This window comes from Paraburkholderia sp. RL18-101-BIB-B, from assembly GCF_046026985.1.
In the GTDB taxonomy this organism is placed as follows: domain Bacteria; phylum Pseudomonadota; class Gammaproteobacteria; order Burkholderiales; family Burkholderiaceae; genus Paraburkholderia.
This window is the reverse complement of sequence record NZ_JARESV010000014.1, coordinates 1-56,573: the sequence shown is the minus strand read 5'-3', so window position 1 is coordinate 56,573 and position 56,573 is coordinate 1. Positions and strand designations below refer to the sequence as shown.

Below are 56,573 nucleotides of genomic sequence, written 5' to 3'. Positions count from 1 at the left end.
GCGATCAGCGGCTCGACCGTGCTCGCCGAAGCCGTCACGGGCAACGCCACGTCATTGCCGGAGGCGGGCGTCACCAAAGGCCAGCGCTGCAACTTGCCGCTGGTCGGATAGCGGTGATGCAGGCAGGCATGGTTCAACAGATCCTCGGGCTTCGCAGGCGTGCCAGCGCGAGCGAAGTAAGACGGCGCGCCGACAAGTTGTAGCCGGTAAGCGCCGAGCGTACGCGCGATCAGCCGCGAGTCGCTCGCGTCGCCGGTGCGCACGACGACATCGAACCCATCGTTGACGACATCGACCAGGTGATCGCTGAAGTCCAGATCCAGTTCGATCTCGGGATAGGCGCGCATGAAACCGCTCAGGGTAGGCATCATCAGCATGCCGACCATCGGCAAGCTCACGCGAAGCCGGCCCTTGGGCGCGCCTTTGGATTGCGCGAAGCCGGATTCGATCGCGTCGATTTCGGAAAAGATGCGGCGACAGCTCTCGAGGAATTGCTGGCCTTCCTGCGTCAGCGTGATGCTGCGCGTGCTGCGGTGGAAAAGGCGCACGCCGAGCCGCTTCTCGAGCCGGGCCACCGCTTTGCCGACCGCGGACGAGGACAGGCCGAGCTGCTGGCCGGCATCCGTGAAACTGCGGAGCTCAGCCGCGCGGGAAAAGACTTTCAGTGCGTTGAGACTGTCCACGCGCGTCCCCACGATTGCGGACATTGGTGTCCGATAAGTCGGGAACTCTAGCATATTGATGGCCGCGAACGCCGCCTCCAGAATCATGCAACGCATCACTTTCGCCTCGAGGCATTGCATGAAATCCGCACACGTTACTTCCGCTCTCCCCGCTCCGGTCTATTGGCTCGCGCTCGGCGCTTTCGCGATCGGCACCGAAGGCTTCATGATTTCGCCTCTCTTGCCCGGACTCGCCGCCGACCTCTCGGTGAAGATCGAAACCGCGGGCCAGCTGGTGACCGTTTTCGCTCTGGCCTACGGCCTCAGTTCGCCGGTATTGACGGCGCTAAGCGGCAGCCTGAATCGCCGCACCTTGTTGCTCGCCAGCATGATCGCCTTCGCGCTCTCCAACGTGCTCGCCATGGTCGCGCCGAACTTCTGGGCGCTGATGGGCGCGCGCGTGCTGTTGGCGCTGTCCGCCGGTCTGTATGTGCCGGGCGCGAATGCGCTGGCGAGCGTGATCGTGCCGCCCGAACGCCGTGGCCGAGCAATCGCGGTGGTGAACGGCGGCATCACGATCGCCATCGCGCTGGGCGTGCCCCTCGGCGCGGTCGTCGGCCATGCGCTCGGCTGGCGCATGACGTTTGCCGGCGTCGCCGGCCTGGCGACGCTCGCCGCGGCCGGGCTGGTTATCGGCCTGCCGCGCGACATTGGAGCGGGCATCCCGATCGCGACGCTGCGCGAGCGCATCGCGGTGGCGCGCAATCCGCTCGTGCTGGCAACGCTGCTGACCACCACGCTCTGGGCCACCGGCGCCTACACGGTCTACACGTATCTTTCGCCGTTTCTCGCCAGCGTCACTGGTTTGGCGGGTGCGCAGATCGGCATGGTGATGTTCATGTGGGGTCTCGCGGCCGCGGCCGGCGTCGTGACCGGCGGCAACGCCAGCGACCGGTTCGGGCCATTGGCCGTGATCGTGCCGACAATCGCTTTGTCGGGCCTCGCCTTCGCCACGCTGTCGATCAGCGCACGCTTGCTGCCGCCCGCCGCTGCACTCATACCCGTGCTCGTGGCCATCGCGTTGTGGGGCGTCGCGCACTGGGCGTTCTATCCGGCGCAGCAGGCGCGGCTCATCGACATCGCCGGCCTGAAGGTCGCGTCGATCGTGCTGTCGCTCAATGCTTCCTTCATGTACATCGGCTTCTCGATGGGCGCCGCGCTCGGCGCGCTGACCCTGGCTCACCGCGGCGTGGCCGGCCTCGGATGGGTCGCGGCGGCTTGCGAACTGGCTGCTGTGCTGCTGACGCTGGCGATCGTCGGACGGCCCGCCGTGCTGAACGCGCCTTGCCAGGCGGAGCGCGGATAGGCGCCGATCATCGCCCGTGCCATCAGTCAGCACGCGCTCTCCGATGCGGCGGCGCATCGCACTGGACCGTAGTCGCATCCTTCTTTTCAACGGTGAGATTGACGGAGCGCGCGCCGACCGGCCGCGTTCGATGGCGCGTGCCCGCAGGCACGGTCAGCAATTGGCCGGCTTGCAGGTCAATCGACCCGTCTTTGAAGTCGATGGTAAGAACGCCTTCGACGACGAAAAATGTTTCGTCCGAATCCGGATGAAAGTGCCAGAAAAATGGCGCGTCCATCACGCTCAAATGGACGTCGTGGTCATTCACGCTCGTCAGTACCTTGTTTGAATATCCTTCGGGCGTGTCGCCGGCGACCGCGCCAATGTCGATCATCTGGATCATGTCGTCTCCGTTTAACGTTGCAGGCAGGATTGAGCTGTTAGTACGCTGAGCAGGTTCAGCGTAGTCCGGTATCACGTGGTCGCTAAGGCAGAAATTTTCGTCAGTATGTGAGCGAGATTCGCCGGTGGCCGCACGCTTGCCGATGTACTTGCCCGTCAAGCAAAGACCATTCCGAAGATGACACGGTCGTCGGCATCGTCCACCGCCAAAGCTCGAAGTTCGGTACGATAAGCCCGCCTGTCGCACGAGCACATCCTGCTATGAACGAAATGACTATGGACTGGGGCGATGTCCGCGTGTTTCTCGCGATTGCCCGTTGCGGCACACTCGGCGCAGCCGCGCGCCAACTGGGACAGACCCAGCCCACTATGGGCCGCCGGTTGCGTGCGCTCGAAAACGCGGTCGGCCAGGCGCTGTTCCAGCGCACCGCCGAAGGCTTCGTACTGACCGACGAAGGCAACGCGGTGCTGAGTTTCGCGGAGCGAATGGAGGAAGAAGCGCTCGCGTTCACACGTTCGCTCGCAGGGACCACGCAGCAGTTGACGGGGTCGCTGCGCGTGTCGTCATCCGACTGGTTCGGCATTCATGTGCTGACGCCGGTGTTCGCCGGGTTTCTCTCACGGCATCCGCAACTGTCGATCGAACTGATCACCGATTCGCGACGCTACAGCCTCTCGCGCCGTGAAGCAGACCTCGTGTTTCGCATCACGCCGTTCGACGAACCCGACGTGATCCAGCGAAAGATCATGGATTTGAACTACGCGCTGTACGGACACGTCGATCTGGTTGCGCCGCAGGCCGGCGATGGCGCGGGGCAAGCGCTCATCACAATGGACAGCGCCTTCGAGGCCTTGCCCGATGTGACGTGGATCCGCCGCATGCTGCCGAATGCGCGGGTCGCTTACGCCAGCAACAATCGTGGCGTCCAGGCGCGCATGTGCGCCGAGGGCGGCGGCTTCGCGGTCCTGCCGTGCGCGCTCGGCGACAACACGCCGGGCCTGCGGCGCATCGACCTCGGCGAAACGCCGCCGGGGCGCGAGGTTTGGCTCGGCTACCATCGCGACCTTCGGCGGCTTGGGCGGTTGCGGGCGCTGATCGACGTTGTCGTCGACAGACTCGCCAGCGCTTGACAGGCATCAGGTCACCGCTGAATCGTTCGCCGTCGCCGACCGGCGCGGCCAGCGTCATACGATATCGACGACGATTTTGCCGCGCGCGCTGCGATCGGTGATTGCGTCGTACCCTTGCTCAGCCGAGCGCAGATCGAAGCGGCGCGGATCGAGCCGTGGCGTCAAATGACCCGCTTCTGCGAAACGGGTCGCCTCGCCAAGCATCTCACCGTGGTGCGCCCGATTCTCGCCGGTCAGCAACGCATGCAGGGTGAAAACGCCGGAGTAAGTCGCCTCGCGAAACGACAGCGGCGCCAGTGCATGTGTACCCCAGCCGAGCGCGCTGACGACATGGCCGAAATGCTTGACCGCCGCGAACGAGGCATCGAGCGTCGCGCCGCCCACCGTGTCGGCGACCAGATCGAAACCCGCTCCGCCCGTATGCTGCGCGACGTATTGCTCGACGTTCTGCGCGACGTAATCGATCGGCGTGGCGCCGAGGCGCGTGAGCGCGTCGTGATCGCGCGAACTCGCCGTGGCGAACACGCGCGCTCCGAGCGCTCGCGCGAGTTGCACCGACACATGACCCACGCCACCCGCACCGCCCTGCACGAGCACGGTCTGCCCGGCCTGAAGCTTCGCGCGATCCACGATCCCCATGTAGGCGGTGATGAACACCAGCGGCAGCGCGGCGGCTTCGCGCATCGACAGATTCGAGGGCTTCAGTGCGAGCAGATTCGCGTCGACGGCGGCATATTGCGCGAGCGAACCCTGGATGCCACCCACGCCGCCCGTCATGCCGTAGACCTCGTCGCCTGCTTTGAAGCGGGTCACGCCCGCGCCTACCGCCTCGACCACGCCGGCCATGTCGATGCCGAGCACCAGCGGCAGCGGATGTTTTGCATGGGCCGCGCCGCCTGCGCGGATTTTCGTGTCGAGCGGATTCAGACCGGCCGCCGCGATGCGCACCAGCACCTGGCCGGGCAACGGCTCGGGGCGTGCCAAGGTGGTGAGTTCGAGCGGTCCGTTGTACTGGGAGAGAACGAGTGCTTGCATAGTCATGGTGAACGCTCCTTGCAAATACCGGTAAGGGGAAAAAGCAGATGAAGCGAATGATGGTCCATGCAAATCAGTCTGAAAACTTAAAAATATGCACACCTGTCATGCATTAACGCATGACATGATTTTTCGCCAGGCGCGCGACCGGCCGGGCCGCGGTTGAATGGGTCACACGGCATGGCGGGCAATGCTGGTGGCGGCCGGCAACCTTCCGCGTCACCGAAACATTGAGGCATCGTCGATCAGCGCGGGCGTTACTCGGGCCTTGAGCAGATCGAGCCACGCCTTGGTTTTGGCATCGAGAAAGTGTCTGGAGGGATACAACGCGGAGACCGTGACATCAGGCGACCGCCACGACGGAAGAACGCGAACCAGGCGCCCTTCGCGAATCGAATCCTTGGCGGTGAACCACGGCAACAATGCTATGCCGCTAGCTTGCTCCGCGGTCTTCAGAAGAACGTCGGGATTGTCCGCGATGATGGGGCCGACGGCTTGCGCCTGATAGGACCGCTTGCCCGAGATCAGTTCCCACTCCGAGGCGACGGAAGGATTGATCAGCCGAATGCAGGCATGGTTGGCCAGGTCGCGCGGATGCCGGGGCGCACCGTGCTGTTCTATGTAGGCAGGCGCCGCGCACATCACACCGAACACCGTACCCAGCGACAGCGCCACCAATCCCGAATCGGACAGCTGTCGCGACAGGTAGATGCCCACGTCGATTCCCTCCGCAAGCAGCGCCGGCGCGTACTGCGAAGTCGCGTACTCGATGCTCACTTTGGGAAACGCTGCGCAAAATTCGGCGATCAGCGGGACCACATAGTAATTCCCGAAGCTACCCATGCATTGAACCCTGAGCCGCCCCGCCGGCTCGATCGTCGCCCCTGATGCGTATGCCTCCGCCACATTCACGCGCTCGAGGATATCCCGGCACTGGATCACATACGTCTCGCCGGCGCTGGTGAGCGCAATCCGGCGGGTCGTTCTCTGCAGCAGCTTGGTGCGCAGGCGCTCCTCCAGTCCGGATACGAGCCGCGAGATCTGCGCGGTCGTGAGGTCCATCTGCTCGGCGGCGGATGTGAAGGTTCCGGCATCCACCACCCTCACAAACGCCGTCATCGCGTGAAGCAGTCCGTAATCCAGATTCTTACGCATGATGCAACTAAGTTTCCAATTGGACTCGATTGTTACTCACAGTAGGACTGTCGAGAATGATCGTCAAGCCGGCACTGCGTCCGAATCCATCAGACAGCGGCGCCCCTTTTCGACATCTTTGGAGCAACACCATGAACGGTGCAGAAAGTCTGCTGAAGTCGCTGGTTGCCAGCGACGTGGAAGTCTGTTTTGGAAACCCGGGCACATCGGAAATGCATTTCGTCGCAGCGCTCGATGCGGTGAAAGAAATGCGACCCGTGTTGGGGCTTCAGGAAAACGTCGTCACGGGCGCCGCCGACGGCTACGCACGCATGGCCGGCAAGCCGGCCGCCACGCTCCTGCATCTGGGACCGGGTCTGGCAAACGGTCTGAGCAATCTCCACAACGCGCGCCGCGCCTCCAGTCCGATCGTGAATATCGTCGGCGACCACGCGTCGTCGCACGCAAGGTACGACGCGCCGCTCGCGTCGGACATCGCCGGCTTTGCACGTCCGGTGTCGGACTGGGTGCATTCGTCCACGAGCGCCCGTTCCGTCGGCGCGGATGCGGCACGCGCCGTCCGTGCCGCGCGGGAGGCGCCGGGGAAGATCGCAACGCTGATTCTCCCGGCCGACACCGCCTGGGATCCCGCCGTTGAAGTTGCAGCTCCGCTGCCGCTTCAGCCGCGCACACACGCAGCCGGTTCGACTATCGATCGCGTAGCCAGCAAACTGCAGGCAGGGTTAAAAGCAGTGCTCCTGGTTAGAGGCGACGCGCTTCTCGGCGAAGGTCTGGTCGCAGCGGGCAAAATCGCGGCGAAGACCGGCGCGCGGCTGGTGTCCGATACGTTTGCCCCTCGTTTGGAACGCGGCGCGGGTCGCGTGCAGGTCGAGCGGCTTCCCTACTTCGGCGAGCACGCCGCCGAATTCCTGGCCGGGACAGAGCTGCTGATTCTAGTCGGCGCACGTCCACCGGTCAGTTTCTTCGCGTATCCCGACAAACCCAGCTGGTTGACGCCCGACGGTTGCGAGATCGCCGTGCTAAGCCATCCGCACGAAGACGGCGCAGCCGCACTGGCCGCGCTCATGGATGCCGTGGATGCACGAGGCGCCGAGGGCCGCGTCGCCACGCGGCAAGCGATCCCGTTGTCGCTCGACGGCGCACTCGACGCGAAAAGCATCGCGCAGATCGTGGCCATGCACCTGCCCACGAACGCGATCGTGGCCGATGAGGGCGTTTCGTCGACTCTGCCTTACTACGACCTCCTGAACAACGCAGCACCGCATGATTTTCTGAACCTGACCGGCGGTGCGATCGGCAGCATGATGCCGGTGTCGACCGGCGCGGCTATTGCGCGTCCGGACCGCAAGGTTGTGACGCTGGTCGGCGACGGCAGCGCGATGTACACCGTCCAGTCGCTCTGGACTCAGGCGCGCGAGAACCTCGACATCGTGACCGTCGTGTTCGCCAATCGCGGTTACAAGGTGCTGAACAACGAACTGGTCCGCGTGGGCGCGTCTTCGAATGGACCGAACTCGGGCGCCATGCTCGATCTGGGCACACCGACGTTGGACTGGGTTTCGATTGGGCAAGGCCTGGGTGTCGACGCCGTGCGCGCGAATTCCCGTCGGGCATTCGAGCAGGCGTTCGTCTCGGCGATAGCGCAGCGTGGCCCACGCCTGATCGAAGCGGTGCTCGAGTAAGCGCCCGGAACCCGGACCAGGGGCAGGCTCTACATGTCAATTTCGTAATGAACCGGTGGGGATCGCGTCATTTGCAAAAGCGCAATATGGCTTCCAGACGCTCAGAGAAGAAAGACCCGCGCAATACCAGTAGCGTCGAAGTAGCTGCTGCTATTCAGCGAATTTCCATCAGTCACCCATTGTATTTATTTCGGAGTCTAGATCATGAAGAAAGCTCTTGCTTGCCTCGCCCTCGCTGCCGCCGCCTTGTCCGCTCCAGTGCTCAGCTTCGCGCAATCCAACGGTCCGGTGACACGTGCCGAGGTCCGCAACGATCTCGTGCAGGTGGAACGGGCCGGCTATAACCCGGCGCGATCCGACGACGCGAACTATCCGGCCGACATCCAGGCCGCCGAAGCGAAAGTCGCAGCGCAGTCCGGTGACCAACAGGCGCCCCAGGGCTACGGCGGTGTGCCGGCGAACAGCACGTCGTCAGGTGGTCCGGCGCACACGGCGATGCAATCGACCTGTGTCGGTCCGGCCAGCTTCTGCACGCCGTACTTCGGCAAATGAATGACATGCTGTGCAGGTCCCGTGCTTGTCGCTAAAGGCACGGGACCGAACTTCATCCTGAAGGTCCCCCCAGGTAACAGAACGAGTCTTCACCGTTGACAACGTCTGGCTGAATGAACCCCGGCTTGCCTTGAGACGCACAGAAGACGCGCGTCAACCCTTACCGAAATCCGTGTCCCACACCTGCTCGATTGCCTGCAGCGCAGTCAACACGATCGACCGGTTGAGCGCCGCCGCGAGCGTGCCGTCGCGCTCGGCATACGCCTCGCACAGCCGTTGGTGGTCGGCGCACGAGCGCTGCATCCGTCCGGGCAACGACGTGCTGAGATGCCGCAGCCGGTTGGTGCGCATCCGCATCGAATCGAGCACTTCCTTGAAGATGCCGTTGCGGCTCACCCGCAGTTCCTCATCGCGAAACGCCACATTGGCCCAGAAATAGCCGTCGACGTCGGCGCGCGCGGCCGCGTCGGCGAGACGCGCGTGCGCGCGCCACAACGATTCGATGTCCTCGGCCGTGGCATGCTCGACGATCGCGAGCGACACCTGCCCATATAGCAACACGCGCAGTTGATAGATCTCACGCACTTCCGTGAGGCTCATCGACGACACGCGCGGGCGCCGCCGCGGCGACCAGTCGACCAGCCGTTCGCGGTTCAGCACGAACAGCGCTTCGCGCACCGGCGTGCGGCTGACGTTGAAGCGCTTGGCGAGATCGACCGAATTCAGGTCGTCGCCCGGTTGCAGCCGGCCTTCGATGATGCCGCGCGCCACCCAGTCGACGATCTCCCCGACCGGCGATGCGTCGCCCTGCTCGTCTTCGTCGCGTGTGTCGACAGTTTCGTCCATCCCTTTCTTCCTCGATATCTCTTGGCGTGCCGCCCGGCTGCGTGGACGGATTCTAGCAAACCGACGCCCGGCCAGCCCGGTACGACACCCTGCCCGATTTCCACAAGTGTGCACAGTTTATCGAATATCTCTTGAAATTCACCCGAGATTCACCATACACTTGGCGAAAGTGTCGACACTACCAATATGGAACATCAGTCCATCAGGAGACAGACGCGATGTACATGGAAAAGGAGATCGCCGGAAGGACCGGCGTCGAAGCCAGCGTTTCAGCGCGGCTCGACCGCCTGCCGCCGACGCGTTATTTCAGTGGCCTCGTCGCGCGCATCGCGATCGGCGGCTGGTTCGAGTTTTATGAAATGTTCATGGCGGCCTATATCTCACTGGGACTCATCAGCAGTGGTCTGTACCGCGCCACCACGGCGGGCCTGTTCGACGTCAACGGCTTCGCCAGCTTTCTCGGCTCGTTTTTCGCCGGGATGTTCGTCGGCACGGTGGCGCTCGGCGGCTTCACCGACCGCTTCGGACGACGCGCCGTGTTCACCTGCGCGATGCTGATCTATTCGGTCGCGACCTTCGCCGCCGCGTTCCAGCATTCTCCGGAATCCATGGATCTCTGGCGCTTCGTCGCGGGCCTCGGAATCGGCGTGCAGCTCATTACTGTCGACACTTATATTTCCGAGCTGACGCCGCATCACACGCGCGGCCGCTACAGCGCGTTCAGCATCCTCGTGATCCTGACGTCCGTGCCGACAGTCGCGGTGCTGTCGTTTCTGCTCGTGCCGCACACCATCCTCGGTCTCGAAGGCTGGCGCTGGGTGATGATCATCGGCTCAGCGGGCGCCGTGCTGATCTGGTTCATGCGGCGCGGGCTGCCCGAATCGCCCCGCTGGCTTGAAAGCAAAGGCCGTGTCGACGAGGCGCGCGCCATCGTCGATGCGATCGAGGCCCGCGTGGTCGCCGAAACCGGCCGCGCGTTGCAGGCACCCGCGCAACACACGCCGGAACCGCCGGCCGGCGAGCACAGCGGTTCATGGTCGGAGATGTGGAAGGGCCGCTACTTCAGCCGCACGGTGATGCTGTCGTTCTTCAACTTCTTCCAAACCTTCGGCGTGTACGGATTCGGTGCGTGGGTGCCGGTGCTGCTCTACACGAAGGGCATCACGATCACGCATTCGCTGCTCTACACGATGGTAATCGCGTTCGCGACGCCGCTTGGCGCACTCGGCGCGATGGCGTGCGCCGAGCGCGTCCAGCGCAAGTGGCAACTGGTCGGCTGCGCGATCGTCGTCGCGGTGGCCGGCGTGCTGTTCGGCATGGTGCGCGAACCGGTGCTGATCCTGCTGTTCGGCAGCGCCGTGACGATCGCGAACAACTGGCTGATCGGCATCTTTCACACCTATCAGGCCGAGCTGTATCCGACCCGGATTCGCGCCCGCGCCGTGGGTTTCGTTTTTAGCTGGAGCCGTCTGAGTTCGATCTTCGTCGGTTTCTGGGTGGCGGCATTGCTGAAGCATTCGGGCGTGCCCGCCGTGTTCGTGCTGATTTCGTCAGCCATGTTTGTGATCGTCGTGATGGTCGGGCTGCTAGGGCCGAAGACCAACGGCATTCGTCTGGAGGAGTTGTCTCAATGAGTTCCATCGCCGCCGCATTCGCGCACGGCCTTTTCGCACTGGCGCAGCGTCCGCTGCCGGTCCCGGTCGCAGAGGAAGCCAGGCGTTCTTTGATCAATGTGATCGGCACTTCGATCGGCGCATCGCGGCATCCTGGTGTCGACGCGATCCTCGCCGCCGCCCATGAGCTAGGCGTGGCGCAAATCGCGCCGGTGCCGGGTCGCAGCGAAAAAGTCGATCTGCATTTTTCCGCGCTCGCGACCGGCTTTGCCGGCCATCTCGACGATTTCGACGATACCCATCTCGCGACCGTCATTCACCCGGCCGCTTCGGTGCTCGCCGTGCTGACGGCGCTTGCGCCCGACACGCGGCCCACCGGCGCCGCCGCGCTGACGGCCTTCACGCTCGGCTGCGAAGCGCAGTTGCGGGTCGGCGTCTCGATCTCGCCGGAACACTACGACCGCGGCTGGCACATCACCGGCACGTGCGGCGTGATCGGCTGCGCGGTGACGGCCGCGCTGCTGCTCGGTCTCGACGAAGCCGGGTTGACGCAAGCGGTGTCGATCGCCGCCTCGATGTTCGTCGGCCAGCGCGAAGCGTTCGGCACGATGACCAAGCCCTATCACCCCGGCAAGGCGGCTGCGAACGGCATTGCGGCCGCGCGTCTCGCGCAGCACGGCCAGCGCGCCGCCGCCGATATTTTCGAAGCCGCCGGCGGCTACTCGCATTCGATGTCGACCAAGGTTGATTTCGAGCTGATGAACGGCGCGTTCGGCGAGCGCTGGGAACTGCTTTTCAACACGTACAAGCCGTACCCGTGCGGCATCGTCGCGCATCCGGCGATCGACGCCGGACTCGCGCTCGCGCCGCGCATCGACGATGTGCAGTCGATCGAATCGATCACGCTGCGCTGCCATCCGCTCGTGCCCGAACTGATGGGCAACCCGCAGCCGAAGGACGGCCTGCAGGCGCGCTTCAGCGCGATTCACGGCGTGGCCGCCGCACTGTGCGACGGCCAGGTCGGCCTCGCGCAATACGAAGACGCGCGCGTGGTGCAGGACGACGTTACAGCCGTGCGCGCGCTCACCAAGCTCGCGCCCGACGCCTCGGTCAATCGCGATGAAGTCTTTATCGCGGCGACGCTGAGGGACGGCACGGTCGTCGAACATCACGTCGAACATGCGCGCGGCAGCCTCGCGCGTCCGCTGACCGACGACGAGCTGATGAACAAGGTCCGTCTGCTCGTGGACCCGCTGCTTGGCGACGGCACCGCCGCGCAACTCGCTTCCGCCGTGGCGACACTCGACAGCGCCGCCAATCTCGACGCGCTCTTCGCACTGTGCGCTCCCGCCGGAGAATTGAATCATGCATAACGCCGCTCAACATTCCGTCGTGTCCGACGCGCTCGTCGGCTTCGCCATCGCCGCGCTGCCCGCTTCGGCCGACGCCGCACTCGACGCCGCGCGCGACGCGCTCACCCACGCGCGCCTGATCACCGATCCGGCGACGCGTTCCACCGAGCAGATCAGCGCCCTGCTGCAATCGCAAGGCAGCGCGGCGACCGACTCGCGCACCCGCGCATGGATTCTCGGCACGTCGCTGGCGACGCAAGCCGCCGCGTCGCCGGCGATGCCGGTGCTCGCCGCCGTGATCGTAGCCGGGGACACGCTCGGCTCATCAGAGAGCGACGCGATCGCCGCCGCCGCGATCGGTATCGAAGCCGCCGCGCGCATTCTCAGCGCGGTCGGTAGCGCTGAATTCCGTGTGCGCTGGAACGTGGCGTCTTCGGTGGGCTTGCTGGGCGCGGTGCTGGCGGTCTCGCGCCTGCTGCGTCTCGACGAAGTGCATACACGTCATGCGCTCGGCGTCGCCGCAACCCAGGCCGCGGGACTCGCGCACAACGCGGACCACGCGATGGAAGCGATCGAAATCGGCAAGGCCGCAGCGGACGCGCTCGAAGCCGCGATGATCGCGAAGCATGGCTTCACGAGTGCGGCTGCGTCGATCGACGGACGGCGCGGCTTCGCTGCGCTGATGGCGTATCGCTTCGACACCGCCGCCATCACGGAAGCGCTGGGTACGCGCTGGACTTCGGTCGACTGAACGTGATGCGCTTCGCCCGATGTGTTTGACGCATCGGGCGAAGCTGTCACCGACCGCCAATGCTCGACGCTTTTTATCGGCCACACAGGGGAATCCAATATGACCAGCAAGCGAATCATCCAAGCCTCGTTGCCCGCGCTGTTCTCGCTGTGCGCGGCACTGAGCGGCACGAATGCCATCGCGCAGACGCCCGCGTCGCAACCGTCGGCCGGCGGCCTGCCGGCGCACTCGCCGTTCGATATTCCATACGGCATGCCGATCAGCCTGCAAAACGCCAATCAGGCGCTCGAAGCCGCCGAAGCTGAAGCCGCGCGGCACGGCTGGCCCGAAGCCATTGCCGTGACCGATCCGAGCGGAGAACTCGTCGCATTCGCCAAGATGGACAACACGCAGAACGCGTCGCCGAAAATCGCGCTGCGCAAAGCCGCGACCGCCGCGCGCTTTCGTCGCGATACACGCACGTTCTATAACGCCTTCGAAACCGGCCACACCTATTCCGCGACGCTCGATCCTTCGTTGGCCGCTTCTCCCGGCGGCTATCCGCTCGTGATGGGCGGCAAGATCGTCGGCGCGATCGGATGCAGTGGCGGCAGCGGCGACCAGGATGCGGATATCTGCAAGGCGGGCGCGGACGCGTTGAAGTAAAGACGGGGGGCGCCGCGGCGCTTACGCTGGTCGACTATCTTGCTCGCAAGCCAGATCGATCAGGATGCCTTTTTAATGCACGGAGAAGTTCATCATGGACGATAAACCCGCCGCCGCGTCAGCAGTGCCTCCCAAAGCATCATCGCGGCGCCGGTTCCTGATCAAAAGCGTCGCGGTGTTGCCGGTGGCGGGCGGCCTTGCTGCGTGTGATCGGCCCGGCGGCGTGACGGCATCGGCGTCGGCGTCAACGTCAGCCACTGCTGGAACCGACGGTTCTAGCGCGACGCCGTACCAGCCGAAGTTCTTCAAGCCCGACGAGTGGAGCGTGCTGCAAGCGGCGATCGACCGCCTGATTCCCGCCGATGCCGAAGGTCCGGGCGCGCTCGAACTCGACGTCGCGGCGTTCATCGACCGGCAGATGGAAGGCGCGTTCGGTCATGCGGCAGCGTGGTATATGCATGGCCCGTTTCATCCCGATGCCACGCCGCTCGCCGGCTATCAAAGTCCCATGACCCCTCGCGACCTGTACCGCACCGGCATCGCGGCGCTCGACGCCTATTGCAAGGCGCACTTCGGCGGCAAGCCGTTCGTGCAATTGACGACCGCGCAACAGGACACGTTGCTGCATGGCATGGATAGCGGCAAGGTCAAATTCGAGCAAACCTCGGCCGGTCATTTCATCGCGTTGCTGTGGCAGAACACCAAAGAAGGCTATTTCTCCGATCCGATTCATGGCGGCAACAAGCACGCCGCGAGCTGGACCATGATCGGTTTTCCCGGCGCGCGCGCCGACTATCTCGACTGGGTCTCGCAACCCGGCAAAGTGTATCCGCTCGGAACCGTGACGATCGAAGGCAAGGCATAGCCGCCGCCTTCGTCCAGCAACGCGCACAGCAGCATTAGATAAAACACACGCCAGGAGGAGACGCATGGCGAACATCAGTAAACCTAAAGTGGACGCGGTGGTCGTCGGCATGGGCTGGTCGGGTTCGATCATGGCGATCGAACTGGCGGACGCCGGCCTCACCGTGGTCGGCCTGGAACGCGGCGAAAACCGCGATACGTATCCCGACTTCGCGTATCCGAAGGTCGCCGACGAACTGACCTACGTGCAGCGCTTCAAGCTAATGCAAAGCCTCGCGCACGAGACCGTCACGATCCGCCGCCAGGCGCAGGAAGTCGCGTTGCCGCTGCGTCAGTACGGCGCCTTTCTGTTTGGCGACGGCGTCGGCGGCTCGGGCGTGCACTGGAACGGCTTCACCTATCGTGCAACCGATGCCGAACTGAAACTGCGCAGCCACTACGAACAGCGCTACGGCAAGAGCTTCATACCCAACGACATGACGATTCAGGACTGGCCCGTCAGCGCCGCCGAGCTCGAGCCGTTCTACGACCGCTTCGAATATGTCGCCGGCACTTCGGGCAGGGCGGGTAACGTCAACGGTCAGCCGATCAGTGGCGGCAATCCATTCGAAGCTTCGCGTTCACGCGATTACGCATTGCCGCCCTTGCCCACTGCGTATCCGTCGATGCTGTTCGAGCAGGCCGCGCGCGAAGTGGGCTTCCACCCGTATCCGACGCCTGCGTCGATTGCTTCTAAGGCGTACACGAACCCGTATGGCATGCAGCTAGGCCCGTGCAACTTCTGCGGCTATTGCGAACTGTTCGGCTGCTACATGTTTTCGAAAGCATCGCCGCAGACCTGCATTCTCCCGGCGCTTGCGAGAAAGCCGAACTTCGAATTGCGCGACCGCTCGGCGGTCGTCAAGGTCAATCTCGATGCGACCGGCAAGCGCGCGACGGGCGTCACCTATATCGACGCTCAAGGCCGTACCGTCGAGCAGCCCGCGGATATCGTCGCGCTGTGCGCGTACCAGATGCACAACGTGCGTCTGCTGTTGCTGTCGGGGATCGGCAAGCCATACGATCCCGCCACCGGCGAAGGCACTGTCGGCAAGAACTACGCGTACCAGAAGAACAGCAAGATTCAGGTCTTCTTCGACAAGGACGTGGCGATCAATCCGTTCATCGGTTCGGGAGCGGGCGGCGTCGTCTACGACGATTTCAATGCCGACAACTTCGATCACGGTCCGCTGAACTTCGTCGGTGGCGCGATTACCTTTGCAACGGTGACGGGCGGCCGCCCGATCGCGCAGGCACTGGTACCGCCCGGCACGCCGAAGTGGGGCTCGGGGTGGAAGAAGGCCGTGAAAGACCACTATCTGCATTCGTTCGCCATCTCCACGCAAGGCTCGGTGATGTCGTACCGCGACAACTATCTCGATCTCGATCCGACTTACAAGGATGCGTACGGCCTGCCGCTATTGCGCATGACGTTCGACTGGAAAGACAACGAAGGCCGCATGACGCAGTTCGTCAGCCACAAAGCCGCCGATGTCGCGCGCGCGATGAATCCGAAACCGCAATCGGTTGCGATCAACGCGGGCAAGCCGGGCGATCACTTCGACGTCGGGCCGTATCAGAGCACGCATACGACCGGTGGGGCGATCGCGGGCGACCGGCCGGACAACAGCGTGGTGAATAAATACCTTCAGTCGTGGGACGTCCCGAATGTGTTCGTGACCGGCGCCTGTTCGTTCCCGCAAAATCTCGGCATCAATCCAACCGGCACCATCGGCGCCATGACGTACTACGCGGCGAAGGCGATACGCGAGACGTATCTGAAGAATCCCGGCCCTCTGGTTCAGGCGTGAGCGACCGTCATGAAAATCACTTTCGATCGCTTGAGACAGTATCTGATTCCCGTGTTTGCGCTAATGTGCAGTGGCGCGCCCGGCGGCGGTGCGAACGCGCAAACTTTGAATGCCACGCTCACGACAGTGACCGTCGACGCGCAGCTAGCCAAAGGCGCCTATCTCGCGAAAGTCGGCGATTGCGCGGCGTGTCACACGGCGAACAAGGCGCAACCGTTCGCGGGCGGGCTGCCGCTCGCGACGCCTTTCGGTACGCTCTATTCGACCAACATCACACCGGACACATCGACTGGCATCGGCGGCTATAGCTATGACGACTTCGCCAGGGCGTTGCGCCAAGGCATAGCCAAAGACGGTCATCGTCTGTATCCGGCAATGCCGTATCCGTCGTACGCGAAGATCGACGATAGCGATATGCATGCGCTCTATCGCTACTTCACGCAAGGCGTCAAACCCGTCGGGCAGCCGAATCGCGTATCCGAACTGCGCTTTCCATTCAACGTTCGCACGCTGATGACAGTGTGGGATCGTTTGTATGCGCATGACCCACTGCCTTATCAAACCGATCCGCACCAGAGCGTCGAATGGAATCGTGGCGCGTATCTGGTGCAAGGGCTCGCGCACTGCGGCGCATGTCACACGCCGCACGGCATGCTCGGGCAGGAGAGCGTACTCGACGACAAGGACAATACCGCGTTCCTGTCCGGCAATACGCTGGCTGGCTGGTATGCGCCGAACCTGCGTGGCCATATGGCGCAAACATCGGCCAGCGAAAAGGTATGGAGCAAGGCCGATCTTGTCGCCTATCTACGCAGTGGGCGTATGCACGACGGCGCGGCATTCGGCCCGATGACGGAGGTCATCAACGACAGCACACAATATCTGCACGACGAAGATTTGAACGCGATTGCAACTTATCTGACGTCGCCGTCATTGCAAACGGGCGCGACGCCGCCGGCCGCGCAGCAAAGCGGTCGTGCGGATCAGACGGCTGTCGCGCTCAGAGCCGGTCACATCGATTCGACCGGCGCGCATCTCTATCTGGACAATTGCGCGGCCTGTCACCGCACGGATGGCACCGGCGCGATGCCGGCCTTCCCCAGCCTCAGGGGCAATGCATCGGTGCTGAGCGGCGATCCGGCATCGCTGATTCATATCGTATTGAGCGGCTCGCATATGCCGTCCACCGCAGCCGCGCCGACGCCGCTTGCCATGCCCGATTTCGGCTGGCGTTTGACCGATCAGCAGATCGCGGATCTGTTGAGCTTTGTGCGAAGCAGTTGGGGAAATCGCGCAGTTGCTGTCACTGCTGGTGAAGTCGCCAAGGTTCGCGGCGTCGCGATCAGCGCGAAATGACCTGGCAGCGTTGACGTGAAGGGTTAGCGCGCGAGGCTTGAATGCATGAATGAAGCCCAGGGCATCGCTCGATGCCCTGGGCTTTGCGCATGTAAAACAGAGGTCTTAGAACTTATGATGAATCGCGACGCGCGCCACGGCCTGATGATTATTCGACGAATCGCCGAGACTGCCGATATCCGCAACCGCCGCAGCGCCAGTGGAGCTCGTGCCGCTCGCGGTCTGGAAGGTGCCGAGGAGATAGACATCGGTACGCTTGGAGAGCACGTAGTCGAGTAGCAACGAGAACTGGTTGTACTTCTGGTCGCCGATGTCGCCCTTCACCGCGTTGCCCTTCGTATAGTTGTACTCGCCCGACAAGAACAGCGCCGGCGTGACGCGATAGAGCGCGTTCAACTCGTAGCTGTTGAACGTCGCGGTCGCGCCACCGAATGCGCCAATGTTCATGTACTTGGTATTCGAATACACTGCGCCGATTTTGGCCGGGCCGAAATCATACGAGCCGCCCGTGGTGATGATTTGCAGCGAGTTGGCGGGCTTCGTGCCGAGATAGCCCGAGTTCAGCGAGTTGAACGTCGTGGCGCTAGCGTTGCTGTTTAGAATCGAGCCCAGCGCGGATGGATTCTTGAACAGTTCATACGCGACCGCAATCCCGAACGGGCCGTGTCCATAATTCGCACCGAGGCTGTACCCGCTCGACTGCGAAATCTCGCCCGCTACGCCGCCCAGACTCACCGTGCCGCCGAACGTCAGGCCATTGAAATTGGGGCTCGCGTATTTGATCGTGTTGTTCGCGCGGAACGTGTGGTTGACGTTGTCGAGGTCGCCCGGATGTTCTGTCGTCGATCCGCCATACGCCGCGGCAAAGCCGTAGTTGCCGACGTAGTCGTTGATGCTGTCGTACTGACGGCCCAACGTCACCGAGCCAAACGAACTGCTGGCGAGGCCCACGTAGGCTTGCCGGCCGAATGCGGTGCCGCCTTGTCCGAACGCGCCCGTGCTGACGTTGATGCCCGACTCCAGCACGAAGATCGCCCTCAGGCCGCCGCCCAGATCTTCGGCGCCGCGGATGCCCCAGCGGCTGCCCTGCGTGCCCGCGTTGGAATCGACCGAAAATTGCCGGCCGCCCACGTTCTTGCCGTTCACCACGTTCTTCGCGTTTGTGTTGATCATCACGCCTTCGTCGACAATGCCGTACAGCGTGACCGAGCTCTGCGCGTGAACGGTTCCAGCAAAGGTTCCCAATATCGATAATGCAAAAAGCGACTTTCTCATTCTGTCATCTCCGCCAAGTCATAATTTATTTGTGTCTTAAACATTTCACTCTGTAATACTAACTAATTCGATGTCTTCACCGCATAAGCAATCCTCCTGCGAAACCCGCAATAGCGAGTCCGACTTGAAACTGTTCGACAGCGGCGCGCAGATGTCGTCTGCCGCGCCGCCGCGGCTACGATCAGCCTAGAAAAGCGCCGCCGTTCGCATGAATCGCCTGGCCCGTGAGATAGCGTGCTGTCGGGCCGCACAGAAACTGCACGAGGCTTGCGACCTCGTCGGGCTGGCCGCGCCGGCCAAGCAAGGTAGTGCGCTCAGCGTGATGCGCGGGTTCGGTATTGCCCGCCGCGCCGCCGCGCACGGTCGCGATCAAGCCGGGCACCACGCAATTGACGGTGATGCCGTCCGGACCCAGATCGTGCGCCAGTGCGCGCGTCAAACCGACGAGGCCCGCTTTCGCGGCGATCACGTGCGCGCGCCCCGCCGAACCCCCATGCGCGGACATGCCGCCGATATTGACGATCGCGCCGGCCTTCGATTGCCGCAAATAGGGCAACGCCGCGTGCGCGCACAGATACGCGCCGTCGAGAATCACCGACATCACCTCGCGCCAGCGTGCGTAATCCAGCTCCGCGAACGGCACTTCGCGACGCACCGCGGCGTTGTTGACGAGAATGTCGATCTGCCCGAAATGGTGAATCGCCGCTTCCATCAGACTTTGCGCGCCCGCCGGTTCGCTGACGTCGGCCAGATGCGCGGCCGCGCGGCCGCCCGCGGCCTCGATCGCGCGCACGACTTCGGCGGCCTCGGCGGCGGAACTGCGCGCGTTGACGAGCACCGCATTGCCCGCTGCCGCAAGTTGCAGTGCGATCTCGCGGCCGATATTGCGCGCCGCCCCGGTGACGACCGCGACGCCGTTGACTTCTCCTTTCATGAATGCACTCCCAGTGATTTCGTTGATAGCGTGGGTTGCGCGGTGGCCTGCAGCGGCCGATCGGGACGAATCCAGAACGACAACGCAATGCCGACCAGCAACAGCGCAATGGACATCACGAACGGCAGACGATAGCTGCCCGTCATGTCGGTAATGAGGCCGAACGCGACCGGTGACACCACCGCCGCAAGACCGGCCGCCGTGCTGATGAAGCCGCTCGCGACGCCCGCAAAGGCCGGCGCGACATCCATCGGCACGGCCCAGATCGGGCCTTCGGTCGATTCGAGGCAGAACAGTGCCGCGGCCAGACACAGCGCGATCAAGGTCCGGTCCCGCACGAACAGCACGCACGAGAGAAACAGCAGCGAGCCCGCGAAACCGATGATGATCACGTTGCGCCGCGCCGTATTCAGATTGCCGGTGCGTCGATAAATCGCGTCGGTCAGCAGGCCGCCCGCCGTATCACCGACCACGCCGGCGAGAAACACGCCCGACGTAAACAGCGCCGTGCTCTTCAAGTCGATGCCGTACACGCCGACGAAGAAACTCGGCAGCCAGCTCAGATACAGCCACAGCGTCCATGCGTGGCAGAAGAACACCAGCGTGACCGGCATGATGCGCCGGATCAGCGGCCACCACGGCACCGCCGTGCGATGGCGCGGGCCGGCATACGGCGGCAGCGTATCGACTTCGGCGGCGGTGATCGACGGATGCGTGCGCGGATCGTCGCGGAAATACAGCGCCCATACGACCACCCAGATCGCGCTGACGCAGCCCAGCGCGACAAACGCGCCTCGCCAGCCGAGCAGCGGAATCATCAGCACGAGCAACGGCGGCGTGACGGTGGCCGCGAGGCGCGCGGCCGAGTGCGTGAAGCCCTGTGCGAAGCCACGTTTGACCAGCGGAACCCAGTTGGCCATCGCGCGCGTGGCGTTCGGAATCGTGCCGGCTTCGCCGAGACCGACCAGTGCGCGCGAGAGCACCAGCGTCGCGAGGCCGCCGGTCACACCGGTCGCGAGCGTGCCGAGGGTCCATAGGATGCCCGAGAACGCCAGCATCCGGCGAGGTCCGATCTTGTCGCCCAGATAACCGTTGATGACCTGGAAGATCGCATAGCAATAGCCGAACGCCGAGAGTGCAATGCCGAGCTGCGTGTTCGACAGATGCATCTCCGACTTCAGCAGCGGCGCCGCGATTGAAAGATTGACCCGGTCGACGTATTCGATGAAATACATCGCGCAGATGAGCATGAACACTCTGCCTGTGGTGCCGGTAAACATGCCTGCTTTCGCTTTCATCTTGAACCGCCCTGCCCGTGACCGCGACTGTGACCGTGATGCATGGTTTGCTCCTTCAGTTTCGATTGCCGCCGACGCCCTGCGGCGCGCGACGCACATCATTCGGAATACGTTTGATCATCTCTGCAGTGCCCGATGCGCGGTTTCCGGCGCCCACTTCACGCAGAACAGACCGACTAGATAGATCAGCGAGACTGCCGTGATCGCGAGCGGATAGGAACCGAACATCGCCGCGAGCGCGCCGACAATCGACGGCCCCGCCGCCCCGAGCACGCGGCCGAAGCTGAAGGCGAATCCGGAACCGAGCGCGCGCTGCATCGTCGGAAACATTTCGGGCAGCCAGATCGTGAACAGCGAAAACACGCCGCTCGTGAAGAAGCCGAGCAGCGGCAGCGTGATCAGGAAAAGCGGCAGACTTTTCAGCAACACCACAATGCCGAAGTACGACGTGACATTGCAGATCAGCGCACCGGAGAAGAACACGCTGGCGACCGATTTGCGGCGCGGAATCCAGCGCACGATCCACGGCATCGCGACGCATCCCGCGAGCGTGCCGACGCTCAGGATCAGGCCGCTCAGCGAGCCGAGATACTGCGCATCGGCAACGGATGCGCCGCCCGCGCGCTGCCAGGTAATCACGAGCGTCGGAATCCAGAACGTGGACGACCACAGCCCGAAGATCAGGCACGTCATCATCAATGCTGCGGACCAGGTGGTGCGCGCCATGCCTGACGCAAACAGATCACGCACGCGTGCACGCGGGCCCTGTGCGCGTCGCTGCTCTTGCCAGCGGCGCGACTCCGGCACGCCGAGGCGCAGCCAGATCGTCAGCAACGCGGGCGCGCTGCCGATCAGAAACAGGACGCGCCAGCCGCCCAGCGGCAGAATCACCAGCGCGGCGGCGGACGCCAGTAGAAAACCGATCGGCGTGCCGGTATGCAGCCATCCAGACAGACGCTCGCGCAAATGCTCCGGCACCGACTCCTGCAACAACGGCGCTCCCGCGGCCCACTCGCCGCCGATGCCGAAGCCCGTCAGAAAACGGAAGATCGCGAACGACACGATGCCCGGCGCAAGGCCGCAGGCGCCGGTAAAGATCGAATAGATGAGAATGGTCGCGCACATGGTCGGCACGCGGCCGAAGCGATCCGCGCACCAGCCCCAGAACATCGAGCAGGCCCAGCCGAGCATGAAGAGGCTGAACATCAACCCGCCGAGCCGCGCGATATGCGCGTGATCGGCCACGAAGCCGCTTTTCGGCAGCAACTCGGTTAAGGCGGGCACGATCACGTAGATGTAGATGGCGTTGTCGAAGCCGTCCAGCATCCAGCCCGCCCATGTGGCGATAAAGACGCGATACGGACGCGCTACTGCGACTGCCACACCGACGGAACTCGACATCTCGTCTCCTGAATCCACGGTCCGCCGCGTTCTTGGGTATCGCGGCTTGTGTTATGTCGACAATGTTATCGATGACGCGCGCCCCTGCTTGCACGAGGCGCACCTCATCGGTACTGCACGTGAGCGCCGTTTTACGACGTCTTCTCGACCGGACGCGCCAGCTCCGCCAGCGTTGCGATGTTGTCCAGCGATTCCATCTGCCATCCCGCTTCCAGCAGCTTCGCGGCGTGCGCGCCGCCCAGAATCGGTTCGACCAGATCGGTGAACTTGGCGGCCAGCTCGGCATTGCTCATCGGCCGATCGATGCTGCCGATGGCGTGCTCCACATGTTTCTCGAGCCGCTCGCCATTGGTCAGCGTGACCGTGATGTGAACGGCGTCGGCCGGCATCGCGGGATCGATCTCGGCGGTGACCTTGTCGCGCAGCCGCACCGTCGCGGCGTCATGAACGGCCGCGTCGCTGTACTGATGCTCGCCGGCGCGACCGTCGATGATCGCCACCGCCGCGGAGTGATAGACGCTGAACTTGCCGTCGAGCCCGGTCTGCGGCGTGCGTTTGCCGGTCAGTTCGAGCACCAGCGGATGCACCTTCAACTGCACCGACGCAATCGCGTCTGCCTTCAGCCCATGTTCGTTGCGCAACTGGATACAGCCGTCGATCGCCGGATGGATCACGATGCCGCACGCAAACGGCTTATACGAGTTCAGCAGACTTTCATGACGTTCGCCCAGCCCGTCCGTGATTTCCGCGTAGTTGCGATGCGTGCTCGTCACGTTCGCCCAGCCGCGTTTCGCTTCGATGCCCTGCTGCGAACTCGTGTAGCCGCGCGCCGCCAGCAACGCCGACACGAGGCCGTTCTGCGCCGCGCGTCCCGGATGGAAGCTCTTGGTCATCGTGCCGAACATCTCGCGCAGGCCGACCGGCTGCGTCGCCGCGAGACCGAGCGCCCAGATCATCTGCTGTTCGTCGAGCCCGAGCAGCTTGCCCGCCGCGGCGGCCGCGCCGAACACACCCGCCGTGCCGGTGATGTGCCAGCCGATGTCATAGTGGTTCGGGTAGACCGCATTGCCGATCCGGCATTCGGTTTCGATGCCGAGCGTCAGCGCGAGAATGAACTCTTTGCCGCTGACCGGCCGATGCTCGGCCAGCGCAAGAATCGCCGACGCCACCGGGCCCGCCGGATGGATCACGGTCTTCAGATGCGTGTCGTCGAAGTCGAACACGTGCGAGCTGATGCCGTTGAAGAGCGCGGCGCTCAGCACGTCGACCTTCTCCGTGCGGCCGAGCACCGTCGCCTGCGCCGGGCCGCCGAACGGTGCGAGCGCCGCCATCGCGATCTCGACCGCTTCATGCCGCGACGCGCCGACCGCACAGCCCATCCAGTTGACGAAAGTACGCACCGCATGGTCGCGCACGGCTTGCGGCAGGCTGTCGGCACGCGCGTTGACGAGGTAGCGCGCGAGAGTTTGGGTGACGCGATCGGCTTGGGTCATCGGATCGTAAAGGGTAGTCAGGCCATGAAAAGGGAATCGCCAGGGTACGAGATCGCATTGTACATATTGTCGACAATACGCAAATCATGGCAAATTCTAGTTGCGCGCCTGCGTTGTGGATAGTATGTTGTCGACAATCTTCAAGACGCAATGTGCGTTGTACACTGCCAGCTTTCCCCAACACAGGTCTGTCTATGCCCCGCCCCACCACTTCGCTCGAGTTGCTTCGCTCCGTCACGCTGTCCGGTCTCGTGCAAGAGGAAATTCTCCGTCGCATCAAGACGGGTGAGCTCGAGGCCGGCATGAAACTCAATGAGATGGACCTCGCCGACCATCTGAAGATCAGCCGCAGTCCGGTGCGCGAAGCGTTTCGCGCGCTCGAGGAAGCGGGTCTCGTGTGGCTCGAAAAGAATCGCGGCGTCTACATCCGCGAGATTTCCGACGACGAAGCCGCCGAACTCTATGAAGTGCGCGCCGGCCTCGACGAGATGGCCGGTCGCCGGCTCGCATCGAAGATCACCGATACGCAGTTGCAGGAACTGCACGCAATGCTCGATCAGCTCGAAGCCAGTTCGATCCACGGCGAGCTGAACAATTACTTCACGCTGAATATCGCCTTTCACGACCGGCTGGTCGAACTGTCGGGCAACGCGACGATGCTCGGTCTGTACCGGCAAACGATCAACCGTATGCACCTGCTGCGCCGGCGCGGTTTTTCGATTGCGGGCAGCTCGCAGGCGTCGCACACCGAACATCGCCTGATTCTCGACGCGCTCGCGAGCCGCGATCCCGAAGCCGTCGCGACGGCGATGCGCCAGCACGTGCAGGCGGGCTTCCAGCGCGCGATCGCCGCGCATAGCGCGGAAGACGCAGCGCCCGCAGCCGCGGCAGGCGACGCCGCCGGCAAGACGGCGCGAGCCACCGTCGCCGAAGGTCCGCACTAAGCCTCACCGCGCGCCCGAAACGCCCGGCACGCGCGCAACACGGCGGCGCACGCATTTCATTACCGACTCGGAGTGGTCACCCGTATGAGCGTTGAAAAACCAGAAGGACACGGAATCGTTGGCGAAAAACTCGGCGCCTGGATTGCGGATGTGCACGCGTCGGCACTGCCTGCACAGACTGTCGAAATCGCCCGTCTGTTGCTGCTCGATGTGACGGGTCTGTGCATCGCCGGGCGCGACGAATCGTATATCCGCGCGACGCTGCAAGCCACCGACGCAGGCGGCGCCTGCACAGCGCTCGGCCATGCAGGCAGCTTCAGTGCATTCGACGCGGCGCTGATCAACGGCACCGCCGCGCACGGCGAAGATTACGACGATACCTTCGAGGGCGGTCCGGTGCACTCGGGCGCGGTGGTCGTGCCCGCGGTGCTGGCAGCGTGCGAACGTGAAGGTCTTGGTGGCGAAGCGTTGCTGCGTGGCATCGCGGTCGGCACGGAATTGATGTGCCGGTTGAGTCTCGTCGCGCCGCGCGCTATTCATACGGCAGGCTTTCATCCGACGGCCGTGATCGGTGCACTCGCGGCAGCGGGCGGCGTCGCAAGTGCGTTACGCCTGAATCCGCAGCAGGCCACCTCGGCGCTCGGTATCGCGGGCAGCATGGCGGCGGGGATCATCGAGTATCTGGCCGAAGGCACCTCGACCAAGCGGATGCACGCCGGATGGGCCGCGCAGTCGGGCATTCGCGCGGCGCTGATGGCGCGCGGCGGCTTCGACGGCCCGCGTACGGTACTCGAAGGCAAGCACGGTTTCTTCAAGGCGTTCGCGCCGTCTCGCGCGCCGGATTTCTCGCCGGTGCTCGATACGCTCGGCAAGTCGTGGATCATGGAGACGATAGCCTTCAAGCCCTATGCGTGCGGCACGATGACCCAGCCGTATATCGATTGTGCGATCGCCCTCGCGGAGCGCGGCGTGCAGGCGGATCAGATTCGCGACATCGTGTGTGAAGTGGGCGAAGGCACGGTGCATCGGCTGTGGGAAGACCTCGCGGTCAAGCATCGGCCGCCGACTGCTTACGCCGCCAAGTTCAGCACACCGTTCTGCATGGCCGTGGGTTTCTTCGATCGCAAGGCGGGCTTCAGCCAGTTCACCGAAGCGCGCATTCACGATCCGGCGGTGCTCGCGCTGGCCGGCAAGATCCGCTATGTGATCGATCCGGACAACGAGTACCCGAGCAATTTCACCGGCCATCTGCGCGCGACGCTCAACGACGGCACCTTTCAGGAAGTGCGCCAGCCGCATATGCGCGGCGGCGCGCGTGAACCGCTGTCGCGCGCCGAACTCGCGGCCAAATTCACCGACAACGCGCAGCACGGCGGCTGGAGCATCGCACTCGCCGACGAGGCGCGCGTGTGGTGCGAGACGGTATTCAATGAGCCGGCGCTCGGCGCGATCGCGCAGTTCCGGCAATAGACTGATCGATGCGAACGACGTCCTGATTTATGGGCGTCGTTCGTTGATGACGTGCCGCGTTTTTCAGGCGCGCGGCGGACGCCGTTGCCGCTTCCGAGCAGTTGCTCAGGCGCACCGCCCTCTCCGCCGTCGATGCACACCGCTCAATCCTGCAAGCCGCGCACGTTCCGATACGAACAACGGCTCGAATCGACATAGCGCACGCGAAATTCGACCGGCTGGTCCTTGAACGTGTAAGCCGTGCGCTCGATACGCAACACCGGCGCACCGACTTCGATATTCAGCGCGCGCGCCACCTCTTCGTCGGCAATTGCGCCGCCCAGATCTTCCACCACGCGCACCACCGAAATCCCGAAGTGCTCCTGGTAAAAGCCATAGATGGAACCGCGCCGTGCTTCGAAAATGCCGGGTTCGAGATCCGGGAACACGGCGAGCGGAAACCACAAACGATCCAGCATGACAGGCACGTCGTCATGCAACCGAAGATTGTCGGCGGTGGCCAGCCGTGCGCCGCGCGCGAGCTTGAGCGTCGCCGCAAGCGCCGGGCTCGCGCGCTCCTTGCCGAAGCGCAGCAGGCGCGCGGTGACCTTCATTAATTCGCCGTCTGTATCGACGAAGCTGAAGTAGTGGTCGAACGCATGTTCGTCGGCGAACTTCGCGACGATCGTGCCACGCCCTGCCCGGCGAATCAGCAGACGCTCGGCCACCAGTTCTTCGACCGCGCGGCGGATCGTGCCGATGCCGACGCCGAATTCCTCGGCCAGTTGCGGCTCCGTCGGGATCTTGTCGCCGGCCGTCCATTGGCCGGTACGAAGGCGCTCGAGAATACGGGCGCGGACGATTTCATAGAGCGGTTGCTCTCCCGGAGTACGAAGTCCTGGCATTCAGGTCAGTGTCAGAGTGAAGAAAAGGAATCGGAAAAAGCCGCTCGATGCGCGATGAGATGGCCGCGAGACGCACACATTTCATGCGCTGCCTCCGGTCCGATTCGCGGCCTGCACGGCGAATTCCGGAAGGATACAGGATCGACACCCGCGTGCGTGACTGTGATCGGGGCCATGCCGCTATCGAGCGCGATAACCGGAGACAATCGGCATCGACCCGAACCTATCCATTAATTCGAATCATTCGAATGATTCGATTGACTGAGCCGGCATGTCGTCTTAGACTGATCTTCATCGCGCAACCACGCGCGCTTACATCAGAGGAGATGACCCATGCCGAATTTCATCAAGCACATTGCATTCAAGGTTGAAGACGTCGAGAAGGAACGCGCGTTCTATGAGAACGTGTTCGGCTACAAGCACGTGAACACGGTGCGTCGCAAGGGCAAGAACGGCGATCACATTTCGCATCACCTGACCGACGGTTACATGGACCTGACGCTGATTCACTATGAGAAGTCGGACTCCGATGAAGCAGATTTCGCCGGCCCGGCGCCGTGCATTCACCACATCGGCATGGAAGTGGAAGACCTCGACGCATTCATCGCGCAGATCAAGGAAAACGGCGGCGAAATCCTGACGGCGCCGGGTCATCTGCCGGTCAAGTTCCGTTCGCCGAACGGTCCGGTCGCCGAAGTCGTGCCGATGCAACGCTGGGAAAAGCAGACGCTCGCCGCCGGCGTACACGGCGAAGTACTCGAATAAGTAGGTTCAAGTTCGCGTTTCAGTTCGCATCACACCAATTCATAGCGAACTGTTCGACGTACGGCGACGTGGGGCGATGCCCGCGACGCCGCGACACGAGACGCAACGGCACGTGCCGTTGCGTGGTCGCAAGGAGGAGACACGATGGAATCGATCCGCCGCCGCAACCGCTTTTCCGCGACGACAGGCGTACTGATTGTCCTGTGCATCATGTCGTTCCTGATGTATGTGGACCGCACCAATATTTCGACTGCGGCTCTCGCGATCCGTCGCGATCTGCATCTGAGCAACTCGCAGCTTGGCATCGTGTTCTCCGCCTTTGCGCTGACCTACGCGCTCGCGATGATTCCAGGCGGCTTTATCGGCGACCGTCTCGGCGCCCGCAAGATGCTCGCGGTGTGCGGCGTGCTGTGGGGACTCGGCACGCTTCTGACCGGCTTCGCCAGCGGGCTGGGGACGTTGCTGCTCGCGCGCTTCGTCGTCGGGTTGGGTGAAAGCCCGATCGTGCCGGCATCGGCCCGAGCGCTGACTGCGTGGATGGAACCCGAGCGGCGCGGCTTTTCACAAGGCATCACGCATGCCTGTGCCCGGCTGGGCAACGCCTCGACGCCGATTCTCGTCGCCGGCCTGATCACCGCGTTTTCGTGGCACATCGCGTTTATCGTACTCGGTGCGGCGAGTCTGGCGTGGGTCGTACTGTGGGTCTGGTACTACCGCGACAATCCCGCCGATCATCCGGGTATCACGCCCCAGGACATTGCGCGACTCCCCGCGAAACTCGGCAAGACACGCGTGCCGATGCGCTGGCCGCCGCTGCTGCGCGCGCTGTGGCCGGCCACCGTCGTGAGCTTCTGTCACGGCTGGATTCTTTGGTTCTTTCTGAACTGGATGCCGTCGTTTTTTGCGCAGGCGTATCACCTGAATATCCGGCATTCGGCCATCTTCAGCTCGGGGATTTTCTTGAGCGGTGTGGTCGGCACCACGCTCGGTGGTTCGCTCAGCGATCTGATGCTCAAGAAGACCGGCAACATTCGCCGCTCACGTCAAACGCTGATTACCGTTGGTTTTCTCGCGCCGATCGTGTTCTTCGTGCCGATGTTCCTGCACACGTCGTCGACGCTCGCCGCCCTCTCGCTGGCTGCCGCGCTGTTTCTATCTGAACTGGTGACCGCGCCGCTGTGGGCCGTCGCAATGGATCTCGCGCCCAATCACGCGGCGACCTCGAGCAGCATCATGAACACGGGGCTCGGCATTGCGGCATCGGTATCGCCGCCGCTCGTCGGCTGGCTGGTCGATACGATGCATTCATGGCAGCCGGTGTTTGCACTGTCGATGTTCTTTCTCGTGCTCGGACCGATTGCCGCGCACTGGATTCGCCCCGACCGCCCTTATCTCGGTGAGCCGGAAGCAAAGACGAACGAAGCCGGCGGCTTTGCGGCGCCGATGGACGCTTATTGAACGCGCCGCCCAGCGATGCACGTCGGGTCGGCAACGAGTTGGGCGCGTCGAACCTCGCGGAGTTCGCGTACGCAATTGCGTGCTAAGACTTCGCAGTGTTCCCGTTGTCGTTCCCGATGACCCCGAACTCGACAGGCGTCTTGACGTAGAACAGATGCACACCATCGGCGCGCAGCCGGTCGAATAATCGATCGGCTTCGTCGCTCGTCATCGCCATCACGACGGACAAAGGCTGGTCCGCCAACTCGAAGAAGTGCGCCGAGTGAATGCGGTGATGCTGGCCGACGCCTTCGCAGCCCGGTATCACGGTCGCACCGCGCAGACCGAGCTCCCCCGCAAGATGGACGAGCCAATCGGCCAGCGGCTTGCCGTGATGGCGGCGATCCTGTTGGGTGAAGAAGGTGACCTGATAGCCGTTCATGTCGGTGTCTCCTGTCCGCGCCGGATCGCTGTTGATTATTCTTGTCAGTGGAGAGGCGCGGCAATACCTGCGTCGCCTGTTCGGCGCAGTCGTTGGCATCATCAGCCAAGGTATGGAACAAGTGTAGATGCCGGGCTGAAGTAGTGCCAGTCCGAGGCGGCTTTCCTCAAGCCGACATTCCCGTGGCCCAGCCGCCGGCTGGAACGCCCCGAGATGCAATGCCCGCGATTGCACCCGCCGCTAAGGTTGCCGCGCTGACTGGCATTGCTGCTGCCAGCAGCGCAAGCCGAACAGCGGCACGAGCCCATAAGCATGGTCCAGCATGTCCGACTGCAGGTTTTCGTACGGCTCCCAGTTGGTTTCGTCGAGGTAGAGAAAGATCTCCAGCGCGACGACGGGCTGACTTGATTGCACCTGGCGAATCACGACAGGCATGTCGCGGCGGACGGCCGGATGGTCGCGAAAATGCGCGGTCAGATAGAGACGGTACAGGCCGAGGTTCGTGCGCCGTGCGTCGTCGGGCGCAAATGCCGCGAGCGGCGGGTCGATATCGCTGTGCAGCCGGGCGAGCAGCGCCTCGTCGGGAAAGCGGACCGTGTCGGCGTCGAAATGAATCGAATGCTTGACGCGCCTGCCGCCCGACTCCGTCATGCCACGCCAGTTCTTCACGCCGTTTGTCAGGAGGACGTAGCTCGGCAGCATGACGATCGAGTTGTCGAAGTTCTGCACCTTGATCGTGTTCAGCGCGATGTCGATCACCGTGCCGTCGGCGACGTAGCCGGGCACCTCGATCCAGTCGCCCACTCGCAGCATGTCGTAGGCGGCGAGCTGGATGCTCGCCACGAAGCCGAGCAGCGAATCGCGGAAGATGATGATGAGCAGCGCCGTCATCGCGCTGAGGCCGGTGAGGAAGTAGGCGGGCGAACGCTCCAGCAACACGGAAATCACAGCGATCAGCGCGATCACGTAGAGCACGATGGTGGCGATCTGCAGGAAACTTTTGATCGGCCGCTCGCTCGAGGATGGGAAGTGGCTGTAGCGCTCGCTGACACTGTCGAGGAACGCGAGCGCGGCGCGCAGCAACGTGTACACCATGTAGCAGGCCGCCAGCACCGACAGCGGATGCCCGAGCGCCGCGATCATCGGGAACGTGATGCCGGAAAGCAGCGGGCCGGCCGCGTAGACGATCGCGGCGGGCACGAGCGGCGCGAGCCGGTGGAAGACCTTGTGACGCTCGGCGGCTCGCAGCCACTTGTGCCGCTCCTGGCGCGCGAGGCGGCCGACAATCATCAGCATGATCGAGCGCGTCAGGTAGTAGCAGAGCGCGCTCGCCAGCAGAATCGCGAGCAGCAGCGCTATGACGAGCAGTACTGCGACGAATTCGCTGTCGGTATAGACGTGGAAGTGGTGCCAGTCCGGTCCGCCTTCGATACGCAGCATCTTGTCGAACATAGACTCTCCCATTGCCGGCGAACCTGTTTCGCCGGGCAGATCTGGTCTGGCTGTTTGATCGGCGCGCTGTGACGGCGAGCGTGGCGCACGATGCTGCCGGCGTCGCTACTGTGCGAACTCGGCCGGACCGGACGGCGGGCGCATCGCACGACGGCTATTGTGACTCATCAAGATCCCCGCAACTCACGCACTCCCTTACCCAACCGCCGCCGCAGCAACGTTCGCAAAGTGTGACCGTCCGCATACCCGACTTGTTCAGCAATGCGATCGACCGTGAGCTTGGTCGTCTTGAGCAATTGAACGGCACGCTCGATCCGCAGATCCTGTATGTACTCGACGGGCGTTTTACCGAGCACCGCATTCAGACGTCGCGTCAACGTCCGCGTGCTGGTCGCCAATGCATCGGCGACGGCGTCGAGCGAGATTGCCGTGTCGAGACGCTCACGCACCCAACGGTCGAAACGCTCGACGAGCGGGTCCGAATGGGAAAGGTGATCGGAGATCGCATACGCCGACTGCGACAGCCGCGAATCGAAGACGAGGTAACGGGCTACGAGCGCCGCAAGCTCAGGACTGTTGTTGCGGATCAACCAGAGCGCAAGGTCGACGTGGCTCAGGGCCGCCCCTGCCGTCAGCGCGCCGCCGCTGGAAACGACGATCCGATGTGCATCCAGATGCACGTGCGGATAACGCTGCCGGAATAATGGTGAGAGCCACCAGGTGGTCGTGGCTTCGCCACCGTCGAGCAAGCCGCTTTCAGCCAGCACGAACGTGCCCGTACAGGCGGCTGCAACGCGGGCGCCGCCGCTGCGCCACGCACGCAAGGCACTCGACGCATCGATCACATCATCGCGGCCGAGCAAAGGCACAAGCGCATCGGCCGTTATGCGGTTGAGCGCCGGCAAGACGACCCAATCCGGCGCAGGAGCGTCGGACATATCGCAAACGGGTACCTGCATCCCGAGCGCGGTACGCACCTCGGGCCGCAGCCCCACCACGGTAATGTCGAAGCCCGGCGTGGTCATCCCTGTCGCTTGCGCAAGGCCGTTGGCCATCGTCAGGCTATCGAGCACAGTGGTGAGACCTGTGTCGAACACGCCCTCGAGCGCGAGGACAAAAATTCGCATGGCAGAATTGGTACCAAAATTGTCGATTGAGACAGTATTCCCCTGCGCACTCTGTTTGTACAGTGTCACTCACCGCATGAACCCATCACGCGGACACTGGAGAAACGAAGATGATCAAGCACGCTTTTTTTGTCCGACTTGAAGCCAAACCGGGAAAGGAGCAGGCGGTCGCAGACTTCCTTACCAGTGGCCTTGAAATGACCAATCGCGAGGCGACCACGCCGATCTGGTTCGCCCTCAAGTTCTCGCCGACGACGTTCGGCGTCTTCGACGCCTTTGCGAGTGAAGAGGATCGTCAGGCACACCTGCTCGGTAGCATGGCCAACGCCCTGATGGCGCGCGCCGACGAGATGCTGGCAAGCCCTCCTTCCATCGAACCGATCGACGTTCTGGCCATGAAAAATCAACTGCCCTGACCCGTTCGCGCCTCGGCAGCGCACAAACCCGCGCGGGCGGTCTGTCTCCTGTCGATCGGCGTTAGCGCTTTAGTTGTCGACCAGACTTCGCGCTTGGGCGCCCTGCTCTGGTCCCATGCAACATGGGTTGCTGCAACCGCGGCGCCCCGATTCAATCGCATTCATGTAGATGGAGTAACTCGTGTCGATTCATTACAAACTAGGCGTTGTATTCGCTGCCATTGCGTTTTCCAGCGTGTCTTTCGCGCAAACGCCTGACGTCAAACCGGAACGGATTCGTGGCGATATCGTGTCGTTCAAAGGCGAAATGCTGACCGTACACCGGAACAGCGGCGATACGGTGTCAATCGATGTCAAGCCGGACGTCGGCGTGTCGGCTTTCAAGGCCGCCAAACTTGCCGACGCCAAAGTCGGTTCGTACGTCGGGACGCCGGCGCTCACGGGCAGCGATGGGAAATTGACGGCCACTTCGATGATCGTTTTTCCTGAGGCGGCACGCGGTACGGCCGAAGGGCATTTCGCCTATGACTTCGGTCCTAACAGCACAATGACGAATGCAAACGTAGTATCGGTTGTCACCGCCACCAGCGGCCGTGAACTGAATCTGTCGTACAAGGGCGGCTCCAGCACGGTGACCGTGCCGACAAACGTGCCCGTCGTGACGCCGGTTCCGGTCAGCAAAGCCGATCTAATCGCGGGAAAGAAAGTTTTCGCCGTGGTGACCCCAGGCGCGAACGGGGTTTATGACGCGCACGTGCTGTTCGTCGAAAAGGACGGCGTGGTGCCGCAGTTCTAACGCATGATGCCGGTCTCCGCTGTGGCCGCTAGTGGCGATGATCTTCCCTGATGGCAGCAAGCGCGGCCGGCCACGGTAGCGGCCTGAATCGTGTTGGAAATCATAGATGACCACGACAGCGGCTACGCGTCACCTCATGCCGTCGACATTCCGATTTTCTTTTCCATTCATTCAACAATCCTAATCCATTGTTGCGCTTCTAATATTCAAGGATTCACCATGCGTTTTCCCGCGTTACGAGCCGCCGCCGTACTCTGCCTGCTCACCACTGCCGTCGCGCCGGCTTTTGCCGCACCCGTTAAGAATATCGTGGTGGTCCACGGCGCCTTCGCCGATGCCGCGGGTTGGCGCCCCGTCTACAACATTCTGACGAAGGATGGCTACCACGTGACACTGGTGCAACAACCGCTGACATCGTTTAACGACGACGTGACTGCCACGAAACGCGTGCTCAGCAGCCTCGACGGTCCGTGTGTACTCGTCGGTCACAGCTATGCCGGCGCGATTATCAGTGAAGCCGGGAACGACGATCACGTGAGCTCGCTGGTCTACATCGCCGCGCATGCGCTCGACGCCGGCGAAACCATGGCGGCCAACGGCAAGAAGTACCCGGGTTCACCCATCTCCATCGTCGGCACGCCGGATAATTTTGTCTACCTGAAACCCGCCGACTATCCGTTGCAGTTCGCACCCGACCTGCCTCGTGCGCAGGCCGAGTTCGAAGCGCATGCGCAGATACCGCTTGCGGCGTCCGAGTTCTCCGCGCAAATTTCCGATCCGGCATGGAAGACAAAGCCGAGCTGGTACATGGTCGCGAAGGCCGACAAGATCATCAATCCGGACCTCGAGCGCATGTACGCAGCGCGCGCTCACGCCAATACGGTCGAGATCAACGGTGCGAGCCATGCGGTGTTCGAATCTCATCCGCGGGAAGTCGCTGCGCTGATCGAACAGGCAGCGCAGCATTCCGGCCAGTAGCGATTGATATTCCGAGCAAGCCGGTGGCTTGACGTTTCCGACGATGCGCAACCTCATCAATCACGAGATCGCTTTGAGCCACGCAACGCTTCAACCCGCCTGGGTCCGCATCACCCACTGGATCAATGCACTCGCTGTCGTCCTGATGGTGATGAGCGGCTGGCAAGTCTATGACGCCTCGCCGATCTTTCCGGTCTTGCGATTTCCTTCTGCCATCACATTGGGCAACTGGCTCGGCGGGGCCTTGCTATGGCATTTCGCGGTGATGTGGCTGCTGGTGGCGAATTTCCTCGTCTATATCGGGCTGAATTTCGCCACTGGTCGCCTGCGCCGAAAACTGCTGCCGATCAGCTTTAGATCACTTGCAACCGATCTCGTCGCCGCGCTGCGCGGCACGCTCGGGCATGAGGACCTCACCTGCTATAACGCGGTACAGAAATTCGCCTATCTGGTAGTCATCGCCGATATCGCGGTCGTGGTTCTGTCGGGACTGGCGATATGGAAGTCCGTACAGTTCCCGCTGCTGCGCACGCTGATGGGCGGATACGACAACGCCCGCGTCGTGCATTTTGTTGCCATGAGCGTGCTGGTTGCGTTCTTCGTCGTGCACGTCGTCATGGTCGCACTGGTGCCGCGCTCGCTGCTTCTGATGATTCGCGGACGCTGACCATGAGTTTTCGAAAAAAGGCTGTGGAGCCTGATACGTTTCTTCGGTCTCACGCTGAATCCATCATCAAGGATGCGCGCAACGAGCTGAAAAATCCGGCCCGCCGGCTGCTTGGCAAGCGGGTTCTCACGCTCGGCGGGTTAGCTTTGCTGTCCGGCTGCGATCTGACCAATGACAAGTCGGTGAACACTATGCTGCGCAGAGTGTCGTTCTTCAACGACGAGGTGCAAGCCCTGTTGTTCAATCCGAACGAGATGGCCCCGACCTATCCGGAATCGATGATCACACGGCCGTTTCCGTTCAACGCGTTCTACGATATCGACGATGTGCCCGAAGTCGACGCCGCTACCTACCTGCTCCAGGTGGGTGGTCTTGCGACTGGCAAACGCGTCTGGACGCTCGATGAACTGCGCGCAATGACGCAGGAAAGCCAGATTACGCGTCATATCTGCATTGAAGGATGGAGTGCGATCGGCCGATGGGGCGGCGTGCGCTTCTCCAGTTTCCTGAAGCACTCGGGCGCGGACCTCACGGCGAAGTACGTGTCACTGCACTGTGCGGACAACTACTGGACCAGCATCGACATGCCAACTGCGTTGCATATTCAGACGCTGCTCACACTTACATACGACGGCGAGGTGCTGCCACCGAAATACGGCTTCCCGATGAAACTACGCATGCCGACCAAGCTCGGCTACAAGAATCCAAAGCATATCGTGGCGATCACTGTGACGAACGAATACCCCGGTGGTTACTGGGAAAACCAGGGCTACAACTGGTTCGGTGGCTCCTGAACGGCACACTTCATCGAACGGCCGGGGCGAATTCGTGCTTGCGCTGATTGAACCCTGCTGCAGCCGGGATAGAGCTTCATCCCTGCTCGATGCCGAGCAGCCGCGCGTCCAGCCGCCGCGCCAGCGCCGCGCCGCCTTCGCGCATCACCGCATCGTGGTTCCATTGGAAAACCGGTCGCAACAGCGGCGCCAAGGCATTCATCCATGGGCGCTTCGTATGCACGCACCAGTCATAGCGGACTACAGTCAGATCGCGTCCATCGGTCGAAAAGCTCCACCGGCCGGCACCTTCGACATCGCCACTGGCTTCCCCCTCCAGCGCGACCAACGGGTCGACGCGCGTCACCCGCATATCGAACACGAGGCGATAGGGCAACCAGCCTTTCCACGTATAGCGTTGAACGACGCCCACGCCCTGATCGGAACCCGCCTGCAGCTGGTCCACGCGCTCGACGTTATGCCACCACTCGGGCCAGCGCGCCGAATCCTGGATTGCCGCCCACACGTCCTGCACTGGCGCATCGATGCGCCAGATGGTGGAAAAGCGGTATTCGACCGTCCGCAAGCTACCTCCGTTCTTAGTATTCTTCTAGAGATTTTGTCAGATGCTCACTGCACTTGCCATCACCGGCGAAACAGCGCCGCGTTTCCCGCTCTCGGGATCTCGCCTGGCGTTAGGGTTCCAGAAACGTATGAGATGAGCGTCGGCCGGAAGCGGACAAACCCGACCGACGCTCTATGGCACACATGATATACGGGGCCTTTTGTTAATCCGTCGTCCCCACATAGGCGGCTTTCAGCGTGGCGATGTCGAACTTCACCATTTTTAACATGGCGTCGGCAGCACGCGTGGCCTTGGCGGGATCGGGGTCAGCCAACATGTCGAGGATATCGGTCGGAACGATCTGCCACGAGACGCCGAAGCGGTCTTTCAGCCAGCCGCACTCCTCGGGCGCACCGCCGCCCTCGAGAAGAGCGTTCCAATAGCGGTCAAGTTCTACCTGGTCGGCACAGTTGACCATCAGGGATATAGAGTGGTTGAACGCGTCGAGTCGCCCCGCGCTCATGGCGATGAAAGGCTGCCCAAAGAGAACAAACTCGACAACCTTCGTGGAACCGGCGCTCGGCACCGCGGTGACCCGAGTGACGCGCGAGTCTGGAAAAATACTCGCATAGAAAGCAGCGGCCTCCTCAGCTTCCGCGGAATACCAAAGAAAAGGCGTGATCTTTTGAATCGTCATGGCAAATCTCCTGTCAGGGGTGGCTGAATGCGGAGGTAAGCCGCATGCTGCCATTGAGACGACGAAGGAAGACCATCAAAATTGACACGGCGGGAAGAAAAAGTTCACTTTTTTATTAGCTTCAGCCATGCGGGTATGACCCCGGTTGAGCAGTTGTTTGTGGCCGCACTCGGCCTCATTTGCCGACTCCCGCCGTCTGTCGTCCGATATGACTTATGCTAAGATAAAAGTTCGTACACGAACTAACTTCCAACAAAAAAGCGCCGAACTCTGGAGCGCAACAGGCGAGGTTGAAACATGGATCATCGGCTCGTATATCTGCTCAATGTGGGCCAAAAGCGCCTGAATCGATGGTCGCAGACTCGCACAGCCGCAGGTGGCGTCACCGCAGCGCAGGCGGGACTGCTTTTCTTTCTCGGGAAAAACGACGGCGCCCTCACGAGCGAGGCGGCCGCGGCACTCGATCTCAAGGCGCCGGGAATGAGCGGGTTGGTCGATAGAGTTGAGCGGGCCGGTCTTGTGGAACGCCATTCGGACGAACTCGATCGACGCGCGTCGCGGCTTTGGCTGACCGCCGCAGGACGCGCCGCACTCAAGCGGTCGAAGTCGGGTCTTGCTGAGTTGAATGCACGATTGACGGAGGGATTTACGTCGTCAGAGATCGACGTGGTTGCGCGCTGGCTGACGAGTTTGCAGGACAAGTTTCCCGACGTCGACGAGGAAGCGGCATAGGGTGACACTGAACGCGGCGGCACAGCCGTGCCGCCGTCTTGCTCGGCGGTGTCGCCGCTCACATCATCGCGGAATCTTCGTGAAATCTGGCCGGCGCTTTTCGGCAAACGCCAGGAATGCTTCTTTCGCCTCGGCACTTGCGAGCCGCTCCACGAATATCGTGGTTTCCCGATCCATCTGGGCTGTCAGCCGCTCTGCGTCCCGCATGAGCCGTTTCGTTGCCGTCAGAGATCCGTAGGGCCTGGTGGCAATTTTCTCGGCAATCCGGCGTGCTTCTGTACGCAGTTCCGCAATCGGGACGAGCCGATTTGCAATACCCCAGGCAACGGCGGAATCAGCCGAAACCGGGTCGCCGAGCGCGAACATTTCGAATGCCCTGACGTGCCCAATCTGTAGCGGCATAAGGTAGCTCGAGGCGGCCTCGGGAACCAAGGCCAGATTCACGAAGGGGGTCATCAATTGCGCCTCTTCGGACAAAAGCACGTAGTCGCAATGGAGCAACATCGTCGTACCGATTCCGACCGCCTTGCCCTGAACAGCGGCCACGATAGGCACTGTCGCGTTAGCCAGGTCACGAAGAAAGCGGACCACCTGACGTTCCTGTGGACCGTTGCCCGCAGCCTGCATGGCGAATTCCGAGAGATCGTTACCGGCTGTGAACATGTCCCCATCTGACTGAATCAATAATGCGCGAACGTCCTCATCGACATTGGCCCGCTCGACTGCATCCGCAAGCGCGCCATACATCACGTTTGTAATGGCGTTCATTTTTCCTGGTCGCGAGATCGTTACGACCAGCACGCCATTTGCAAGTTCTACATTCACTTCCGCATTCATTGCTTCGTCTCCAAAGATTTGCTCCGGCTATCTACGGGTATGCACGCCTGGGCACATTGGAACGTGTCTAAACGTTCGCATGCGAAGTATATAACATTCGCATGCGAAGTAAACGTCTTTGTCATCGACTGGACATGCGTACAGGAAGCCGCAGCGACGCACATGTTGCGCTGTCGATCGCCCGCTCTCCGCCGCTCAATGCGAATGGCGCGGCACTTCCGCGCCCCGGCAGCCCACCAGAAAGTCGAAGTCACATCCCTGATCGGCCTGCAACACGTGCTGAACGTACAGATGCCGGTAGCCGCTCGCGTCGGCGGGATCGTCCTGGCGTGCTTGAGTCCATGCGGCGAGACGCGTGACGAGTTCGGCATCGCTGACGTCGAGATGCAGGCGTCCGGCATCGCAGTCCACTTCGATCCAGTCGCCGTCCTGGACCACCGCAAGCGGGCCGCCCGCGCGAGCCTCGGGCGCTACGTGCAGCACCACCGTTCCGTACGCGGTGCCGCTCATCCGCGCATCGGATATCCGCACCATGTCCGTCACGCCTTGAGCCAGCAGTTTTGGGGGCAGGCCCATGTTGCCGACTTCGGCCATGCCCGGATAGCCCTTGGGGCCACAATTCTTCAAGACCAGCACCGAATCCGCGGTCACGTCCAGGTCGGGTGCACCGATGCGTGCCTTGTAGTCTTCGAAGCTTTCAAAAACCACCGCCCGTCCACGATGTCTGAGGAGCGCGGGTGTGGACGCGGAAGGTTTGAGCACCGCCCCGTTGGGCGCAAGGTTGCCGCGCAGTACGTATAAGCCGCCGTCCGGAAAAATCGGCTTATCGAGCGTGCGGATGACTTCCTCGTTGTAAAGCGGGGCATCCTTGCAGTTGTCCCACAGCGACTGACCATTCGCAGTCAACGCACCCGGATGCGGCAGCAGGCCGCCTTCGCCGAGCCGGCGCAAGACCGCAGGCAGGCCACCTGCGTAATAAAACTCTTCCATCAGGTAGCGGCCCGACGGCTGCAGGTCGACTACCGTCGGGGTACCGCGTCCAATCCGCGTCCAGTCGTCGAGTTCAAGGCTCACGCCGATGCGTCCCGCAATAGCCTTCAGATGAATCGCCGCATTCGTCGAGCCGCCGATCGCTGCATTGACGCGAATCGCATTTTCGAATGCTTCACGCGTGAGCAGTGCCGACAGACGTAGATCCTCCAGCGCCATCTGCACGATGCGCATGCCCGACATATGGGCCAGCACGTAGCGGCGCGCGTCCACCGCGGGAATCGCCGCATTGTGAGGCAGCGTGACGCCGAGCGCTTCCGCCATGCAGGCCATCGTCGAGGCGGTGCCCATCGTATTGCAGGTACCCGCCGAGCGTGACATCCCGGCTTCGGCGGACATGAAGTCGTGCAGCGAGATTTTGCCCGCCTTCACCTGCTCGCTCAGTTGCCAGACGATCGTGCCCGAACCGATATCGCGGCCTTGATGCTTGCCGTTGAGCATCGGACCACCGGTGACGAGGATCGCCGGCACATCGCAGCTTGCCGCGCCCATCAGAAGCGCGGGGGTCGTCTTGTCGCAACCGGCCAGCAGCACGACGGCGTCGATCGGATTGCCGCGAATCGACTCCTCGACATCCATGCTCGCAAGATTGCGTGTGAGCATCGCCGTGGGACGCAAGTTCGACTCGCCATTGGAAAACACCGGGAATTCCACCGGGAAACCGCCGGCTTCCAGCACGCCGCGCTTCACGTGTTCAGCAAGCTTTCGAAAATGGGCATTGCATGGGGTCAGCTCGGACCACGTGTTGCAGATCCCAATAATTGGTTTACCGTGAAATTCGTGATCGGGAATGCCCTGGTTTTTCATCCAGCTTCGATACATGAAACCGTTCTTGTCGGCCGACCCGAACCATTGGGCAGAGCGTAGCGGGCGCTTTCCGTTCTTCATGTCCCTCTCCTTCCAGGTGCCAACTCGATAGTAATACTATTAAATCGGTGTATCGTGCACATCATTCCGGCGACATCAGACCAGGTCCGTCATCGTGTTGCGCCGCACCCCGAGCTGCAAATGAAAAAGGCAAAAGCTGCGCGACAGTAATTAATTAGTCAGACTAGTTAAGGGTATACATCGATTAGTGGGCAAAAATGCGTGATATAGCATTTTCTGAGGGGTAGTCATGCGTACGCGCGTGCACGTGGGCTTTCCGAAAGGAGTGGTGCCCGGCTCCGGTGCCTGTCTTGCCGGAGCTTTTCCTGCTTGCGCCGTTATAAACAGTGAAGTGTTCAACAACTGAGAGACGGGAGACTGAGATGGCGCAAGAAAAGGAAGACAAGGACGAAGTGCAAGGCATGCGTCGGGGATTGCTGCAGGGCGCAGGCCTCTCCGCAGCACTGGCGCTAATGGGTGGAATGGGTGGAACGATCTCGCAGGCCCAGGCGGCGGAAGCGGGTTCGTTCCCGGCGCACAAACGGTGGAGAATCGTATTCGTCAACCATGTCACGACGAATCCGTTCTTCGTGCCGACGCAATACGGCATTCAGGACGCGACCGCTTTGCTGGGCATGGACTATCAATGGACCGGCTCGGCCAATGCCGACATCGCCGAAATGGTGAATGCGGTCAACGCGGCGATCGCCTCGAAAGCCGACGCGATCGCAGTACCGATCGTCGACCCCAAGGCGTTCGACAAACCCATCCAGGCCGCGCTCGACGCCGGCATTCCCGTGTTCGCCTATAACGCCGACGCGCCTTCGGATTCCACGAATCCGCGCCTTGCGTATATCGGCCAGGATCTTTATCTGTCCGGTTATCAGATGGGCGAGCGGATCGTGAGCCTAATCGATAGCGGTCTCGTCGCGCTCTTTATTGCCACGCCGGGCCAGCTCAACATTCAGCCCCGCCTCGATGGCGCGGTGGCTGCAATCAAGAAATCGGGCAAGAAGATCGACGTGCAGACCATCGCAACCGGCGCGACCGTCAACGAAGAACTCTCGAAGATCAAATCGTTCTATCTCGGCCACCAGGATCTCAAAGGCATGTTCGCGGTCGACGCGGGCAGCACCCAGGGCGTCGCCGTGGTCATGAAGGAATCCAACCTGCCGTCCAAAGGCGTTCACGGCGGCGGCTTTGATCTCTTGCCGCGCACGGTCGATCTGATTCACGAAGGCTTCCTCGACTTCACGATCGACCAGCAGCCGTACGTGCAGGGTTTCTATACCGTGGTCGAGGCGTTCACCTTCCTCGCCTCCGGCGGGCTCGTCGGACCGGCCAATGTCAACACGGGTCTGAAGTTCGTCACCAAGGGTACGGTGGATCCGTACCTGAACACATCGACGCGCTATGAAGGCAAGAGCACGAAAGCCCAGATCGTGCCACGCACCGGTGCGATCAAAGGGTGACGTCTTCTGTGACGGACGCCCAGAAAGCCGCCCAACGTCCGAGGCGCCGGTCAGGCGCGCTCGGGCGTTCCAGCGAGATCCGCATCTTTGCGGTGGCGCTCATCCTCTGCATCTACTTCGAGACGGTCAACCATGACTTTCTGCTGACCAGCGCGAGTCTGCAGAATCTCTCGCAGTTCATCGCGCCAGTCGCGATCATTGCCTTTGGCGAAATCATGCTGATGATCGGCGGGGAGATCGATCTCTCCGCCGGGATGGTCTTTGCGTTTGCGCCCTTCATCATGCACTTCGCCATCGAGGCGGGCTTGCCGCCGTGGCTCGGAATGCTCACCGGCGTGGTTGCCGCGGGCCTCGTCGGTCTGATCAACGGCGCCGTGACGGTGTACCTGCGCATCCCCTCGTTCGTGACGACGCTCGGCACGTTGTTCTTCGTGAACGGCCTCACGTTGACGATTTCACGAGGCACGCCGGTTTCGCCGCCGGAAAACTCAGCGTTTGCGGCATTCATGGGCGGATGGGGGTACAGCGAAATCATCTGGACGCTTGTCATCGCCGCCATCATGCATGTGCTGCTACGTCACACACGTTGGGGTTTGCATACGATCGCCTCGGGAGCGAATCCATTGGGTGCGAGCGAGGCGGGGATACAGGTCAGACGGCTGAAGCTCGGCAACTTCATTCTTGCCGCGTTCCTCGCCGGCCTGACCGGGATCCTCGAGGGTTTCCGCATCACGTCGATCGATCCGCAAGCGGGCGGCAACCAGATCATGTTTCTTGCCGTCGCCGCTGCCGTGATTGGCGGCACGCCGCTCGCCGGTGGCTCGGGCACGATCATCGGCGGACTGATCGGCGCGGCGGTGCTTGGCATTCTCAACGACGGCTTCACGCTGATCGGCATCAACGCCTTCACCTTCAACATGATTCTCGGCGCGGCGATTCTCGGGGCCATGATCTTCAACATCCACGTGGTTCGTCTCGCACGCAAAGGGGAGCTGTAATGTCCGAAGTGCTGGAGGCGCTGCGCGGTGAAGACATTGTCAAGCGCTTCGGCGCGGTCACCGCACTCGATGGCGTGACGCTCACGCTAAGACAGGGCGAGATTCTCGGCGTACTCGGCGACAACGGCGCAGGCAAATCGACGCTGATCAAGATTCTGACCGGTTTTCATCAGCAGACAAGCGGCAAGCTTTTTGTCGGCGGCGAGGAAACCATGCTTCGGTCGGTCGATCACGCCCGTTCGCTCGGCATTGAATGTGTCTATCAGGATCTCGCGCTCGCCAATTCGCTGAGCATCTATCACAACATGTTCCTGAATCGGGAGATCATCCGTCGAGGGCCGTTTCGCCTGCTGAACAATCGCGCAATGCGTGAGCGCGCGGCGGAGTGTCTCGAAGAAATCGGCGTGCACGTGCCCTCGGTCGACCTGCCGGTCGAGCAGCTTTCGGGCGGGCAGCGACAGGCTATCGCGGTCGCTCGCGCGGTCAATTCGAATGCGAAGATACTGCTGCTCGACGAACCGCTGGCCGCGATGGGCGCCCGCGAGGCTGGACTGATCATCGACCTGATCCTTCGGCTGAAGGCGAAAGGGGGCCTGTCTATCGTCATGATCATGCACAACTATGCGCAGACGCTCGACATCGCGGATCGCGTGATGCTCATGCAACGCGGACGGGTGACCTACCAGCGGGAGGCAGCCAGCACGTCGGTCGAGGAGCTCATGGAGATCGTGCGGCGCGAATATCGGGCAATGCGGACAACGACGCATTGATACGCAGCGGCAAGTCTTGCCTCTCGGGTCACTCGCAGTGGCAGCACAGCGACTGCACCTTCAAGCGTCGAAGCCAAACAAGTTGCGAGGCGTCGTCCACAAAACACGCCGGCGTGCGTCCGGATCGGGAATCAGACGCTGGACCAACGTCAGCAAGGGCGCATAGTCCATTCGCACCGGCGAGCGCAGGAACGGCCAATCCGAACCCCACACACAGCGATCCGGCCCGAACGTGCGAAGAATCTGCCGGGCGAAAATCTGCGCGTCTTCGTACGGATATTCGAGCTGCGAAAACTTTTGCAAGCCGGAAAGCTTGACGACCGTGCGCGCGGTGTCGGCAAGACGCAGGAGCGCCTGGAAGCCGGGCTGATTCAAGCCGGCCGCGACATCGGGTCGACCGCAGTGGTCGATCAGCACCCGCGTCGCAGTCCGCCCGATCAGCGGCTCAAGCGCAACCAACTGATCGCCCGTAACCTGTATCTGCGCGAACATATCGAGGTCGGCCAGCGTATTGAAAAGCGCGTCGGCGTCGCTGAGCGCTTCGACACCCTCCATCGCCGGATTGAAGGCGACGCCGACCACGCCCGCGCGCTTCATCTCCAGCAACGCTTCCCGGCTCACCCCGTTGTCCACCACGGCGATGCCTTTGAAGCGATCGCCATAGCATGCAATGGCATCGAGCATGCAGCGATTGTCGGTGCGATAGCCGCTCGTCGGCCCGACCAGCAACGCATGTCGCACGCCACATGCGTCCATGACGTGGACAAACTGCGCAGCGGTGCCGATCTCCTGCATCGATGGCCGGTACGCGGTGTCCGCGCGATAAGGAAAGCGTGCGGGATCGAAAATATGGTTGTGACAGTCGATCTTCTCTTCATCGAAGATATTCATTGCGGCGACTCTCCGAGAGATTCGTGTCGGCGGCGTGCCACTTCAAGCATAGCGCGCGTGCTTCGGTACGCAAGTTCGAGCCGGTCCTTCGCAGGCAGCGACTGCACCGGCATCTCCACGCCCAAGGCCGTGCCGGCAGGCAGCGCGTCCAGCAAGTCGATGAGCGGCAACACCCCTTCGCCCGGCGGCAAACGGCCAGTGCGCGCTTCGAGGATCGTCGCATCGTCACCGACCGGCGCGTGCTGCGACGCGTCGCAAAGCTGCACGGTGCGCACCATCCCCACCGGTAACGCCCGAACGTCGGCCGGACTACCGCCCGAGCGCGCGAGATGCAACGCGTCGACGAGAATCGCGAGGTTGGCGCTGTCCACGCGCTCGACCATCGACCGGGCCTGCTTCAGCGTGCCGACATGGCGCCAGCGCATGAACTCCAGATCGACACGTAAGCCATATTGCGCGGCCAGTTCGCACACGGCCGCGAGGTTGGCGGCAAGCCGCCCGGCGTCGGGATCGTCGCCCGAGACTGTCACGCAACGGGCGCCCAGATCGGCCGCCGCGTCGAACATCGGCGCATAGGACGCGACGTCGATATCGGGCAGCATCGGAATGAACTCGACGTCGTGCACCGTCATGCCCTCGTCGGCAAGCACGCGCCGCAGTACGCGATGCGCTTCGCTGCCCACGATGGACGGGTACGCGATCGCATCCGCGGAGGTCGGGTTCAGCCTCAGCCCCACCGCATCGAACCCCGCGCGCGCCGCTTGCGTGACCCATTCCAGCGGTGTCAGCTCCAGCGCGGTGAGATGCGCGACCGCAAGCTTCGGCGCTTCTGTCGGCGCGCTCAATAGGTGGCCCTCCCGCCGGTCAGATCGAACGTGAAGCCGCTCGTAAAGCTGCATTCGGGACTCGCGATCCAGCTAACCATCGCACCGACTTCCTCGATCTGCAGAAAGCGACCCATCGGAATCTTGGCCTTGCTCGCCTCGATATGCGCGTCGGACATCTCGCTGAACAGTTCGGTTTCGACCATTGCCGGCGCGACGCAGTTGATGAGCACGTTGTCCTTCGCCAGTTCCTTCGCCGCGGCCTTGGTGAACGCGATGACACCCGCCTTCGCCGCCGAGTACCCCGAGATGAACTGAACGCCTTCCTTGCCCGCGATTGACGCCACGTTGACGATGCGGCCGCCACCGCGCGCGCGCATATGCGGAATGGCGACGCGGCAGCAGTAAAACACGCTGTTCAGATCCACGGCGATCACACGTTGCCATGCGTCCACCGGATATTCCCAGCACGGCGCCACCGGTCCATTGATCCCCGCGTTGTTCACGAGAATATCCACTTGACCGAGATGGTCGAGCGTGGCCGCGAAGGCCTGTTCGACCGAGTTCATGGAAGCGACGTCCACCTGCTGAACGTGGTCGGGCGCGAAGCCCAGACGTTGCGCGCCGCAGTCGTCCACGTTCAGGTCCCACACCGCCACGCGTGCGCCGTCCGCTTTCAGCTTTTGCGCGATGCCCAGACCGATGCCACGCGCGGCGCCCGTGACGATGGCCACTTTCCCGTCGAGAGAGCGAGTCATATTTAGTTTGTTCCTTTGCCTAAAGAATGTCGTTTTGCAGTTCGATGCGCCTGATATCGCCAACGACGAAGATGTATGAAAGCGCGCCGACCAGCGTGACCGCCGAGATGAAGGCCAACGCATAGACGAACGAGCCCGTCGCGTTGACGATCAGGCCGATCACCAGCGGCGTGACGATCCCCGCTGCATTGGCGAACAGATTGAAGATGCCGCCGCTCAAACCGAGCAGACCCTTTGGTGCGATGTCCGAGACGATCATCCATGCAAGCGCCGACATCCCTTGAGCAAAGTACGCAACGCAAAGAATCGCGATGACGGTTGCAGTGGACTCGACATAGTTCGCAAGGACAATGCTCGACGCCGCGAGCAGGCCCACGATCACCGGCAGCTTGCGCGACCAGTTCAGGGAGATGCCCCGGCGCAGCATGGCGTCGGAGATCCAGCCTCCGGCAAGCGTACCCACCGACGCGGCGATGAACGGCAGCACCGCGATCAGCCCGACCTTCAGCCACGGCATATGGCGCTCGGTGACGAGGTAAGTCGGGAACCACGTCAGAAAGAACACGTTGGTCGAATTGCAGGCGAACTGGCCGAGACAGATGCCGAGCATGCTGCGCCGCTTGAGAAGCGCGCCGATGTCGGACCAGCGAAAGTGCGTGGCCTGCTGGCTTCCGTCGACCACGCCGCCGCCATCCGCGATGTAATCGAGTTCGGCGCGATTCGCGTGCTTCGACTGATGCGGCTCGTGAAAGCGCATAAGCCAGATGCCGCCGAACACGACCCCGACTGTACCGACGATGCCGAACAACGCACGCCATCCATAGCGTTGTTCCAGCCAGAACAGGAACGGGCTCAGGAAAGCGAGGCCGACGTATTCCGCGAACGTGTAGATGCCGGTTGCGCGGGCGCGCTCGCTCTGCGGAAACCAGATCGCGACTACGCGGCTGTTAGTCGGAAAACAGGGCGCCTCGGCAATGCCGATCAGCAAGCGCATGATCAGCAGCGAGACGAAACCTGTCGCCAGCCCCTGCAATCCCGTGAAAAGAGACCACAGCGTGAGTGCGAAGAAATACGTCCAGCGGGTTCCGACGCGGTCCAGCATCACGCCGCCGGGAATCTGCGAAGCCGTGTATGTCCACGAAAACGCTGAGAAGATCACGCCCATCAGCGCGGGATTCAAGCCGAGTTCGTGACTCATGCTCGGTGCGGCAATGCCGGCGACGCTGCGATCCAGATAGTTGATCATCGTGCCGACCGCCAGCAGCGCGAGTATGCCGAAGCGGGCGCGGGTCCGCCGCGCGGTCGTGGCAACGTCGATTGCCGCGACTCCAGACTGAGTTGCCTGATTCATCTTGTCTCCATCCTGTCTGCTCTTTGTCTTGAGTGCACTATGCAACGCGGGAGACGGGCTCCCGTTGAGCAGATACTAGATAGTTGCCGCAAGCTTGTCGTATGCCGAGTTTCAGCTACCCTATAACTTTTGGTTAATATCCCCGGATACGCGTTCTGGAGGATGCATGCGGTTCAAGCTCAGGCAGATGGAAGTGTTTCGTGCGGTCATGCTGACCGGCTCGATCAACGCAGCGGCGAAGATGCTCTACGTGTCCCAACCGGCTGTCAGCAAGCTCATCTCCCACACTGAGACCACCTTGGGGCTGCGCCTCTTTGAACGCACGAAAGGCCGGCTGATACCGACAGCGGAAGCGCAGGCGCTATTCAGGGAAGTGGAGCAGGTCTATCAAGCGGCGCTGAGCGTCGATGAATTCGCGCGGGCGCTGGCGCTTGGGCCGGCGAGCCTGTTGCGGGTGTCGTGCAGTCCGTCGTTGGCGACGTCGATCGTCGCGCCTGCCATCGTCGAGTTGAAACGGCAGTTGCCGGCGCTCAGCGTGGACTGGCACACCACCCTGATGGCCGACATGCCGCTCGAAGTCTTGAGCAAGGCCGTCGACGTGGCGGTCACATCGATGCCGATCGAACACGAACACCTCGACGTGGTGCCGTTCATGCGCGGCAGGATGGTCTGCGTCGTGCCGCCGCTTCATCGTCTGGCCGCGCCCGAGCCGATTGCGCTGGCCGAGCTGATTGGCGAACCCATGATTCTCTTCAGGCGCGACATTCCGTTCGGCACGATGATCGCGCGCGCATGCCAGCAAGCCAATGTCGAACTGCAATCCGTGGTGGACGTCACGCGCGCGGACCAGGCGCTGGCACTGGTGAAAGGCGGACTCGGGCTCGCTATCGTCGACGAGTTCGCCGCCGAAGGTCAGGGCTTTATCGTCCGTCCGCTGATCGAGGAACTCGAACTCGTCTCCACCTTTGTCTATTCGAAGTTCTCTCCGCCTTCCCGCAACACGGCGTTGCTGATGCATGCGGTCTACAAGCAGGCGCAACGCATCGACCGGCAGATTGCGGGTGCGTCGCTGCCGGACTAGAGCAAACCCGCGAGATGCAGCACGACGAACGACCCGGCGCCGCCCGCTATCAACACCAACGCGTTGATTCGGGTCGTCATCACCAGCACGGTCGCGATTGCCGCGGTAAGCCACGCTATCCAGCCGCCATCGAGTTGTTTCATCAACACGTAGACGGCGGCCAGAATAAGACCGGCGGCGACGGGCCGCAGACCTGCCTGCAACGCGTTCAGCCAGCGGGCGCCTTCATGTCTGTTCCACACGTGCACGACACCGCACATCAGGAACGCCGTTGGCCCGAACAAAGCCAGCGTCGCCACGAGCGCTCCGCCAAAGCCGCCCACCTGCCAGCCGATCAATGTCGCGAGCAGCGACCCCGGACCCGGCGCGAGCCGCGCAATCGCGAAGTCGCTCAGGAATTGGGCGTGCGTCATCCAATGATGCACGTCGACGACTTGCCGTTGGACCTCGGCAATGATCCCTTGCCCGCCGCCGACCGTCACGATCGAAAGCGGTGCAAAAACCGAAAACAGTGCGATGAGATTTCTGGACACGTGAGGTAGCTTTCTGAAAGTTGCCCGACTGTCGTTATTGCTGCCGCGGCGAACGGACGTATTCGTAGCCGACGCTCAGGACGCCGGCTATCAACACTGTCCACACGAGCGACGCCCTGAATAACGCCACCGCCACGAAGGTCGCGATCAGCATGAGGTACGAAAAGAGCCGCCGCGGCAGCCTGCGCGCGGCGGTGATCGCCATCGCCGCGGATAGGCCGATTGCACCTGCCGCCGCACCCGCCAGCGCGGTATGCGTGAGTGGCAGATAGGCGATGGCCGAGAAGAATGCGCCGAGCAGCACGATCAGGACGGCCGGCGGGAAGATGATTCCGCAAAATCCGGCCAGCGCGCCGCGCCAGCCAAGCAAACGATAACCAATCCAGATGGCCAGATTCTTGATGTTGACGCCCGGCAGCGCCTGCGACAACGCCAGTCCGTTGAGGAACTCGTCCTCGCTCAGCCAGCGCCGGTCGTGCACGAACTCGCGCAGAAACCAGCCACTCAATCCCCCGCCAAAACTCGTGAGACCGATGCGGGAAAAAATAAGGAACAGCCCTAGCGCGGTCACCTCGCCCGGCGCACCTCCGCTGCCTCGCCCGATATCTTCACGCGTCGATGCCAGGTCCAGAACTTCTTGCCCGTTGGTGCCTTTGACCAATGCTGCCTCCTTACGAACTGTGTGGCAAAGCCGGTGAATCCCGGCGCTTCGTTGGCGTCGTTGCGGCCACAACGACGCTGTTACCCCGGTTTGCCCCGAGTGCTAAATGATAGCTGCAATAAGCCGGCCTATTTTACTCATCATGCAACAACGCCAAAGCTTCGCCGCCTGCGCGTCAATGCATACGGTCTCCTTGACACCCGTTCAGGACGGTATTTAATTCCACTATCTGCCGGCCGGGTCACAAAGTAGAAGTACATTACCTGCTGTTGCCGGAGATCGAATTTCGCACCGTGCGTGATTTTCACTTCATGCGGCGTTGTCGTTCGCCTGAGCGCCGGACCTTCTGATGCTGCAATCTCGCCGTGACGGGATGCATCCGCTGCGAATCGAGCCGCTTACCGTGCAGTCAACGCTGGAGACATGCCATGAGCCCGACCATCGATCGACAGTGGAAACGTTGGGCCGCAATCGCGAGTGCCATTCTGCTGGTGTCGTGCGGCGATTCGATCAATTCGAATCCGACCGTCCCCGATTCGATCATGCAGGTGATGCAAAAGCCGATCTACAAGAGCGCGACCTGGTCGATGCGAGTGGTCGACCTCGACTCGGGCGATGTGATCTACGACATGAACTCGAGCGCACAAATGCTGATCGGTTCGGTGCGCAAGCTCTTTTCGGTCGGCTCCGCGTTGAATCAACTGGGTGCGCAGCATCAATTCGTCACGCCGGTCTACCGGCAGGGTACGGTCAATGCTAGCGGCACCCTCACCGGCAATCTGATTCTGCTGGCAAGCGGCGATCTGACAATGGGCGGCCGAGCCAACCCGGACGGCACGATCGCCATCACGAACTTCGATCACAACGAGGCCGACTCGTTGGGCAACGCGATACTCGCCACGCCCGATCCGCTCGCCGGCTTCAATTCCCTCGCGGCGCAGGTCGCGGCTGCGGGCATCAAAACGATCAACGGCGATGTCGTGATCGACGACCGGCTTTTCGAGCCTTTCAACTTCCGCGGTGAGTTCAATGTGCGGCCGATCTTCGTCAACGACGACGTCGTCGACGTCACCCTGAACCAGAGCGCCGAAGGCTCGGCCGTTCCATTCGACTGGCGGCCCAAAACGGCCGCGTTTAGCGTGCAATCCACGCTCGCGACGGGCAGCGCGACCTCGGGTCTGGATATCAAACTCGCACCGGAACCGCCGTTGTGCATCGGCTCATCGGGTTGTGTCGGCAACGTAACCGGGAACGTGCCGGCCGGGTTCGTGCCGCCACTGACGAACGCCTACCCGCTGATTCGCACGTTTCGCGTGACCGAGCCATCCAATTACGCCCGCACGGTCTTTATCGAAGCCCTGGCCCGCGCGGGTGTCACGGTCACGGCGACGCCCGTCGCCGCCAATCCGGTTCAGTTACTGCCCGCGCAAGGCTCGTATTCGAGCGCGACGCAGGTTGCGCAACTCACTTCGCAACCGTATGAGCAATACGTTAGATACGTCATGAAGGTCAGCTATAACATCGGCGCTGATACGAGCCTCATGCTGTTCGGTCTTGCGAACAACAACGCCAAGACGCTGACCGACGCGTTGGCGGCGGAACAGAGCGTGCTGACCACCACGTTCAAGATCCCGTCGAGCCAGTATCACTTCATCGACGGCAGCGGCGGCGGCGACTCGACTGCGAGCGGCACTGCCGTCATTGCCATGCTGAGAGGCATGAGCACGACGCCGGTTTTTTCGCCCTACTTCGACGCGTTGCCGGTGCTGGGCGTAGACGGATCGCTGGCCACCATCACCGCCTTCGAATCCGATGCGACGCTTGCAGGGGCGAAAGGCCAGGTGCACGCGAAGACCGGCACTTACGTCACGGAGAACCCAAACGCGCCGACGTCACCGTTCCTGAGAGGACAATCCCTCGCCGGCTATATCGATGCGAAAAGCGGCCACCGGATCGCCTTCGTGCTGACGGTGAACAACGTTCCTATTTCGGGCATCATCGACGTGCTATCGGTCTTCCAGGACGAAGGCACGATTTCGGCGATGCTCTGGAAACTGCAGTAACGCGGCGGCGCAGCCTGCCTGCGTTTCGTCAATACCGTGCGTAGACGATGCCGAGTATTTCTGCCTCGTCGTCGAATACATCGAGCGTATCGGTGAGCGCGGCCACCGGACCGGCGTTGTTGACGAACAGCGCGTAGGCGAGCCGCCGTCCGCTCTTTGCGTCGATATAGCCGGCCATGTTCATGGCGATCATCTGGCCGCCCGTGACGGTCGCGCCACTCTTCACGGCGATATGCTCCTTGCCCGCCACGTTTTTACCGATTGCGGCAAGCGAGCCATCGACACCGAGAATCGAGAGTGCGTTCCGATACACCGTGTAGTTCGGCCGGCGGCTCATTACGCTGAGCAGCGTCGCGGTGGTGCGTGCCGTCGCGCGGCTGTCGGGCGTGCCGCTGCCATTGGTCGGAAAATTGAAGCCCGCTCCATCGAGGCCCAGATCGCCGGTCAAGGATTGACGCTCGGTGGCCAGCGCGTCGCCGACGGTCCGCGCGCCTTTCGTCAAACCCTGGTACATCAGGCTCAGATTAGCGCCCGTATTCAGGCTGACCTTGAGGATCAGCTTCGCGAACTCCGAATACGGCAACGAAGTAAAACTCGCGACCTGCGTCGCGCTCGTATACGTTTGCGGCGTGGGCAATTTGTCTGAAGCATTTGGCTGGACAGCGGGCGCCGACACCGTCACGCCGGCGCGTGCCAATGCGTCGATGAAGGCGGTCCGCGCAAAGGACGGCGGATCCTCGACACGCAGGTTGCTGACGTACAGGCCGTTGCCGATCAACGCTGCCCGATAGCCGGCAGGGATCGACGCCGGCGTGTTGAGGCTGGCTTCGCCGGAGATGGTTCCTTTGCAGCCGGGCGTGGCAAGACAACTTAGCGGCCCTTCGTCGAGCGCGTCGCCGGATGTCACGATGTCCGGTGCGCTGTTGGCCGCAGTCGTAATCGACGTTCCCTGCATGGTCATCGCGCTCGTGCGCGGCCGCCAGTCGAGCTGGCCAGGTTGCCCCGCGTTCGCACCCGGTGCGAGCGTCACATCGATCACGTTCTCGTTGATGAGAATCGGCGAAATGAGCACGTTGCCATTCGGCACGCGGAACGCGTCAAAGAGCCTGTCGTCGATGATCACGTCGCCGCTGATCGACGTGATGCCCGCCGCCCTGACCTGCGCGGCCAACTGGTTCACGGCCGTCAATGGATCTTCGGGTGTCAGGATCGCACCATTGAAGGCACGCGCCTCGTTATGATCGAAGTCGGTGAAATCGATCGTGCCGTCGGCCTTCATCCGGCCGCCGAAAGTCAGATCGCCGGATGCCTTGACGATGAGATCACCAGTCAGTTTGCCGGATGCGTCGATGGTGCCATTACGATAGACCGGCGTTTCAAAACGATAATCCGGACCGATGGCGTTGAGTGCCGTCCCCACCGAGAAGAGCTTGCGCACCGAGCCGGTCAATGACAGCACGTCAGGCTGCAGCGAGTACAGCACTTCGCCGGTGCCCGCGTCCATGACGATCATCGACCATTGCGACTTCGCACTCGTATAGCGCGGCTTGTCCATGATCTGCGTAATGGGATCTTGCGAGAGTTCACTGCCGCAACCGGCGACGAACGAACTTGAGGCGATCAACGCCAGAACAGCCAGGAATTGCATGCGCATGGGAATTCCCGCCGATCGCCATGGGAGAGTTTCAGCATAGTATGCCGGCGGCAGGAATACAAAATGCTCTGCTGCAACGCGCGGATTTGTCTCGTACGAGAGGGGGATTCGCTGACGCTAGTTCGTCTTCGGACGATAACGCAGCGAATCGATAATCAGCGCCATCGCTCGCGAAGACTCGGATCGGCTGGCGTAATACGCGTGCAGGCCCGGAAATGTCGGGCACCAGTCGTCGAGCACGCGAATGAGACGCCCCGCCGTAACGTGAGGTTGCGCCAGGTCGGACGGTATGTACGCAAGGCCGTAACCGGCCAATGCGGCATCGAGCATGTGATAGGTACCGTTGAACGAGAACTGGCCCTCCACACGAACCTGGACTTCTCGGCTGCCTTTTTTCAGCTCCCACGCGTAAAACGCTCCGAGTGTCGGCAAGCGCAGGTTGATGCAGTTGTGCGCCATCAGATCCTGCGGCTTTTTCGGCAACGGCTGCTTTTCCAGGTAGGCCGGCGTGCCGACGATCGACATCTTCATATCCGCGGCAACGCGCACCGCAATCATGTCCTTCGCGACCTGGTCTCCGTTACGAATGCCGATGTCGTAGCGGTCCGCCACGATGTCAGTTAAGCCGTAGTCCGTGATGATCTCGACCTTGATCTCCGGATATTTACGGAGCACCTTCGACAACCTGGGCCAGAGCACCGTGTTGGTCGCGTAATCGGTCGCGGTGATGCGAATCGTGCCGGCGGGTTTGTCGCGAAGCTCAGTGACGGCCGTCAGTTCGGTTTCGATCTCCTCGAAGCGCGGCGCTACCGTCCGCAGGATGCGCTCACCTGCCTCGGTCGGCGATACGCTGCGCGTGGTTCGCGTCAACAGCCGCAGGCCGAGCCTGGTTTCGAGCGCGCGGATCGTGTGGCTCAAAGCCGATTGCGATACACCGAGTTGGGCGGCCGCGCGAGTAAAGCTGCGTTCGCGCGCGACGGCGATGAAAGCGAGCAGATCGTTGAAATTTTCGCGTGGCATTGATGAACCGGCCTCATGGGTGATTGCGGAATTTAACCACTAGTTACACAGGTGTGCACTGGTTAAATTCGTCGGGTCAATGCCAGCTTTTATTTCACGTCGGTTGCGACGCGCCACCTGAACTAAAACTAGCCGCGTTTGCACAGGCATATAGGAATATTCATGAATGCATTTCATAACCTCTTGCGGTTTCATGGACTTAATCTCTAGACGGCGAATGCCTATCATCTGAACCTAGCCGCTGTTTATAGCGTGGTCCGGAAGAGTCGCAGACCGCAGGCGTAGCCTGCATGGAGAAAGCTAATGGATTATCGGTATTTGGGCCGTAGCGCTCTCAAGGTTTCACCCTTGTGTCTGGGCGCGATGATGTTCGGTGGTGAAACGGATGAAGCCACGTCGAAGCGCATCATCGATAAAGCGTTCGATCAGGACGTCAACTTCATTGACACAGCGGATGTCTACCACGCTGGCCGTTCCGAGGAAATCGTCGGCCGTGCGATTGCCGAGCGCCGCGACAGCTGGGTGATCGCCACGAAGTTCGGCTACCCGACGACGCAGGGTCCGAACGAACAGGGCCAGTCGCGCAAGTGGATCATTCAGTCGGTGGAAGCCAGTCTCAAGCGCCTCGGCACGGACTATATCGACATCCTCTACTTTCACCGCGCACTGCTCGATGCACCGCTCGAAGAAGGTGTCCGTGCGATTGGCGACCTGATTCGCCAAGGAAAGGTTCGCTACTTCGGCTTGTCCAACTTCCGCGGCTGGCGCATTGCCGAGATTGTGCGTCTTGCCGACCAGCTCGGCATCGAGCGCCCAGTCGCCAGCGAGCCGCTTTACAACATGGTGGACCGCACTGCCGAAGTCGAGCAGTTGCCCGCAGCGGCGCACTATGGCATCGGCGTCGTGCCTTATAGCCCGCTCGCCCGCGGCGTGCTGACCGGCAAATACACGTTGGATGGCGCGCCGCCGGCTGATTCGCGTGCAGGGCGACGTGACAAGCGCATCCAGCAGACCGAATGGCGGCCTGAATCGCTGGCGATCGCGCAGAAGGTTGCGGCGCACGCCGCGGCACGCGGTACCAATTCGATCGCCTTCGCATTGGCCTGGGTGCTTAAGAACAGAATCGTCAGCTCGACTATCGCCGGTCCTCGCACCGAGGCTCATTGGGACAGCTACGTTCAGGCGCTGAATGTGCAACTGGGAGCCGACGACGAAAAGTTTGTGGACAGCTTGGTGCCTCCCGGTCACGCATCGACGCCGGGCTATACGGATCCCGGATATCCGATTGAAGGTCGGCCAGCTTTCTGACGCCTCAAGACGCAAGCTTTTCCATACGGCGAATGCCAGTCGCTGACATAAAAACGAGCCTCCTAAGGATTCCCTGACCCAAAGTTCAGCATCGGCCACTCTTATTTTCTTGATCTCCTGACAGCACCGCGAAAACTGGCCGCATACGATGAACGCACGCCGATCGTCCTTCATCCGAGTGCTGCCATGGTTCCCTATCTGTCCGAAAGAGAAAACTCGATCGCGCACGTCAACGCAATGTGCTTGCATCTCTTCGACCGATGGTGCGAAACCAGAAGCGTCGTGCCGCTGACGCATCTGTTAAGAGGCTGGCCGATGATGAACAGCGACCCCGAGACCCTTCGGCGTCTCGGAACTGCGTTACGGGAGCTCAGACGACAACATCTGCACGACTCCAACGATGCCGCCTTTCAGGAAGTCTGCGAGCTATCGGATTGTGTCGAGGATCTGCTGATCCTGTCGTCCCTGCCAACGTGGCTGACGAGCGGCTGGTAGCGCGAGCGGCGACGTGGAGGACAGCGTGCATTTCAACGAGATCACTGACGAAGAGTGGCTGCTGCTTGCGCCCATCCTGGCGGATCCCCCGATTGTTCACCGGCAGCGCGGCCGGCCCCGCGCGGGGGGTGGGGGGGGGGGGGATGGCGGGGG

Annotated in this window: 54 protein-coding genes (1 of these 54 running past the window's edge); 28 read left to right on the top strand and 26 right to left on the bottom strand. The window is 62.2% G+C overall.

Annotated elements, in window-relative coordinates:
• Positions 1-707, bottom strand: partial view of a LysR family transcriptional regulator gene (locus tag P0D73_RS20955; RefSeq protein WP_408177738.1) — the 5' portion only. It extends 250 nt beyond the left edge of the window; 707 of the gene's 957 nt are visible here — the first part of the coding sequence; it begins with the start codon at positions 705-707; its stop codon lies beyond the left edge, outside the window.
• Positions 708-801: 94 nt separating this feature from the next.
• Between P0D73_RS20955 and P0D73_RS20950 the strand changes: the two genes are divergently transcribed.
• Positions 802-2,028, top strand: a complete 1,227-nt coding sequence (locus P0D73_RS20950; RefSeq protein WP_408177737.1) for an MFS transporter — start codon at positions 802-804, stop codon at positions 2,026-2,028.
• Between the two features lie 22 nt (positions 2,029-2,050).
• Here the strand turns inward: P0D73_RS20950 and P0D73_RS20945 are convergent, their stop codons facing one another.
• The gene (locus P0D73_RS20945; RefSeq protein ID WP_408177736.1) at positions 2,051-2,569 is read right to left on the bottom strand and encodes a cupin domain-containing protein; all 519 of its coding nucleotides are present in this window, start codon (positions 2,567-2,569) and stop codon (positions 2,051-2,053) included.
• Positions 2,570-2,670: 101 nt separating this feature from the next.
• Here P0D73_RS20945 and P0D73_RS20940 point away from each other — a divergent pair, with 101 nt between their 5' ends.
• Positions 2,671-3,540 (top strand): LysR family transcriptional regulator, encoded by an 870-nt coding sequence (locus P0D73_RS20940; RefSeq protein ID WP_132381659.1) that lies wholly within the window; start codon positions 2,671-2,673, stop codon positions 3,538-3,540.
• A gap of 54 nt (positions 3,541-3,594) precedes the next feature.
• Here the strand turns inward: P0D73_RS20940 and P0D73_RS20935 are convergent, their stop codons facing one another.
• Both P0D73_RS20935 and P0D73_RS20930 read right to left on the bottom strand, forming a co-directional pair.
• Positions 3,595-4,581, bottom strand: coding sequence for a zinc-dependent alcohol dehydrogenase family protein (locus P0D73_RS20935; protein WP_408177735.1), 987 nt, complete (start codon positions 4,579-4,581; stop codon positions 3,595-3,597).
• 213 nt (positions 4,582-4,794) lie between these two features.
• Entirely contained in the window at positions 4,795-5,730 is a 936-nt protein-coding gene (locus P0D73_RS20930) for a LysR family transcriptional regulator (protein ID WP_408432735.1), read from the bottom strand.
• Between the two features lie 131 nt (positions 5,731-5,861).
• Between P0D73_RS20930 and P0D73_RS20925 the strand changes: the two genes are divergently transcribed.
• Together P0D73_RS20925 and P0D73_RS20920 are read left to right on the top strand one after the other, a co-directional pair.
• A complete protein-coding gene (locus tag P0D73_RS20925; protein WP_408177733.1) occupies positions 5,862-7,412 on the top strand; it encodes an acetolactate synthase large subunit in 1,551 nt (516 codons plus the stop codon).
• A 204-nt stretch (positions 7,413-7,616) separates the two neighbouring features.
• Entirely contained in the window at positions 7,617-7,964 is a 348-nt protein-coding gene (locus P0D73_RS20920; protein WP_408177732.1) for a DUF4148 domain-containing protein, read from the top strand.
• A 153-nt stretch (positions 7,965-8,117) separates the two neighbouring features.
• On the opposite strand, the gene P0D73_RS20915 is transcribed toward P0D73_RS20920, so the two are convergent.
• A complete protein-coding gene (locus tag P0D73_RS20915; protein ID WP_408177731.1) occupies positions 8,118-8,810 on the bottom strand; it encodes a GntR family transcriptional regulator in 693 nt (230 codons plus the stop codon).
• Positions 8,811-9,028: 218 nt separating this feature from the next.
• Here P0D73_RS20915 and P0D73_RS20910 point away from each other — a divergent pair, with 218 nt between their 5' ends.
• From P0D73_RS20910 to P0D73_RS20880, 7 genes are all read left to right on the top strand, one after another.
• Positions 9,029-10,444, top strand: a complete 1,416-nt coding sequence (locus P0D73_RS20910) for an MFS transporter (RefSeq protein ID WP_408177730.1) — start codon at positions 9,029-9,031, stop codon at positions 10,442-10,444.
• Positions 10,441-11,796 (top strand): MmgE/PrpD family protein, encoded by a 1,356-nt coding sequence (locus P0D73_RS20905; RefSeq protein ID WP_408177729.1) that lies wholly within the window; start codon positions 10,441-10,443, stop codon positions 11,794-11,796. The genes P0D73_RS20910 and P0D73_RS20905 overlap by 4 nt, the downstream gene beginning before the upstream one ends.
• Entirely contained in the window at positions 11,789-12,526 is a 738-nt protein-coding gene (locus tag P0D73_RS20900; protein ID WP_408177728.1) for an MmgE/PrpD family protein, read from the top strand. The genes P0D73_RS20905 and P0D73_RS20900 overlap by 8 nt, the downstream gene beginning before the upstream one ends.
• A gap of 99 nt (positions 12,527-12,625) precedes the next feature.
• A complete protein-coding gene (locus tag P0D73_RS20895; RefSeq protein ID WP_408177727.1) occupies positions 12,626-13,171 on the top strand; it encodes a GlcG/HbpS family heme-binding protein in 546 nt (181 codons plus the stop codon).
• A 94-nt stretch (positions 13,172-13,265) separates the two neighbouring features.
• Positions 13,266-14,036: a gluconate 2-dehydrogenase subunit 3 family protein gene (locus P0D73_RS20890; protein ID WP_408177726.1), complete on the top strand. Its 771-nt coding sequence runs from the start codon at positions 13,266-13,268 to the stop codon at positions 14,034-14,036.
• Between the two features lie 64 nt (positions 14,037-14,100).
• A complete protein-coding gene (locus P0D73_RS20885; RefSeq protein WP_408177725.1) occupies positions 14,101-15,885 on the top strand; it encodes a GMC family oxidoreductase in 1,785 nt (594 codons plus the stop codon).
• 9 nt (positions 15,886-15,894) lie between these two features.
• Entirely contained in the window at positions 15,895-17,241 is a 1,347-nt protein-coding gene (locus P0D73_RS20880) for a cytochrome c (RefSeq protein ID WP_408432730.1), read from the top strand.
• Positions 17,242-17,346: 105 nt separating this feature from the next.
• Here the strand turns inward: P0D73_RS20880 and P0D73_RS20875 are convergent, their stop codons facing one another.
• The 5 genes from P0D73_RS20875 to P0D73_RS20855 form a co-directional block, all read right to left on the bottom strand.
• Entirely contained in the window at positions 17,347-18,516 is a 1,170-nt protein-coding gene (locus P0D73_RS20875; RefSeq protein WP_408177723.1) for a porin, read from the bottom strand.
• A 181-nt stretch (positions 18,517-18,697) separates the two neighbouring features.
• A complete protein-coding gene (locus P0D73_RS20870; RefSeq protein ID WP_132381632.1) occupies positions 18,698-19,450 on the bottom strand; it encodes an SDR family NAD(P)-dependent oxidoreductase in 753 nt (250 codons plus the stop codon).
• Complete coding sequence (locus P0D73_RS20865) at positions 19,447-20,748, bottom strand: MFS transporter (RefSeq protein ID WP_408177722.1); 1,302 nt, start codon at positions 20,746-20,748, stop codon at positions 19,447-19,449. The genes P0D73_RS20870 and P0D73_RS20865 overlap by 4 nt, the downstream gene beginning before the upstream one ends.
• A gap of 117 nt (positions 20,749-20,865) precedes the next feature.
• Positions 20,866-22,149, bottom strand: coding sequence for an MFS transporter (locus tag P0D73_RS20860; RefSeq protein WP_408177721.1), 1,284 nt, complete (start codon positions 22,147-22,149; stop codon positions 20,866-20,868).
• 131 nt (positions 22,150-22,280) lie between these two features.
• Complete coding sequence (locus tag P0D73_RS20855) at positions 22,281-23,642, bottom strand: MmgE/PrpD family protein (protein ID WP_408177720.1); 1,362 nt, start codon at positions 23,640-23,642, stop codon at positions 22,281-22,283.
• 194 nt (positions 23,643-23,836) lie between these two features.
• Here P0D73_RS20855 and P0D73_RS20850 point away from each other — a divergent pair, with 194 nt between their 5' ends.
• Both P0D73_RS20850 and P0D73_RS20845 read left to right on the top strand, forming a co-directional pair.
• Positions 23,837-24,586: an FCD domain-containing protein gene (locus tag P0D73_RS20850; RefSeq protein ID WP_408177719.1), complete on the top strand. Its 750-nt coding sequence runs from the start codon at positions 23,837-23,839 to the stop codon at positions 24,584-24,586.
• A gap of 84 nt (positions 24,587-24,670) precedes the next feature.
• Positions 24,671-26,056, top strand: coding sequence for an MmgE/PrpD family protein (locus P0D73_RS20845; protein ID WP_408177718.1), 1,386 nt, complete (start codon positions 24,671-24,673; stop codon positions 26,054-26,056).
• A 143-nt stretch (positions 26,057-26,199) separates the two neighbouring features.
• On the opposite strand, the gene P0D73_RS20840 is transcribed toward P0D73_RS20845, so the two are convergent.
• Positions 26,200-26,940 (bottom strand): GntR family transcriptional regulator, encoded by a 741-nt coding sequence (locus tag P0D73_RS20840; RefSeq protein WP_408177717.1) that lies wholly within the window; start codon positions 26,938-26,940, stop codon positions 26,200-26,202.
• A 333-nt stretch (positions 26,941-27,273) separates the two neighbouring features.
• On the opposite strand from P0D73_RS20840, the gene P0D73_RS20835 reads away from it, so the two are divergent.
• Entirely contained in the window at positions 27,274-27,705 is a 432-nt protein-coding gene (locus tag P0D73_RS20835; RefSeq protein WP_132381618.1) for a VOC family protein, read from the top strand.
• Positions 27,706-27,849: 144 nt separating this feature from the next.
• Complete coding sequence (locus tag P0D73_RS20830; RefSeq protein ID WP_408177716.1) at positions 27,850-29,163, top strand: MFS transporter; 1,314 nt, start codon at positions 27,850-27,852, stop codon at positions 29,161-29,163.
• 82 nt (positions 29,164-29,245) lie between these two features.
• Here the strand turns inward: P0D73_RS20830 and P0D73_RS20825 are convergent, their stop codons facing one another.
• The 3 genes from P0D73_RS20825 to P0D73_RS20815 form a co-directional block, all read right to left on the bottom strand.
• Positions 29,246-29,584: a DUF190 domain-containing protein gene (locus P0D73_RS20825; RefSeq protein ID WP_132381614.1), complete on the bottom strand. Its 339-nt coding sequence runs from the start codon at positions 29,582-29,584 to the stop codon at positions 29,246-29,248.
• A gap of 240 nt (positions 29,585-29,824) precedes the next feature.
• Positions 29,825-31,036 (bottom strand): mechanosensitive ion channel family protein, encoded by a 1,212-nt coding sequence (locus P0D73_RS20820; RefSeq protein ID WP_408177715.1) that lies wholly within the window; start codon positions 31,034-31,036, stop codon positions 29,825-29,827.
• Positions 31,037-31,203: 167 nt separating this feature from the next.
• Positions 31,204-32,163, bottom strand: a complete 960-nt coding sequence (locus P0D73_RS20815; protein WP_132381610.1) for a GlxA family transcriptional regulator — start codon at positions 32,161-32,163, stop codon at positions 31,204-31,206.
• 110 nt (positions 32,164-32,273) lie between these two features.
• Between P0D73_RS20815 and P0D73_RS20810 the strand changes: the two genes are divergently transcribed.
• The 5 genes from P0D73_RS20810 (at position 32,274) to P0D73_RS20790 (ending at position 35,814) form a co-directional block, all read left to right on the top strand.
• Positions 32,274-32,579 carry a putative quinol monooxygenase gene (locus P0D73_RS20810; RefSeq protein WP_408177714.1) on the top strand — a complete coding sequence of 102 codons (306 nt, stop codon included), beginning with the start codon at positions 32,274-32,276 and terminating at the stop codon, positions 32,577-32,579.
• Between the two features lie 181 nt (positions 32,580-32,760).
• Positions 32,761-33,375 carry a hypothetical protein gene (locus tag P0D73_RS20805; RefSeq protein WP_408177713.1) on the top strand — a complete coding sequence of 205 codons (615 nt, stop codon included), beginning with the start codon at positions 32,761-32,763 and terminating at the stop codon, positions 33,373-33,375.
• Between the two features lie 219 nt (positions 33,376-33,594).
• Complete coding sequence (locus tag P0D73_RS20800; protein ID WP_408177712.1) at positions 33,595-34,353, top strand: alpha/beta fold hydrolase; 759 nt, start codon at positions 33,595-33,597, stop codon at positions 34,351-34,353.
• A 43-nt stretch (positions 34,354-34,396) separates the two neighbouring features.
• Positions 34,397-35,020 carry a cytochrome b/b6 domain-containing protein gene (locus tag P0D73_RS20795; protein WP_408177711.1) on the top strand — a complete coding sequence of 208 codons (624 nt, stop codon included), beginning with the start codon at positions 34,397-34,399 and terminating at the stop codon, positions 35,018-35,020.
• 2 nt (positions 35,021-35,022) lie between these two features.
• Complete coding sequence (locus P0D73_RS20790; protein ID WP_408177710.1) at positions 35,023-35,814, top strand: molybdopterin-dependent oxidoreductase; 792 nt, start codon at positions 35,023-35,025, stop codon at positions 35,812-35,814.
• Positions 35,815-35,890: 76 nt separating this feature from the next.
• Here P0D73_RS20790 and P0D73_RS20785 read toward each other — a convergent pair whose 3' ends face one another.
• Positions 35,891-36,379 carry an SRPBCC family protein gene (locus tag P0D73_RS20785; RefSeq protein WP_408177709.1) on the bottom strand — a complete coding sequence of 163 codons (489 nt, stop codon included), beginning with the start codon at positions 36,377-36,379 and terminating at the stop codon, positions 35,891-35,893.
• Between the two features lie 202 nt (positions 36,380-36,581).
• Entirely contained in the window at positions 36,582-37,055 is a 474-nt protein-coding gene (locus tag P0D73_RS20780; protein WP_408177708.1) for a VOC family protein, read from the bottom strand.
• Positions 37,056-37,352: 297 nt separating this feature from the next.
• Here P0D73_RS20780 and P0D73_RS20775 point away from each other — a divergent pair, with 297 nt between their 5' ends.
• Positions 37,353-37,787 carry a MarR family winged helix-turn-helix transcriptional regulator gene (locus P0D73_RS20775; protein WP_132381596.1) on the top strand — a complete coding sequence of 145 codons (435 nt, stop codon included), beginning with the start codon at positions 37,353-37,355 and terminating at the stop codon, positions 37,785-37,787.
• 63 nt (positions 37,788-37,850) lie between these two features.
• Here the strand turns inward: P0D73_RS20775 and P0D73_RS20770 are convergent, their stop codons facing one another.
• Together P0D73_RS20770 and P0D73_RS20765 are read right to left on the bottom strand one after the other, a co-directional pair.
• Positions 37,851-38,624 (bottom strand): enoyl-CoA hydratase, encoded by a 774-nt coding sequence (locus tag P0D73_RS20770; RefSeq protein WP_408177707.1) that lies wholly within the window; start codon positions 38,622-38,624, stop codon positions 37,851-37,853.
• Positions 38,625-38,819: 195 nt separating this feature from the next.
• Complete coding sequence (locus P0D73_RS20765; protein WP_408177706.1) at positions 38,820-40,562, bottom strand: IlvD/Edd family dehydratase; 1,743 nt, start codon at positions 40,560-40,562, stop codon at positions 38,820-38,822.
• A 362-nt stretch (positions 40,563-40,924) separates the two neighbouring features.
• Here P0D73_RS20765 and P0D73_RS20760 point away from each other — a divergent pair, with 362 nt between their 5' ends.
• Genes P0D73_RS20760 through P0D73_RS20750 form a run of 3 tightly spaced genes read left to right on the top strand, consistent with a single transcriptional unit; the run spans position 40,925 to position 43,781 of the window.
• The gene (locus P0D73_RS20760; RefSeq protein WP_408177705.1) at positions 40,925-42,013 is read left to right on the top strand and encodes a sugar ABC transporter substrate-binding protein; all 1,089 of its coding nucleotides are present in this window, start codon (positions 40,925-40,927) and stop codon (positions 42,011-42,013) included.
• Positions 42,010-43,011, top strand: coding sequence for an ABC transporter permease (locus tag P0D73_RS20755; protein WP_408177704.1), 1,002 nt, complete (start codon positions 42,010-42,012; stop codon positions 43,009-43,011). Before P0D73_RS20760 ends, P0D73_RS20755 begins: the two co-directional genes overlap by 4 nt.
• Positions 43,011-43,781, top strand: a complete 771-nt coding sequence (locus P0D73_RS20750) for an ATP-binding cassette domain-containing protein (protein ID WP_408177703.1) — start codon at positions 43,011-43,013, stop codon at positions 43,779-43,781. The genes P0D73_RS20755 and P0D73_RS20750 overlap by 1 nt, the downstream gene beginning before the upstream one ends.
• A gap of 60 nt (positions 43,782-43,841) precedes the next feature.
• Here P0D73_RS20750 and P0D73_RS20745 read toward each other — a convergent pair whose 3' ends face one another.
• The 4 genes from P0D73_RS20745 to P0D73_RS20730 are packed head-to-tail and all read right to left on the bottom strand — an operon-like array spanning position 43,842 to position 47,605.
• A complete protein-coding gene (locus P0D73_RS20745; RefSeq protein ID WP_408177702.1) occupies positions 43,842-44,672 on the bottom strand; it encodes an amidohydrolase family protein in 831 nt (276 codons plus the stop codon).
• Positions 44,669-45,517, bottom strand: coding sequence for a sugar phosphate isomerase/epimerase family protein (locus P0D73_RS20740; protein WP_408177701.1), 849 nt, complete (start codon positions 45,515-45,517; stop codon positions 44,669-44,671). The genes P0D73_RS20745 and P0D73_RS20740 overlap by 4 nt, the downstream gene beginning before the upstream one ends.
• Positions 45,514-46,254: an SDR family NAD(P)-dependent oxidoreductase gene (locus tag P0D73_RS20735; RefSeq protein ID WP_132381580.1), complete on the bottom strand. Its 741-nt coding sequence runs from the start codon at positions 46,252-46,254 to the stop codon at positions 45,514-45,516. Before P0D73_RS20735 ends, P0D73_RS20740 begins: the two co-directional genes overlap by 4 nt.
• A 19-nt stretch (positions 46,255-46,273) precedes the next feature.
• Positions 46,274-47,605: an MFS transporter gene (locus tag P0D73_RS20730; protein WP_408177700.1), complete on the bottom strand. Its 1,332-nt coding sequence runs from the start codon at positions 47,603-47,605 to the stop codon at positions 46,274-46,276.
• A gap of 166 nt (positions 47,606-47,771) precedes the next feature.
• Between P0D73_RS20730 and P0D73_RS20725 the strand changes: the two genes are divergently transcribed.
• On the top strand, positions 47,772-48,686 hold the full coding sequence (locus P0D73_RS20725) for a LysR family transcriptional regulator (RefSeq protein WP_132381576.1): 915 nt from the start codon (positions 47,772-47,774) through the stop codon (positions 48,684-48,686).
• Here P0D73_RS20725 and P0D73_RS20720 read toward each other — a convergent pair.
• Together P0D73_RS20720 and P0D73_RS20715 are read right to left on the bottom strand one after the other, a co-directional pair.
• Entirely contained in the window at positions 48,683-49,219 is a 537-nt protein-coding gene (locus tag P0D73_RS20720) for a chromate transporter (RefSeq protein WP_132381574.1), read from the bottom strand. The two genes, P0D73_RS20725 and P0D73_RS20720, sit on opposite strands and share 4 nt — an antisense overlap.
• A gap of 34 nt (positions 49,220-49,253) precedes the next feature.
• Entirely contained in the window at positions 49,254-49,880 is a 627-nt protein-coding gene (locus P0D73_RS20715) for a chromate transporter (RefSeq protein ID WP_408177699.1), read from the bottom strand.
• A gap of 428 nt (positions 49,881-50,308) precedes the next feature.
• Between P0D73_RS20715 and P0D73_RS20710 the strand changes: the two genes are divergently transcribed.
• Positions 50,309-51,943 (top strand): D-alanyl-D-alanine carboxypeptidase/D-alanyl-D-alanine-endopeptidase, encoded by a 1,635-nt coding sequence (locus P0D73_RS20710; protein WP_408177698.1) that lies wholly within the window; start codon positions 50,309-50,311, stop codon positions 51,941-51,943.
• A 28-nt stretch (positions 51,944-51,971) separates the two neighbouring features.
• Here P0D73_RS20710 and P0D73_RS20705 read toward each other — a convergent pair whose 3' ends face one another.
• Together P0D73_RS20705 and P0D73_RS20700 are read right to left on the bottom strand one after the other, a co-directional pair.
• Positions 51,972-53,597 carry a D-alanyl-D-alanine carboxypeptidase/D-alanyl-D-alanine-endopeptidase gene (locus P0D73_RS20705; RefSeq protein ID WP_408177697.1) on the bottom strand — a complete coding sequence of 542 codons (1,626 nt, stop codon included), beginning with the start codon at positions 53,595-53,597 and terminating at the stop codon, positions 51,972-51,974.
• 117 nt (positions 53,598-53,714) lie between these two features.
• Positions 53,715-54,617 (bottom strand): LysR family transcriptional regulator, encoded by a 903-nt coding sequence (locus tag P0D73_RS20700; protein WP_408177696.1) that lies wholly within the window; start codon positions 54,615-54,617, stop codon positions 53,715-53,717.
• Between the two features lie 303 nt (positions 54,618-54,920).
• Between P0D73_RS20700 and P0D73_RS20695 the strand changes: the two genes are divergently transcribed.
• Together P0D73_RS20695 and P0D73_RS20690 are read left to right on the top strand one after the other, a co-directional pair.
• Entirely contained in the window at positions 54,921-55,925 is a 1,005-nt protein-coding gene (locus P0D73_RS20695) for an aldo/keto reductase (RefSeq protein ID WP_408177695.1), read from the top strand.
• Positions 55,926-56,111: 186 nt separating this feature from the next.
• On the top strand, positions 56,112-56,420 hold the full coding sequence (locus P0D73_RS20690) for a hypothetical protein (RefSeq protein WP_408177694.1): 309 nt from the start codon (positions 56,112-56,114) through the stop codon (positions 56,418-56,420).
• Positions 56,421-56,573: the final 153 nt, after the last annotated feature.

What these genes read in the sequence shown, in the direction of transcription:
- P0D73_RS20795 (WP_408177711.1), top strand. Translation starts at nt 34,397, where the DNA reads ATGCGCAACCTCATCAATCACGAGATCGCTTTGAGCCACGCAACGCTT.
- P0D73_RS20920 (WP_408177732.1), top strand. Translation starts at nt 7,617, where the DNA reads ATGAAGAAAGCTCTTGCTTGCCTCGCCCTCGCTGCCGCCGCCTTGTCC.
- P0D73_RS20840 (WP_408177717.1), bottom strand. Translation starts at nt 26,940, where the DNA reads ATGCCAGGACTTCGTACTCCGGGAGAGCAACCGCTCTATGAAATCGTC.
- P0D73_RS20925 (WP_408177733.1), top strand. Translation starts at nt 5,862, where the DNA reads ATGAACGGTGCAGAAAGTCTGCTGAAGTCGCTGGTTGCCAGCGACGTG.
- P0D73_RS20895 (WP_408177727.1), top strand. Translation starts at nt 12,626, where the DNA reads ATGACCAGCAAGCGAATCATCCAAGCCTCGTTGCCCGCGCTGTTCTCG.
- P0D73_RS20700 (WP_408177696.1), bottom strand. Translation starts at nt 54,617, where the DNA reads ATGCCACGCGAAAATTTCAACGATCTGCTCGCTTTCATCGCCGTCGCG.
- P0D73_RS20760 (WP_408177705.1), top strand. Translation starts at nt 40,925, where the DNA reads ATGGCGCAAGAAAAGGAAGACAAGGACGAAGTGCAAGGCATGCGTCGG.
- P0D73_RS20725 (WP_132381576.1), top strand. Translation starts at nt 47,772, where the DNA reads ATGCGGTTCAAGCTCAGGCAGATGGAAGTGTTTCGTGCGGTCATGCTG.
- P0D73_RS20695 (WP_408177695.1), top strand. Translation starts at nt 54,921, where the DNA reads ATGGATTATCGGTATTTGGGCCGTAGCGCTCTCAAGGTTTCACCCTTG.
- P0D73_RS20820 (WP_408177715.1), bottom strand. Translation starts at nt 31,036, where the DNA reads ATGTTCGACAAGATGCTGCGTATCGAAGGCGGACCGGACTGGCACCAC.
- P0D73_RS20885 (WP_408177725.1), top strand. Translation starts at nt 14,101, where the DNA reads ATGGCGAACATCAGTAAACCTAAAGTGGACGCGGTGGTCGTCGGCATG.
- P0D73_RS20950 (WP_408177737.1), top strand. Translation starts at nt 802, where the DNA reads ATGAAATCCGCACACGTTACTTCCGCTCTCCCCGCTCCGGTCTATTGG.
- P0D73_RS20825 (WP_132381614.1), bottom strand. Translation starts at nt 29,584, where the DNA reads ATGAACGGCTATCAGGTCACCTTCTTCACCCAACAGGATCGCCGCCAT.
- P0D73_RS20830 (WP_408177716.1), top strand. Translation starts at nt 27,850, where the DNA reads ATGGAATCGATCCGCCGCCGCAACCGCTTTTCCGCGACGACAGGCGTA.
- P0D73_RS20750 (WP_408177703.1), top strand. Translation starts at nt 43,011, where the DNA reads ATGTCCGAAGTGCTGGAGGCGCTGCGCGGTGAAGACATTGTCAAGCGC.
- P0D73_RS20835 (WP_132381618.1), top strand. Translation starts at nt 27,274, where the DNA reads ATGCCGAATTTCATCAAGCACATTGCATTCAAGGTTGAAGACGTCGAG.
- P0D73_RS20745 (WP_408177702.1), bottom strand. Translation starts at nt 44,672, where the DNA reads ATGAATATCTTCGATGAAGAGAAGATCGACTGTCACAACCATATTTTC.
- P0D73_RS20810 (WP_408177714.1), top strand. Translation starts at nt 32,274, where the DNA reads ATGATCAAGCACGCTTTTTTTGTCCGACTTGAAGCCAAACCGGGAAAG.
- P0D73_RS20850 (WP_408177719.1), top strand. Translation starts at nt 23,837, where the DNA reads ATGCCCCGCCCCACCACTTCGCTCGAGTTGCTTCGCTCCGTCACGCTG.
- P0D73_RS20880 (WP_408432730.1), top strand. Translation starts at nt 15,895, where the DNA reads ATGAAAATCACTTTCGATCGCTTGAGACAGTATCTGATTCCCGTGTTT.
- P0D73_RS20890 (WP_408177726.1), top strand. Translation starts at nt 13,266, where the DNA reads ATGGACGATAAACCCGCCGCCGCGTCAGCAGTGCCTCCCAAAGCATCA.
- P0D73_RS20935 (WP_408177735.1), bottom strand. Translation starts at nt 4,581, where the DNA reads ATGACTATGCAAGCACTCGTTCTCTCCCAGTACAACGGACCGCTCGAA.
- P0D73_RS20930 (WP_408432735.1), bottom strand. Translation starts at nt 5,730, where the DNA reads ATGCGTAAGAATCTGGATTACGGACTGCTTCACGCGATGACGGCGTTT.
- P0D73_RS20855 (WP_408177720.1), bottom strand. Translation starts at nt 23,642, where the DNA reads ATGACCCAAGCCGATCGCGTCACCCAAACTCTCGCGCGCTACCTCGTC.
- P0D73_RS20765 (WP_408177706.1), bottom strand. Translation starts at nt 40,562, where the DNA reads ATGAAGAACGGAAAGCGCCCGCTACGCTCTGCCCAATGGTTCGGGTCG.
- P0D73_RS20910 (WP_408177730.1), top strand. Translation starts at nt 9,029, where the DNA reads ATGTACATGGAAAAGGAGATCGCCGGAAGGACCGGCGTCGAAGCCAGC.
- P0D73_RS20870 (WP_132381632.1), bottom strand. Translation starts at nt 19,450, where the DNA reads ATGAAAGGAGAAGTCAACGGCGTCGCGGTCGTCACCGGGGCGGCGCGC.
- P0D73_RS20730 (WP_408177700.1), bottom strand. Translation starts at nt 47,605, where the DNA reads ATGAATCAGGCAACTCAGTCTGGAGTCGCGGCAATCGACGTTGCCACG.
- P0D73_RS20940 (WP_132381659.1), top strand. Translation starts at nt 2,671, where the DNA reads ATGAACGAAATGACTATGGACTGGGGCGATGTCCGCGTGTTTCTCGCG.
- P0D73_RS20710 (WP_408177698.1), top strand. Translation starts at nt 50,309, where the DNA reads ATGAGCCCGACCATCGATCGACAGTGGAAACGTTGGGCCGCAATCGCG.
- P0D73_RS20845 (WP_408177718.1), top strand. Translation starts at nt 24,671, where the DNA reads ATGAGCGTTGAAAAACCAGAAGGACACGGAATCGTTGGCGAAAAACTC.
- P0D73_RS20800 (WP_408177712.1), top strand. Translation starts at nt 33,595, where the DNA reads ATGCGTTTTCCCGCGTTACGAGCCGCCGCCGTACTCTGCCTGCTCACC.
- P0D73_RS20735 (WP_132381580.1), bottom strand. Translation starts at nt 46,254, where the DNA reads ATGACTCGCTCTCTCGACGGGAAAGTGGCCATCGTCACGGGCGCCGCG.
- P0D73_RS20690 (WP_408177694.1), top strand. Translation starts at nt 56,112, where the DNA reads ATGGTTCCCTATCTGTCCGAAAGAGAAAACTCGATCGCGCACGTCAAC.
- P0D73_RS20905 (WP_408177729.1), top strand. Translation starts at nt 10,441, where the DNA reads ATGAGTTCCATCGCCGCCGCATTCGCGCACGGCCTTTTCGCACTGGCG.
- P0D73_RS20775 (WP_132381596.1), top strand. Translation starts at nt 37,353, where the DNA reads ATGGATCATCGGCTCGTATATCTGCTCAATGTGGGCCAAAAGCGCCTG.
- P0D73_RS20915 (WP_408177731.1), bottom strand. Translation starts at nt 8,810, where the DNA reads ATGGACGAAACTGTCGACACACGCGACGAAGACGAGCAGGGCGACGCA.
- P0D73_RS20705 (WP_408177697.1), bottom strand. Translation starts at nt 53,597, where the DNA reads ATGCGCATGCAATTCCTGGCTGTTCTGGCGTTGATCGCCTCAAGTTCG.
- P0D73_RS20780 (WP_408177708.1), bottom strand. Translation starts at nt 37,055, where the DNA reads ATGACGATTCAAAAGATCACGCCTTTTCTTTGGTATTCCGCGGAAGCT.
- P0D73_RS20860 (WP_408177721.1), bottom strand. Translation starts at nt 22,149, where the DNA reads ATGTCGAGTTCCGTCGGTGTGGCAGTCGCAGTAGCGCGTCCGTATCGC.
- P0D73_RS20770 (WP_408177707.1), bottom strand. Translation starts at nt 38,624, where the DNA reads ATGAATGCGGAAGTGAATGTAGAACTTGCAAATGGCGTGCTGGTCGTA.
- P0D73_RS20790 (WP_408177710.1), top strand. Translation starts at nt 35,023, where the DNA reads ATGAGTTTTCGAAAAAAGGCTGTGGAGCCTGATACGTTTCTTCGGTCT.
- P0D73_RS20875 (WP_408177723.1), bottom strand. Translation starts at nt 18,516, where the DNA reads ATGAGAAAGTCGCTTTTTGCATTATCGATATTGGGAACCTTTGCTGGA.
- P0D73_RS20900 (WP_408177728.1), top strand. Translation starts at nt 11,789, where the DNA reads ATGCATAACGCCGCTCAACATTCCGTCGTGTCCGACGCGCTCGTCGGC.
- P0D73_RS20865 (WP_408177722.1), bottom strand. Translation starts at nt 20,748, where the DNA reads ATGAAAGCGAAAGCAGGCATGTTTACCGGCACCACAGGCAGAGTGTTC.
- P0D73_RS20815 (WP_132381610.1), bottom strand. Translation starts at nt 32,163, where the DNA reads ATGCGAATTTTTGTCCTCGCGCTCGAGGGCGTGTTCGACACAGGTCTC.